Raw genomic sequence first — 46,280 nt, 5'->3', positions numbered from 1 at the left:
CCTCCCCCGCTTCGCAGGAGGGGGACTCGAATCCCCTCCCCTGCGAAGCGGGGGAGGGTTAGGGAGGGGGCAAGCGTCATCCTGTTCGACACTTCCCGACGCCATCGCCCCCGGCCTCGCCTGGCTTGGGATCATGCTGCCCTACACGCCGATCCATCATCTGCTGTTCCACGAGGCCGCCGGGCGCCCCGACGGCACGGCGTGGCTGGAGCGGCCACAGGACCTCGCCCTGGTCATGACCTCCGCCAACCCCGGCGGCGAGCCGCTCGCCATCGGCAACGGCGAGGCGCGACATCGCCTGGAGGGTATCGCCGACCTGATCGTCGACCATGACCGCGACATCCTGGTCCGCGCCGACGACAGCGTGATGCGGGTGGTGGCGGGCGCGCCGGCTTTCCTGCGGCGGGGGCGCGGCCATGCGCCGGCGCCCATCCGCCTGCCCCGCTCCGGACCGCCGGTGCTGGCGGTCGGCGGGCACCAGAAAACCACCGTCTGCCTGACCCGCGACGACGAAGCCTTTCTCAGCCAGCACATCGGCGACCTCGACAACGCCGCGACCCTGGCGTTCCTGGAGGAAAGCGTCGCCCATCTGCGCCGCATCCTGGCGGTGGAGCCGGTGGCCGTCGCCCACGACCTTCACCCCGATTTCCAGAGCACACGATTCGCCGAATCGCTCGGCCTGCCGACACTGCCGGTGCAGCATCATCACGCCCACATCGCCGCGGTGCTGGCCGAACACGGCGAGGGCGGTCCGGCGCTCGGGCTGGCGCTGGACGGCTTCGGGCTGGGGGCGGACGGCGGGTCCTGGGGCGGGGAAATGCTTCTGGTGGAGGGCGCCGGCTTCACCCGCCTCGGCCATCTCGCGCCGCTGGCCCAGCCCGGTGGCGACGTGGCGGCGCGCCAGCCCTGGCGCATGGCGGCGGCGGCGCTGGCCCGCATGGGGCGCGGCGCGGAGATCGCCGGGCGCTTCGCCGCCTGTGGCCCGGCGGACGGCGTGCGGCGGATGATCGAAGCCGGCGTCAACGCGCCGCCCACCAGTTCCTGCGGGCGCTGGTTCGACGCGGCCTGCGGCCTGCTCGGAGTCCGTGCCTTCAGCCTCAAGGGCGCCGGCTTCGAGGGCGAGGCGCCGATGGCCCTGGAATCGCTGGTCCGCCGTCCAACGGTGCTGCAAGGCGGCTGGAGGATCGACGGCAGCGTGCTGGACCTCACGCCCCTGCTGGAAAGTTTGTTGCAGATCAATGCGCAGGAGGGGGCGGAGCGGTTCCATGGAACCCTGGCCGCGGCGCTGGTCGATTGGGCCATGCCGGAGCTGGCGGCGCGCGGCCTCGACCGCGTCATCCTGTCCGGCGGCTGCCTGATGAACGCCGTTCTGGCGGAGGCGCTGAGCGCCGGCTTCGCGGCGCGCGGTATCGCCGCGCTGCCGCCGCGCCGGGCGCCGGCCAACGACGGCGGGCTCGCCCTGGGACAGGCCTGGGTCACCATGCAGAGTTTGCTTCAGGAAGGACCGCCCCCATGTGCCTCGCCGTTCCCGCCCGCGTGATCGAGCTTCTGGAGGACGACCGCGCCACCGTCAGCCTGGGCGGGGTGAAGGTCGCCTGCTCCCTGGCGCTGGTCGAGGGGGTGGCGGTGGGCGACTACGTCATCGTGCATGTCGGCTACGCCCTGTCCAAGCTCGACCCGGAGGAGGCGGAGCGCACGCTCGCCCTGCTCGCCGAAACCGGCACCCTGACTCCCGCCGCCTGATCCGCCGACCGACCCGCTGCCTGACCGTGTGGACCCCGCCATGACCGACCGCCGCCTCTTCACCCGCAAGCTCGACCTCGCCCGCGGCACCGTGGACATGAGCCACGGGTCGGGCGGCAAGGCCATGGCCCAGCTGGTGCGGGACCTGTTCGCCGCCGCCTTCGCCAACCCGCTGCTCGACCAGGGCAACGATCAGGCGGCCTTCGACCCGCCCGCCGGGCGCATGGTGGTGACGACCGACGGCTTCGTCGTCTCGCCGCTGTTCTTTCCCGGCGGCGACATCGGGTCGTTGGCCGTGCACGGCACGGTGAACGACGTCGCCATGGCCGGGGCGGTGCCGCTCTACCTGACCGCCGGATTCATCCTGGAGGAAGGCTTCCCGCTGGCCGACCTGAAGCGGCTGGTGGACAGCATGGCCCAGGCCGCGCGCGACGCCGGCGTGTCCATCGTCACCGGCGACACCAAGGTGGTGGAGCGCGGCAAGGGCGACGGCGTCTTCATCACCACCACCGGCATCGGGGTGGTGCCGCCCGGAGTCGCCCCGTCCGGTGAACGGGCGCGGCCCGGCGACGCGATCCTGGTCAGCGGCACCCTGGGCGACCACGGCGTCGCCATCATGTCGACCCGCGAGAATCTCAGCTTCGAGACCGACATCCGCTCGGACAGCGCCGCGCTGCACGGGCTGGTCGCCGGCATGGTCGCGGCGGTGCCGGACGTGCATGCGCTGCGCGACCCGACCCGCGGCGGTCTGGCGACGACGCTGAACGAGATCGCCCACCAGTCGGGCGTCGGCATGCTGCTGCGCGAGGCCGACATCCCGCTGAAGGCGGAGGTTGCGGCGGCCTGCGAACTGCTCGGACTCGACCCGCTCTACGTCGCCAACGAGGGCAAGTTGATCGCCATCTGCGCGGCGGAGGACGCGGACCGCCTTCTGGCGGCCATGCGCGCCCATCCGCTGGGCGCCGAGGCCGCCATCATCGGGACCGTGGTCGAGGACTCGCACCGTTTCGTGCAGATGGAAACGCGCTTCGGCGGCACGCGCATCGTCGATTGGCTGTCCGGCGAGCAGCTTCCCCGCATCTGCTGAGCCCGCGCTTCCACCGGAAGTGGCACCCCGTTGGCCCCACTATCGCCGACCGGCTTACCGCGATGGAACTGCGGCGGATCATCCCGGCCGGGGGACCCCGGACGCGCCTTGCGCGTTGCCTCCCACGGAAGGCGGTCGTGTTTCCGCCAGCCGAATTGTGAGTACGGGGGATCGATGGGTATTCCGCAGTCCATCCAGTTGGGTGCTGCACCGCTGGAGCCGGCGACGCTCGCCGGCACGGCGTCCGCCGCGGAGCTGGTCGCGCGCTTGCCGGCCATGGAACCGCTGCACCGCAACCGGGTGAAACGGGCCTTCGACCTTGTGGGGGCGGTCGGGCTGATTCTGTTCTTCGGGCCGCTGATGCTGATCGTCGGTCTTCTCATCACCTTGGACGGCGGCCCCGCGGTGTTCGGCCACCGGCGCATCGGGACCGAGGGCCGGGACTTCACCTGCTTGAAATTCCGCTCGATGGTCGTCAACGCGCCGGAGGTCTTCGAGAAGCACATCGAGTCCGATCCGGAGGCCCGCGCCGAGTGGGAGGCCACGCGCAAGCTGCGCAACGATCCCCGCATCACCTGGATCGGCCGCTTCCTGCGCCGGACCAGCCTGGACGAGCTGCCGCAGCTCTTCAACGTCCTGACCGGCGACATGAGTCTGGTCGGCCCGCGCCCCATCGTGCAGGAGGAGGTGGCGCGCTATCACGTCTGCTTCCCCTTCTACATGCGCTGCCGCCCCGGATTGACCGGGTTGTGGCAGGTCAGCGGCCGCAACGACGTCGATTACGGCCAGCGCGTCCAGCTCGACACCGCCTATCTGCTGGGCTGGAGCCTGTGGGGCGACATCCGCATCCTGCTGCGCACGGTCGGCGTGATGCTCAGCGGAAAAGGTGCCTATTAAGGCGTAGAATCCCCGCGCCGGCCCTCTCCCCCGCCCGGAGAGTGGCGGCGCGACGGGTGGAGACATATATCCTATCCAGCGCGAGGCGACGGGTCACGCGGCACCAGGGGGCAGGATTTGAGATTGCCCGGTCAACGTGCTAGGTTGCGAATGGACGACCGGTGGGACCGTCCGCAAGGCCGTGTTCCGCTGCACAGACGCACACATGCACCGGCCTTGGGCGTCCGGCAGGCGAAACCCCTGGTACAATAAGGCTTGCAGTCGCGTTGATGGCTTTGATTCCGCCGGCCGGGCCGGTCAGTCAAGAGGGGCGCAGGATGGCGAAACTGCTGGCGGCGCTGTTGCTGCTGATGGTGGCGATGGGACCCGCCTGCGCGGTGGTTCCCGCGTCCCGCGCCGACACCAGCATCGCGCTGGACCATTACCGGCAGGAGTTCGCGAAGGCCAAGGGCACCTCCTCCCTCCCCTCCCCGGCGGACCGCAACTACCTTCTCTTCTCCGACGTCCTGCGCCGCGTGCTGGCCGAGCATGTGAAGCCGGGCACGCCGCAGGCGCTGGTCGAGAAGGCCGTCGCCGGTCTCCAGAAGAAAAAGAAGGAGGAGCCGGGGGCGACCGACCGGGCCCTGACCGAGGCGGCTCTGGACGCCATGCTGACCTCCCTCGACCCCTACTCGGCCTTCCTCGACTCGGAGCATTTCCGCTACATGCGGGAGCAGACCCAGGGCGAGTTCGGCGGGCTGGGCATCGAGGTGACGATGGACGAGGACAGCGGCCTGATCCGCGTCGTGTCCCCCATCGACGGCTCCCCCGCCGCCCGCGCCGGACTGCGCACCGGCGACCTGATCGCCCGCATCGACGAGGCCCAGGTCAAGGGCATGAATCTGCGCGACGCCGTCGCCCGCATGCGTGGCCCGGTCGGCACCTCCGTCGCCCTGACCATGCGGCGCAATGGCGGCAACAGCGGGAGCGGCGGGAACAGTGGTCCCGACGCGCCGTTCCGCGTGTCGCTGACCCGCGCCATCGTGAAGATCCAGCCCGTGCGCTACCGGCTGGAGGGGGACGTCGCCTACATCCGCATCGCCGCCTTCAACCAGCAGACCTCCCACGCTCTCGATGACGCGGTGGAGGAGATGCGCCGGCAGGCCCATGGCCGGCTGGCCGGCGCGGTGCTGGACCTGCGCAACAATCCCGGCGGCCTGCTCGACCAGGCGGTGAACGTCGCCGACCGCTTCCTGGAGGCGGTGGACATCGTGTCGGTGCGCGGCCGCGACCCGGACGAGAACCGCCGCTACACCGGCACGCCGGGCGACCTGCTGGCCGGGCTGCCCATCGTCCTGCTGATCAACAGCGGGTCGGCCTCGGCCTCGGAGATCGTCGCCGGCGCCCTGCAGGACCACAGCCGGGCGCTGCTGTTCGGCACGCGCAGCTACGGCAAGGGGTCGGTGCAGACCATCTCGTCGCTGTCCGGCGACATCGGCATCCGCCTGACCACCGCGCGCTACTTCCGCCCGTCGGGCGGGCTGGTCGACTGCTTCGGCGTGTCGCCGAACCTGGAGATCAAGCCGGCCAACGACAACGGCGAGGAAACCCATCCCGACCCGGCGACCTGCGACCCGCACGCCACCCCGCCGCCGCCGCCGCGCGCCTGGCGGATTGAGGATCTGTGCCCGGATGTCGCCGCCGCCCCGTCGAAGCCGGACGCCGACCGTCCGCTGGACTGCGCCGTCGCAGCCATCCGCACCCGCCTGATGGGCACGCTGATCGGGCGGCCGTAACGAGCCGCCCCCTGAACAAAGCCGACCAAGGAACAAAACCAAACAAAAAAGCCCGCCGCTCCAATGGAACGGCGGGCTTTTTCTTTGTGCCCCGCGCACCGTCGCGCGTCCTATGAGGATCGCGACGGTGATGGGAATGGTGCTGCTTCCGCGACCGGGCGTGCGGGGATGGGTCCGCCCCGCCCCCTCACACCCGGCTGTTCGACGTCAGACCACTTCGACGCGCTGCGCTTCCGGACCCTTGACGCCCTGGCGGACGGTCACCCGCACCTGCTCGCCGTCGGCGAGCACGTCGAGGCCCGAACGCTCCAGAGCGCGGATGTGGACGAAGATGTCCTTGCCGCCGGTCGACGGGGCGATGAAGCCGAAGCCCTTCGACACGTTGAACCACTTCACGGTGCCGTCGACCGTCTCCTCGGCGCCGCCGCCGTAGCTGCTGCCACCGCCGTAGCCGCCGCCGTAGCTGTCGCCGCGCGGAGCGCGCGCCGCCGGGCGCGGGGACTCGCTGGCGGTCGAGGTGTCGACGTCGTGGATGGTGGCGACCTGCGGGCCCTTCGGGCCGCGGGACAGGTCACAGGTGATGGTGGCACCCTCGGGCAGGCTGTCGTGTCCGCAGAACTGCAGAACCGTGGAATGCAGGAAGGCATCCGGCGAACCGTCTTCGGGCGTGACGAAGCCGAAGCCCTTGGTCGCGTTGAACCACTTGACGGTGGCGCGGATGTTGCGCTGGGTGATCTCGGGAGCGCGGAAGCTGTTGCGCTGCGGACGGTCGAACATACGTGGTCTCATCTGTCGTGATAGGCCATGCCCCAACCGGCGGAACATGGCCCCCCGAAGATGATCCGTTCCGCCGCGCTTTTCAATTGAGATCGCGCGCGCCGGAAAGAAAGATTCGCCCCAAACACGGCCGAAGGCCGCCCGGCGGTCACCGGGCGACCAAAAATATCGCAATTGCTGCGAGAATCGGCGGAATGCCGGCCAAGTTCGGACGGTCAGGCCGCCCCGCAGCACTTCTTGTGCTTCTTGCCGCTGCCGCAGGGGCAGGGATCGTTCCGGCCGACCTTGGGGCCGCTGCGCGGGCGGGCGCCCAGCGTGCCGTCCACATAGTACCAGCGGCCGTCCCGCCGGGTGAAGCGGCTGGTCTCGTGGTGCTTCTGCGGCTTGCCGTTCATGGTGAAGTGGGCGACGAACTCGACCACGCCGTCCTCGTCCTGCGCCCCGCCGGCCTCGGTGCTGCGAACCTCAAGGCCGGTCCACTGGCTGTTGGCGGCCCAGGTCTCGATCTCCTTGCGGTCGAAGTCCTCGCGGGTCTCCGGCAGCAGCGTCTCCTGCAGATAGTCGATCTTCCCGCAGGCGAAGGCCGAATAGCGCGACCGCATCAGCGCTTCGGCGGTCGGCGCCGGCGCGCTGCCGTCCAGATAGGGGCCGCAGCAGGCGTCCAGGGGCTTGCCGGAACGGCAGGGGCATTCGGTGGTGGCGGTGGTGGTCATGACTTCCGGCCTCTCGATTTGAGGGCGCCATGCATAGCGCAGCCGACGCGCTCCGCCAAGCCTCACGGCCGCCACACGCCGGCCACGGCAAATTCGCCTGAAGCGGATCGGCATTCGCGCTAAACTCCATGGAACGCGGCCGGCCCGCCCGGAGCGCCCGGAGCCATGGAACCGGTGATGACCAGAATCGGACCCGACCTTCCCACGCGGCGCATCGCCGCCGACACCGTGCTGATCCGCCAGGGCGAGGCCGGGGACCGCGCGTGGCTGATCCAGTCGGGCGAGTTGGAGGTTCTGCTGGACGGTTCGGACGGCCCGCGCCGCCTGGGCACCGTCGGCGCCAACGCCATCGTTGGAGAGATGGCCCTGCTGGACGACGGGCTGCGCAGCGCCACGGTGCGCGCCCTCACCGCCGTCGAGGCGGTGGAACTGTCGCGCGAGACCTTCCGCACGCTGCGCGGCCGCTGCCCGCCGCTGGCCTCCTACCTGCTGGAAAGCCTCGTCGCCGCGATCCGCCGCAGCTACGGCCTGTCCCAGCCCGAGCGGCAGGGGGGCGGCGCCGGCATCCGCTCCTCCGATTCCTTCGCCACGGTGGCGGACCGCCGCATGTTCCGCAACGGCCACAGCTTCTTCCGCCAAGGGGACGAGGGAACGGCGGCCTACCTGATCCAGTCCGGCTCGGTCGGCGTTCGGCGCGACGGGGCCGACCTCGGCGTGCTGGGGCCGGGGCGCATCTTCGGGGAGTTGGCCCTCCTCGCCAACCGGCCGCGCGCCGCCACCGTCGTTGCGCTGGAGGCCACGGTCTGCGAAATCATCCGCAAGGACCAGTTCGCCAAAGCGATCGAGACGATGCCGCCCATCCTGCGCTCGCTGACGCGCATCTACATCGAACAGCTGTCCGGCGGACGCCTGCTGCCCCACCACGCCGAACCCGCAAGAACCGACTCCCCATGACGTCCAAGACCACCACCAAAGCCGTCCGCGTCAAAGTCCCCCGCCCGCAGCCCGATCTGTCCTTCGAAATCGCCTTGGGCCGGGGGCGGCTGGTCTGCGGCATCGACGAGGTGGGGCGCGGCCCGCTCGCCGGCCCGGTGGTCACCGCCGCCGTGGTGCTGCCGGCGGGCGGGCTGCCCGACGCGCTGGCCCGCGCCATCAACGACAGCAAGGCGCTGAGCCTGTGCGCCCGCGAGGCGCTGGAGCCGGAGATCCGCGCCCACGCCCTGGCCGTCGCGCTGGCCGAGGCGTCGGCGGAGGAGATCGACAAACTCAACATCCACAAGGCCACGCTGCTGGCCATGAAGCGCGCCTACGAGGCGCTGCCCGGCGAGCCGCCCGCCGTCGCGCTGATCGACGGCAAGTTCAAGCCCGACCTGTCCTGCCTGATGGAAGCCATCGTCAAGGGCGACGGGCGCAGCCAGTCGATCGCCGCGGCCTCGATCGTCGCCAAGGTGGCGCGCGACCGCGAGATGATGCGGCTGGCGGAGCTTCACCCGGAATACGGCTGGGACCGCAACGCCGGCTACCCGACGCCGGAGCATCTGGAGGCGCTGCGCCGCCACGGCGTGACGCCCCACCACCGAGTCACTTTTGCACCAGTCCGCGCCCAAATCGAGCGGGCCGGCTGACCCCCGCGATTCCGGGACAAGAAATCAGTTGACGGCGACTCGGCGGCGAATCATTGTCCCAACGACTGATTCGCTGTTTTGGTTTCGTCAATGCTCCCCCTGAACAAAATTCTCGTGGGCGATTGCATCGCCCTCATGAATGAAATGCCGGCTGAATCGGTGGACCTTGTCTTTGCCGATCCGCCTTATAACCTCCAGCTGGGGGGCGAACTCTTGCGCCCGAACCACTCGCGTGTTGACGGAGTGGAAGAGGACTGGGACAAGTTCGAGGATTTCGAGACCTACGACCGCTTCACGCGGGACTGGCTCGCCGCGGCCCGCCGCATCCTGAAGCCCGAGGGATCGTTGTGGGTGATCGGCAGCTACCACAACATCTTCCGTGTCGGCGCCACGCTGCAGAATCTGGGATTCTGGATTCTGAACGACATCGTGTGGCGCAAGACCAACCCGATGCCGAACTTCCGCGGCACGCGCTTCGCCAACGCGCATGAGACCATGATCTGGGCCTCGCGCGAGAAGGACGCCCGCTACCGCTTCAACTACGACGCCATGAAGGCGCTGAACGACGATCTGCAGATGCGCAGCGACTGGCTGCTGCCGATCTGCAACGGCGCGGAGCGCCTGCGCGACGAGGACGGCCGCAAGGCCCACCCGACGCAGAAGCCGGAATCGCTTCTCTACCGCGTCATCCTGTCCTCCTCCCGCCCCGGCGACACGGTTCTCGACCCCTTCTTCGGCACCGGCACCACGGGCGCCGTGGCGAAGCGGCTGGGCCGCAACTGGATCGGGCTGGAGCGCGACCCGACCTACGCCAAGGCGGCCACCGCCCGCATCGAGGCGGTGGAGGAGGCCCCCGACGCCGCCGTCCTGGACACGCCGCCGAAGCGGTCGGCCCCGCGCATTCCCTTCGGCTGGGTGGTGGAGCGCGGCCTGCTGCGCCCCGGCACCTCGCTGTTCGACCTGCGCCGCCGCGTGGTCGCCCGCGTGCGCGCCGACGGCACGCTGATCGGGGCCGGCCCGCGTGGCGAACATCGCGGGTCCATCCATCAGGTGGGCGCCGCCATGGCCGGGCTTCCGGCCTGCAACGGCTGGACCTTCTGGCACTATGAGGATGGCGGCGACCTCCGTCCCATCGACGTGCTGCGGGAGCGCATCCGCTCCGAAGCCTCCGCCTGAACTCCGGCGCCGGACGTGAGTCGGGGTGGCCCTCCGTGCCGCCCCGTTCCCGCAAGTTCGGCATTGGAGCCCTTCACCGATTGCCGCCCGCATGCCTTGGCAGGACGGGGACGGCGTGATAGGCGTGTGCGCCATGAACAAGCTCTTCGCCACTGTCACGGCTCCGGCGCCCCGTTCGGCCCCGGCGGCGCTTTCCACCCGTTGCTTCGTGCGCGATCTGGTCATGGATGCGCTGATCGGCGTCTACGCCCACGAACGCATCAAGCCGCAGCGCATCCGCCTGAGCCTCGACCTGGAGGTCGTCGCCCCCGGCGTCACCGGCGAGGACATGGCGGCGGTGGTGAAGGGGCTGGTCAGCCAGGGCCACGTCACCCTGATCGAAACGCTGGCGGAGCGGATCGCCGAGCGCTGCCTGTCCGACGAGCGGATCGCCAGCGTCAAGGTGCGGGTGGAGAAGCTCGACGTGTTCCCGGACGCCGCCAGCGTCGGCGTCGAGATCGAACGCGCCCGGGCCTGAATCACCAGGCGGGCTCCTTCTGCACCGCCGCGACCCGGCCGGCCGTGGCCGCGGGCGGCGCCGTGGGTGACGCGGTCAGCGGCAGATGGATGGTGAAGCGGCAGCCGCCCCCCGGCGGCGACGCCACGGCGATGCGCCCGCCGAGAATCCCCGTGACGATGTTGTGGACGATGTGCAGGCCGAGCCCGCTGCCGCCTTCGGCGCGGCGCGTGGTGAAGAAGGGCTCGAAGATGCGCTCGATCTGGTCCGGCGGAACGCCGCGGCCGTCGTCGATGATGTCCAGCACGACGCCCGCCGGCACGACGCCCACCGGCACGGCGCCCGCCGCGCCGGCGGAGGGTGAAGGGTCGGCACGCACGGCGATGGCGATGGTGCCCGCCATGTCGGGCTGGAAGGCGTGCAGCAGCGCGTTGATGACGAGATTCGACACGACCTGCGACAAAGCTCCCGGATAGCTGTCCATGACCAGCCCGTCCGGACAATCCAGCGTCACCCGATGCCCGGTGCCCTTCAGACGCGGGGCCAGGCTGTTCAGAACACTGTCCAGATAGCCGCGCAGCTCGAAGGTTCGGCGCGCCTCCGACGTCTGGTCCACGGCCACCTGCTTGACGCTCTGCACCAGCGTGCAGGCGCGCTCCAGATTGCCCAGGATGATGGAAGCCCCCTCATCGACCCGGTTCACGAACTCGTCCAGGTCGCGACGGCGAAGATGGCCGTCCGCCACGCCGGCCTTGAACTGCCGCGCCTGTTCGGACAGATGGCTGGCGGCGGTCACGCCGATGCCCACGGGCGTGCTGATCTCGTGCGCCACCCCGGCCACCAGCGCCCCCAGCGACGCCAGCTTCTCCGCCTGCACGAGGCTGCTTCGGGTCTGCCGAAGGTCGTGCAACGCGCGCTCCGTCGCCTCCGTCGCGAGGACCCTCGCCTTTTCAGCGTATCTGCGCGCGGAAATGTCGCGCAGAGCCACGAACATCGCTTCAACGCCGTCGTGATCCATCGCCATCGCCGACAGCACGCCCCAGAAGGGGCGCCTTTCCGCGGTCCGCAGCCGCGTTTCGACCTCCGGCAACCGCCCGCGCCGGTGCACGCTGTCGGCCAGCCCCTCCCAATCGCCGGTCGTTTCCAAGAAATCCGGCAAGGCGCGCTCCAGCAGGGCGGCGCCGGTGGTCTCCAGAAGGTCGGCGGCGGAGGCGCTGGCGACCAGGATGCGCCCGTCGCCGCGCCGCGCGATGACGATGGGAAAGGGCGAGGATTGCAGGATGGCGTTCAACCGCTCCTCGCTCGCCCGCAACGCGGCGGTCTGGCGGTGCAGCGCCTTCATCGTCCCGGCCACCCGCTCCACCGCGGCGCCGATGCGGTCGAACTCCTCCAGCGAGGCGCGCGGTCCTGCTGTTTGTGGTGGGTTCCCGCTCAAGCCGTCCAGCGTGTCGCCGAGACGCCGGAGCGGAGCCACAACATGGCGGCGCAGCAACACCGTCACGCCGCCCAGCAGGAGGATGACCGCCGCTCCCCCCGCCAGCCCGACCCACAGTCCGCGCCGGCCATCGGCCACCATGCGGTCCATCGTGCCGATCGCGCCGGCGGTGCCGTCGCTCGGCAGGCTGGCGGCCAGCGCTTCCAGCCGCCGATAGGCGAGATCGCCGTCCGCCCGAACCTGGGCCAGCACGGACAGGCGGCCCCGCTGCAGGTCGGTCACCGCGCGCGCCGATGCGAAGCGGTCCAGAACGATGGCGAGGCGGTTGGGCTGCGCCGCCGGCCCCGTCCTCATGCTGGACAGGCTGTCGAGCAGGGTTTGCTGGTTGCGCAGCAGCCCCATGATGTCGCTGTCCACCAGCGTCAGCCGCTCCGCCGTATCGCTGGCCGCCGCCCGTCCGTAAAGCCGGCGCAGGTGGTACAGGTTGCTGAGAAAGGCATAGTCCTGGACCGCCTTGTCCGGCTCCGCCAGCAGCGCCGTCGCGTCGGCCAGCGCGTCATCCACCCCGCCCAGCTGCTCGCCGATGCCGACGGACAGCGCGTCGAGCAGGTCGGCATGGTGGTTGCCCCGCCGCAGGGCGCTCAGCGCCTGATCGAGCTGGTCGCGCGCGCTGGCGCCCGCCCCCTGGGCGAGGGTGCCGGCAAGCGCTTCGGCCTCGTCGAGGGCGGCGGCGCGGCGGGTGCGGTCGCGCCCGTTCAGGATCACTTCGGCCAGCCGCCCCAGCTCGGCGACCGTCAGGGCATCGCGGTGCTGGGCGCCGACGCGCGGCACGCCGACGGTGCGCGCCTCCTCCGCGAGTTCGACGATGCCGAGACCGGCCGATCCGACCGCCGCCGCCAGCGCTCCCAGCAGCAGGGCGATGGCGACGGCCAACGCCGTCGCCACGGTCTGCAGACGGGGCTTCCGCCCGGAGCCGGCGGCCCCTCCGGCTTCGGGTGGCGGAGCCGCGCCATGGGCGACGGCCTTCCCGGAAACCGCCGCGCCGGCCGCCGCCACGATGTCCGCTACCGCGATGTCACCCGGCTGCACCGGCTTGCGATCGTCCATTCCACCGTTCCAGCGCACCAGCCACGGCGCGGCACCCGCCCGGAAACATACCAGGAGATGCGCAATCCAAATGTTCCGCACGCAAGGGTAAGGTAACCCGATCCGACTCGATCCTCCAGACGATTTTCCGAAATTCTAAGAGACTGCGCGCCCGTCGCTCAGAAGTTAGCCGCTGTGATAATCGAGCGCGACGCCGGAAGAGCGGCGATTTCCTGGATGAGCTTTTGCCGGAGCGCTTCGACGAAACTGCTGCGGTCCATCGCCGTCTTTACGAAGCCATTCATGCCGCCGACCACATTCTCCTGGTAATACTCTTCCAGCCAGGGAAACTCGTCGAGGATGGCCAGGGCGTTGATGGTGATCCCCTGCCGCTCGACCCGGTCGCGGACTCCCGCGGGGTCGGGGCCGCTGTTGGAGAAACCGTTCGACACGATGTCGATGACCTTGCGCCCGGCGTCGAATCCGTTGCCGGCGAACAGCTTTGCCGATTCCTCGATGGCGCTGCCCAGCGCCGTGGAGTCGCCCTGGAAACCGCGCGGCGCCTTGTCGATCCGGGCCGCGAAGGCGGCCACCTCCTCCGCGTTGGTCAGCGGAGTCCAGGGCACCAGGACACGCAGGCTGTGCGGGCCGGAAAAGACCACCAGGGTCGCCGCCACGCCCCCCGCGGTCACCGCGTCGCGGACGTCCGGATCGCGGAAGGCCGCGGCATGGCCCTGCAACTGGAACTCCAGATCCCCATCGGTGATCGACGCCGACCCGTCCACCGCCAGAACGAGTTCCAGGGCGACGCGACGCCCGGCGGGCGCCGGCCCCTTCTTTGCCTTGGCCTCCGCCCGCTGAGGCGGCTCCGCCCGCAGGGGCCCGGCAAGCCACGCGCCGGCCAGGAAGGCCGGCAGGGCCAGGATCGTCCGCCGCCTCATCTCGCTCCGTCCATCGTCCGTTTTCGAGTGCCGTTTACGCGTGCGCCCCGTCTATGCGTGAGCCAGGGCGTGACGCACGACTTTCATCATGACGGAGGGAAGAGCCTGCCCGCCCAGCCGGTCCACCGGAACCCACAGCCCCTCGGCCATCCGCCAGTTGTCGCCGGCCTTGGCCGCGACGACCTCAAGGTCGAGGTGAAAATGGCTGAAAGTATGGCGGACCACGCCCGGCAGCCGGCGCCAGGAGCGATCCAGCGGGGCCGCCGCCGCGATCTCGGCATCGGTCGGCGCGTGCCCGGCCCAGGGGGTGGAGGGCACCTCAGTCATGCCGCCCAGCAATCCCTCCTCCGCCCGGCGGCGCAGCAGCACGGCGCCCTCCGGATTCAGCAGCCAGAAGGCGACGCCGCGCCGGGTCGGCTTGTCCGCCTTGGCGGCCTTGCGGGGAAGCTGCTCCTGGATGCCGGCGGCGCGGGCGGCGCACCAGTCCGACCAGGGACAGAGCATGCATTTGGGCTTGCGCGGCGTGCAGACCGTGGCGCCGAGGTCCATCATCGCCTGGGCGTAGTCGCCGGGCCGTTCGTCCGGCGTCAGGATGGCAGCCAGAGCGCGCAGCTTGGGCTTCACGCCGGGAAGCGGCTCCTCGACGGCGAACACGCGGGAGACCACCCGCTCCACGTTGCCGTCCACCACCGTCGCCTTGTGGCCGAAGGCGATGGCGGTGATCGCCGCCGCGGTGTAGGCGCCGATGCCCGGCAACTCCAGCAGAGCCACCTCCTTGTCGGGAAAGCGCCCCGCCCGCTCCGTCGCCACCACCTGAGCGCATTTGTGCAGGTTGCGCGCCCGCGCGTAGTAGCCGAGCCCGGCCCAGGCCACCAGCACGTCGTCCAGCGGCGCCGCCGCGAGGTCGCGCACCGTCGGCCAGCGTTCGGTGAAAGCGCGGAAATAGGGTGCGGCGGCGGGCACCGTGGTCTGCTGCAGCATGATCTCCGACAGCCAGACCCGGTAGGGGTCGGCGACCTCCCCCGGCTTGGCGCGCCAGGGCAGGTCGCGGCGGTTGTGATCGTACCAGGAGAGCAGCCGGGGGGCGGCGTCGCTGGGGGCGTGCTTGGAGGCGGTGTGGAGAGGCGTCGTCATGGCGGCAAGACATAGGGCGAACCCGGACTCCGATAAAGGGCCGCCAAGAAAGGCCTGCCGAGAAAGGGGCACCCGCGGGGGCGCTGGCGAAGTCCCGTCCGCTTGCGCTAGGGTGCGCGGACGATCACCAGGAAGCCCCGACCAGGAAGCCTTGACATGAACGGACCGCGGCGTATCGGCCAGACCGTCCCCGAGGTGGCCGGCAAGGCGCTGGGCAAGCGCGGGCTGGCCTTCGGCTCGCTCATCAACGACTGGCCGTCCATCGTCGGCCACCAGTTGAGCCTGCGCACCGCCCCCGACAAGCTGAGCTTTCCCCGCGGCAAGCGGGAGGACGCCGTCCTGCACATCCGCGCCATGGGCGCCATCGCGCTGGAGCTTCAGCATCTGGAACCGCAGATCGTCGAGCGGATCAACAGCTTCTTCGGCTACCGCGCGGTGGCCAAGATCAAGCTGATCCACGCCGCCCCGCTGACCGTCCAGAAGCCGGTGGCGCGCCCGCGCGACCTGACCATGGACGAGGAGCTGTCGGTGATGACCACCGCCGCGACGGTGGAGGACGAGGAATTGCGGGCCACGCTGGAGCGCTTCGGGCGGTCGCTGCTGGCCCGCCCGCGTCCGGCGCCGCGACGCCGCTGAGCATTGCGCCATACCCCTGGGGCGGGAGCCGGCTCGGGCTGGGCCATACTCTTGCCGCAAAAGGGGAGTTTCGATTATACCATCAACATCTGGTAGGGATGAGGCCAAAGTGAACCGCAACCTTTTGGGCATCGTTGCTCTGATCGCGGTCGGCATGACGCTGATCATCGGGCTCGCCGTCGCCGGCTCCCGGCCGTCGAACGGGCAGACTCTGCCGGTGCAGCCGCCCGTGCAAATGGCGCAGGCTTCGGCGCCCTCGACCGCCGATCTGCTGGCGGACCGGGTGCTCGGCAACCCCAACGCGCCGGTGACGATCCTCGACTATTCGTCGATGACCTGCCCGCACTGCGCCGCCTTCCACACCGAGACGCTGCCGAAGATCAAGGAAGCCTACATCGACACCGGCAAGGCCAAGCTGATCTTCCGCGACTTCCCCTTCGATCAGGCGGCGCTGCGCGCCTCCATGCTGGCCCGCTGCGCCCCGGCGGAGCGCTACTACCCGCTGCTCGACGTGCTGTTCAAGAGCCAGGGCCAGTGGAGCCGCGCCGCCGACCCGGTCAAGGCGCTGGCCCAGTACGGCAAGCTCGCCGGCATGAGCGAGCAGGTCATCAACGCCTGCATGGCCAACCAGGCGCTGGCCGACGGCATCCTGCAGAGCCGGCTGGTCGGCCAGGACAAGTACAAGGTGGAGGCCACCCCGACCTTCGTCCTCAACGAGGGCGCGGCCACCATCAGCGGCGCGCAGTCCTTCGAGACCTTCGCCGCGGCCATCGACAAGCTGGTGAAGTAAGGACCGGGCAGAAGGCTTCGATCCCGTGCACTTCACGCGCCTCCGCCTGTCCGGCTTCAAGTCGTTCGTCGACGCCACCGATCTGGTGATCGAGCCGGGCATGACCGGCATCGTCGGCCCCAACGGCTGCGGCAAGTCGAATCTGGTGGAGGCGCTGCGCTGGGTGATGGGGGAAACCTCCGCCAAGCGCATGCGCGGCGACGACATGGACGACGTCATCTTCGGCGGCACGGCCAATCGTCCGGCGCGCAATCTCGGCGAGGTCGCCCTCCTCATCGACAACCGCACGCGCACCGCCCCCGCCGGCTTCAACGAGCACGACGAGCTGGAGGTGACGCGGCGGATCGAACGGGGCAACGGCTCCGACTACCGCATCAACGGCAAGCTGGTGCGCGCCCGCGACGTCCAGCTCCTCTTCGCCGACAACGCCTCGGGCGCCGCGTCCCCGGCGCTGGTCAGCCAGGGCAAGGTCGGCCAGATCATCAACGCCAAGCCGCAGGACCGCCGCATGCTGCTGGAGGAAGCGGCGGGCATCACCGGCCTGCACTCCCGCCGGCACGAGGCGGAGCTGCGGCTGAAGGCGGCCGAAGCCAACCTCATGCGCCTCGACGACGTGATCGGGGCCATGGACACCCAGCTTCAGAGCCTGAAGAAGCAGGCGCGGCAGGCCGCCCGCTACCGCAACCTCTCCGAACAGATCCGCAAGGCGGAGGCCGTGCTCTGGCACCTGCGCTGGATCGCCCATGAAGGCGAGCTGGCGCGCGCCCGCGGCGCCTTCGCCAAGGCCGAGGGCGCGGTGCGGGAGCTGATGCTGGCGGTCACCCAGTTGACCACCCGCCGCACCGATGACGCCGCCGGGCTGCCGGAAAAGCGTCAGGCCGAAGCGGCGGCCGCCGCCGGCCTGCAACGGCTGGTCATCGCCAAGGAACAGCTCGACGCCGAGGAGAAGCGGGTCGCCGAGCAGCAGCGCGCCCTGCTCTCCCGCCTGCAGCAGATCGCCGGCGACCTCGGCCGCGAGGAGGCACTGGCCGCCGACGCCGGCGACGCCCTGGCCCGGCTGGAGGCCGAACGCGACCGCCTGCTGGAAGCCCAGGCCGACGAGGAGATGCTGGAGGAGGCCGCGCGCGAGGCGCTGGCCGCCGCGCGGGAGGCGGTGGACGCGCTCGACCGCGAGCTGACCCGCCTGACCGAGCAGACCGCCGCCGACGAGGCCCGCCGCGCCGCCACCCAGCGGCAGGTCGCTGATTTCGAAACACGGGCCTCCGGGCTCGTCCGGCGCCTCACCGAACAGCAGACGCAGCGCGACGCGCTGGAGCGCGAGATCGCCGCCCGCGCCGACGTGGCCGAGTCCGAGCTGGCGGTCGAGCTGGCCGAACAGCGGCTGGAGGACGCCCGCGAGGCCGCCGAGCGGGCCGAGCGCGCCAAGACCGACGCCGAACCCGCCCAGGCCCGCGCCCGCGAAGCCCTGCAAACCGCCGAATCCGCCCGCGCCAAGCTGAAGGCGGAGGAAAAGGCGCTGGCCGAGCTGCTCTCCGCCGGGGCGGGCGACCTGTTCCCGCCGCTGGTCGACGCGGTCACCGTCGCCCCCGGCTACGAGGGCGCCCTGGCGGCGGCGCTGGGCGACGCGCTGACCGCCCCGCTGGACGAGGCCGCCCCGGTCCACTGGCGCCCCCTGCCGCCCTACACCGACGCCGCCCCCCTGCCCGCCGGGGCCGAGCCGCTGGCCGACCGCGTCCAGGGACCGCAGGCCGCCGCCCGCGCCCTGTCGCACATTGGCGTGGTGGTCGACGACGCGGCGGGTGCCGCCCTGGCCGCCGGCCTCGCCCCCGGCCAGACCCTGGTCAGCCGCGACGGCGGGGCGTGGCGCTGGGACGGGCTGACCGTGCAGGCCGGCGCGCCGACCGCCGCCGCCGTCCGCCTGAAGCAGCGCAACCGCCTGAACGAGCTGCGCGGCGAGCTGGACCTCGCCGACGAGCGGCTGGAGGTCGCCCGCGACGCCCTGGACGAAGCGAAGCGCGCCGTCGAGGAGGCCGCCCAGGCCGACCGGCGCGCCCGCGACGCGGTGCGCGAGGCCTTCGCCGGGGTGACCGCCGCCCGCGACCGCCACGCCAAGCTGGCCCGCGAGGCCGACGCCGCCGCCTCGAAGCTGGCGGCGCTGGTCGATGGCATCGCGCGGCTGGAGACCGACCGGCAGGAGGCCGAGGCCGCCCTGGAGGAGGCGCGGGAGTTGCTGGACGCCCTGCCCGACCCGCGCGAAGGCCGCGACGCCGTCAACGACCGCCGCGCCACCCTCGCCGAGCACCGCGCCGTCCTCGCCGAGAAGCAGAACGCGCTGGACCGCCTGACCCGCGAGGCGCAGTCCCGCCGCCAGCGCTTGGCCGCCATCCAGCAGGACGTCGCCTCCTGGGGCACCCGCTCCGCCGGAGCGGGCGGGCGCGTGGCCGAGTTGAGGGAGCGCGCCGCCGCCGCCGAAACCGACCTCGCCCAATTGCAAAGCCGCCCGGCGGCGATCGAGGCCGACCGGCAGGCCTTGCTCGGCCGGATCAGCGAGGCCGAGCGCGCCCGCAAGCGCGCCGCCGACGCCCTGGCCGAAGCGGAGAACCGGCTGGCCGAGACCGAGAAGCTGCTGAAGCAGGCCGAATCCGGTCTGGCCGACGCCCGAGAGGCCCGCGCCCACGCCGAGGCCGCCGTCTCCGCCGCGGTGCAGAACGGCCAGACCCTGACCGAGCGCATCGCCGAGCGGCTGAACTGCCGCCCCGAGCAGGCCCGCGCCGCCGCCGACCTGTCCCCCGACGAGGCGATGCCCGACGTGACGGTCGTGGAATCGCGTCTCGACAAGCTGACCCGCGAGCGCGAGAACATGGGGCCGGTCAACCTGCGCGCCGAGATCGAGGCCGCCGAACTCGAAACGCAGATCGGCACGCTGCAAACCGAGCGCGAGGATCTGGTCAGCGCCATCGCCCGCCTGCGCCAGGGCATCGCCAGCCTGAACCGCGAGGCGCGGGAGCGTCTGGTCGCCTCCTTCGACACGGTGAACCGCAATTTCCAGGAGCTGTTCATCCGCCTGTTCGGCGGCGGCAAGGCGCATCTGGAGCTGGTCAACGCCGAGGATCCGCTGCAGGCCGGGCTGGAGATCTACGCCAGCCCGCCGGGCAAGAAGCTTCAGGTGCTGTCGCTGCTGTCCGGCGGCGAGCAGGCCCTGACCGCGCTGTCGCTGCTGTTCGCCGTCTTCCGCTCCAACCCCGCCCCGATCTGCGTGCTGGACGAGGTGGACGCTCCGCTCGACGAGGCCAACGTCGGGCGCTTCTGCGATCTGGTGGAGGACATCGCGCGGGAGGGCAGCACCCGCTTCCTCATCATCACCCATCATCGACTGACCATGGCCCGGGTTGACCGGCTGTTCGGCGTGACCATGGTGGAACGGGGCGTGTCGCAGCTGGTCAGCGTGGACCTCCAGAAGGCCGAGGAACTGCGCGGGGCGGCCTGACGGGCTCCGTTGCCTCAGCCATGCCGCTTTCACGGCTTCATTCGGCTTTTCCCAACGCCTAAGATGCGGGTCGGCCCATCGGGCCGGCACCAAGGCAATCGCATTTGACCTTTATAGCCCTCTCCCCTCCGGGGAGAGGGTGGCCCGCAGGGCCGGTGAGGGGGTTGCGCGTGGCGGTGCGTTCGGCACAAGCGCAACCCTCTCACCCTAACCCTCTCCCCAGAGGGGAGAGGGAATTTTAAATGCGATCACCCTGGGGCCGGTACAGGCACCGGCAAGGGGCACCGGCAAGGGAGAAGTGGACGTGGAACGGGTGGATTTCCTGATCGTCGGCGGCGGCATGGCCGGCGCCTCGGCGGCCTATGAGCTGGCGGCGCACGGCGGCGTCATCGTGCTGGAGCGCGAGAGCCAGCCCGGCTACCACTCCACCGGCCGCTCGGCGGCGCTCTACACCCAGACCTACGGGCATCCGGTGGTCCGCGCGCTGACCGTGGCGAGCTGGGATTTCTACACCAACCCGCCGCAGGGCTTTTCGGAGCACCCGCTTCTCACGCCGCGCGGCGTCCTGCTGATCGGGCGGAGCGACCAGACCGCCGCTCTGGACCGCGACTTCACCGAAGGCCGCCGGCTGACCCCGACCGTCGAGCGCCTCGACCGCGCCCAGACCCTCGCCCGCGCGCCCTTCCTGAACCCCGACTACGTGGACGGCGCGGTGTGGGAGCCGGAGGCGATGGACATGGACGTCCACGCCATCCACGGCGGCTACCTGCGCGGGCTGAAGGCGCGCGGCGGGCGGCTGGTGACCGACGCCGGGGTGACGGCGCTGGAGCGGCGCGACGGGCTGTGGGTCGCCACCACCCCGGCGGGCATCTTCGCCGCCCCGGTGCTGGTCAACGCCGCGGGCGCCTGGGCCGACGGTCTGGCGGGAATGGCCGGGGTACGCTCCGTCGGGCTGGTGCCGAAGCGGCGCACCGCCATCACCTTCGATCCGGTGTTCACGGATTCGGCGGACGCGGCTGGGCTCGCCGGCTGGCCGATGACCATCGATGTGGACGAACAGTTCTACATGAAGCCGGAATCGGGCCGGCTGCTGCTTTCCCCCGCCGACGAGACGCCGGTGGAGCCCTGCGACGTGCAACCGGAGGAGATGGACATCGCCGTCGCCATCGACCGCATGGAACAGGCGGTCCGCTTCTCCGTTCGACGCATCACGCACAAATGGGCGGGCCTGCGCAGTTTCGTCGCCGACAAGGTGATGGTGGTGGGCTACGACGAGTCCGCGGACGGCTTCTTCTGGCTGGCCGGCCAGGGCGGCTATGGCATTCAGACGGCGCCGGCCATGGGCCGCACCGCCGCGGCGCTGGCGACCGGACGGGGCCTGCCGCCGGAGGTCGCGGCGCTCGGTGTGCGTGCGGAGGATCTGGCGCCCGCCCGGCTGCGGCGCCCCTGACGGGAGATACGGCGATGCGCGGAACGATGACGAAAAACGGTTTCGATGCGGTTCTTCTGACCGCCGGTCTTCTGGTCGGCGGCCTGCTGGCGGGCTGCGCCAACCCGGCCGCCGATCAGGCGATGGTGGCGCAGAACGCGCTGGTCGGCATGCCGAAGCAGACGCTGCTGTCCTGCGCCGGTGTTCCGGAACGGCAGGCCGCCGCCGGGGACCGCGAGTTCTTCACCTACCGCAGCAACCGATTGATCTCCTACCCGTCCTGGGGCGGTTACGGCGGCTACTGGGGCTATCCCTACGGCGGCTGGGGCGGCTACGGCTCCGACGTGACCAGCGTCGATTGCGAGGCGACCTTCACCCTGCACAACGGCGTGGTGGAACGCGTCGTCTATGGCGGGTCGTCCAGCGGCGGCAGCCGACTCGGCCAGTGCTACGCGATTGTACAAAACTGCCTGGCGCAAGTCCCCTCACAGTCCCCACAACCCTCCATGGCCCCAGCGCGTTAAGAGTTCCAGTCCATGCGACAACTCGTCGCTGTTGCAAAGCCGCCTCACTATGACGTTTTGGTTGAGGCGGCATAGCAACCCCACAAAAACTCTGGTAATACATCTCCAGGCATCAAGCCAAAAAAACGACATCAGCTAATTCTGCCCTGGAGCGAATCCCATGACTTTCCTGAAGCGCGCCGCCGCCGCCCTGCTGGCGACCACGGCTCTCGCCGCCGTTTCCTCCCCGTCGCTGGCCCAGGATTTCAAGGGCAAGTCCGCCGGTGACATCCTGGTGCGCGCGCGCGCCCTGGCCGTGATCCCGCAGGAGGATGGCAACCTGCTGCTGAACGGCAACACCAAGATCGGCGAGGCCCGGGTCGGCAACGACTACATTCCGGAGCTCGATTTCTCCTACTTCGTGACCGACAACATCGCTCTGGAGCTCATCGCCGGCACCAGCCGCCACAACGTCAAGGGCTCGCTGAACGGCCTGGGCGACAGCATCGACATCGGCAAGGTTTCGCTCCTGCCGCCGACCCTGACCGCGCAGTACCACTTCTTCACGAAGGAGCGTGTCAGCCCCTATGTCGGCGCCGGCATCAACTGGACGCTGTTCTACCGTGAAGATGCCGCCAACAAGGCCAATGGCGCCGGCCTGCGCGTCACGGACGTCAAGTACGACAACGCCTTCGGCTGGGCTCTGCAGGCCGGTGTCGACGTCGCCCTGACCGGCAACTGGTCGCTGAACCTCGACGTCAAGAAGATCTTCCTCAAGACCGACGTCAGCGCCACCGTGAACGGCGCGCTGCCGGTTACGTCCAAGGTCACCCTCGATCCGTGGCTGGTCGGCATCGGCGTCGGCTACCGCTTCTAATCGGTTGCTCTGGGGCCTTCCCGCAAGGGAGGCCCTGCGAGGTCACGGAATTCAGGCCGGCTACTCCGAAAGGGGTATCCGGCCTGTTCCTTTTTGCGACTTCCTAGAGAAGCGTCCGTGGGTGAGCATTCCCTTTCGTGAATCCGCGCGGGAGGAAGCACAACCATGCACATTGCCGCCGTCTTGAAGAGGAAGGGCACGGAGATCATCACCGCCAATCCGGACGACCGGATCGACGCGGTCGCCCGCAAGCTCGCCCATCACAAAATCGGCGCCGTCCTGGTGATGAGGGACGACGGCCGCCCCGCCGGAATCCTGTCGGAACGCGACATCGTCCGCGCCGTGGCCGCGGACGGCGCCGCCGCCCTGGAACGGCCCGTCGGCGAGTTGATGACCCGCGACCTCGTCACCGGAAGCCCGGCCGACACGGTGTCCCAGATCATGGGCGTGATGACGCAGCGCCGCATCCGCCACCTGCCGATCCTGGAAGACGGTGACCTTGTCGGGCTGGTCAGCATCGGCGACATCGTGAAGGCGCGGCTGGACGACGCGGAACTGGAGGTCGAGTCCCTGCGCGGTTACGTCGCCGGGATGGGCTGAGCCCGTCCTGTAAACGAAAACGCCCGCGGACGGTCCCGCGGGCGTTTTCAAAGGCAGGGCAGCCGGACGGCCAGATTTGACGATCAGGCGGAGTGCGACTGCGGGAAGGCCATGGCGGCCTGGGTGCGGTTGCGCACACCCAGCGACTTGAAGATCGCCGTCATGTGAATCTTCACCGTGCCTTCCGACAGGCCCAGCTCATGGGCGATCTGCTTGTTGGACTTGCCTTCGCGCAGGCGGTCCAGAACCTCGCGCTGACGCTGGGTCAGCAGATGGTCGAGCTGCGGGTCGCTGGGCGGGATGGCGCCGACGCGCACCTCGGCCTCCCCGGATTCACGCAGCACGGTCGGCGGCACATAGACGCCGCCGGAGAAGATGAGATCCAGCGCGCTGAGCATGATCTTCACGCTGGAAGATTTCGGAATGTAGCCTGCGGCGCCGTGCTCCAGCGCGTCGCGGACGTCGTGATGCGCTTCGGACGCAGAGACGACCACGACCTTGGAGTCGGGCTGCTTTCCCCGCAGGTCTTGGATGCCGGAGAAGCCGGGCCAACCGGGCATGCGCAGATCGGTCAGGACGAGATCGTAGGTCTCACCCTTGCCAGCCTTTTCCAGAAGCTCATCAAAGTTGCTGGCTTCCTCAAAGCTGGCACCCTCCTTCAGCTGCTCCAGCAGCCTGCGCAATCCCTCCCGGAAAAGCACATGGTCGTCTCCGATCAGGATTTTCATCTGGTGGTGCCCCCGTACTCAGTGCTTTCAATGGTCCGAACGTACAGCCCTGACACAAGGCCAGTGTTCCGACCTTCAGTTTCGGAAAAAATGCAGGTCATTTTCAAGCATCATATGACCCAATTCCAAAAGGTATAGAAAGTCCTTATGCAGGGTAATGTCACATCAGATGTACCACGATTCGGTGGGGCTGGACAACCCGAATTTAACTTTTGTCTCATGGAAGGCTCCGAGCAATGGCATTGCTGCGCTACAGCAATATCCATTTCGCGCATCGTTCACACATGACGAAAGTGAGCACGAATGTATCAAGCCTTAGGCTCGCTCATCACAAAGAACCGTCATTTTCGTACTTTCTATCTTTCGCATCTTTCGACACGAAAGGCCGGAACCGGTGAAGGATACACCGATCCCGGCCCAAAGGCATAGACCCCGTAAGGCTGATCCTCAGAAGGCGGCCTCGTCCATCTCCATCAGGGGTTTGGACCCGGCCATGATGGTGATGAACAGCGCGTTGGTCTGCGGCAGCAGTTTCGCCGTGTAGAAACGGGCCGTCCTGATCTTGGCCTCAAGGAAGGCCGTGTTGCCCTCCCCCGCCGCCAATTTGGACCGGGCCGCCTTGACCATCCTCAGCCACATCCAGCCGAGCGCCACCAGACCGAACAGCCGCAGATAGTCGGTCGCCGCGGCCCCCGCCTCTTCGGGGTCCTTGAGTCCCTTCTGCGCGATGATGGCGGTCGCCTGCTGAAGCTTGGCGAAGGCCTTGGCAAGCGGCAGGACGAACTCGGCCAGCTCCTCCGTCTCCATGTCGGCCTCGATCTCGGCGCCGACGGGGTGGAAGAAGCGGCGCAGCAGCCGGCCCATGTCCTGCGGCAGCTTGCGCCCCACGAGGTCCAGCGCCTGGATGCCGTTGGTGCCCTCATAGATCTGGCAGATGCGGGCGTCGCGGACATACTGCTCGACACCGGTTTCCCAGATGAAGCCGTGCCCGCCATGCACCTGCACCGCGATGTTGGCCGACTCGAAGCCGATGTCGGTGAACAGCGCCTTGACGATCGGCGTCATGAGCTGGACGAACTCGTCCGCCTCCTGGCGCGTCTTGTCGTCCGCGTGCTTCTCCGCCACGTCCAGCTTGTAGCCGACCAAGGCGCCGAGCGCGCGCGCCCCCTCGGTGTAGGCGCGGGCGGTCAGCAGGTTCCGCCGCACGTCGGGATGCACGATGATCGGGTCGGCGGGCTTGTCCGGGTGCGCCGTGCCCTTCAGCGAGCGGCCCTGGAGCCGCTCTTTGGCGTAGGCCACCGCGTTCTGATAGCTGACCTCGGCCACCCCCAGCCCTTGGATGCCGACGGCGAGGCGGGCCGCGTTCATCATCACGAACATCGCCCGCATGCCCTTGTGCGGCTCGCCGACCAGCCAGCCGGTGGCGTCCTCGAAGTTCATGACGCAGGTCGCCGAGGCCTTGATGCCCATCTTGTGCTCGATGGAGCCGCAGGCGACGCCGTTGCGCGGCCCGACGCCGCCATCCTCGTTGGGCAGGAACTTCGGCACCAGGAACAGGCTGATGCCGCGCGTCCCGGCCGGCGCGTCGGGCAGGCGCGCCAGCACCAGATGCAGGATGTTCTCGGTCAGGTCATGCTCGCCGGCGGAGATGAAGATCTTCGTGCCGGTGATTTTATGGCTGCCGTCCTCCTGCGGGACGGCCTTGGTGCGGATCAGCCCCAGGTCGGTGCCGCAATGCGGCTCGGTCAGGCACATGGTGCCCGCCCAGGTGCCGTCGACCAGCCGGCCGAGGAAGCGCTGCTTCAACGCCTCCGACCCATAGGTCGACAGCGCGTTGTAGGCGCCCAGCGACAGGCCGGGATACATGCCGAAGCTGAGGTTGGCGGAGCAGATGAACTCCTCCAGCATGGTGTTGACCAGCTTGGGCAGCCCCTGCCCGCCATAGGCCGGGTCGCAGGACAGACCCTGCCAGCCCGCCTCGATGTACGTGCCGTACGCCTCCTTGAAGCCCTTGGGCGTGCGCACCACGCCGTTCTCGAAGCTGCAGCCCTCGCCATCACCCGATTGGTTCAGCGGGAACAGCACCTCCTCGCACAGCTTGGCGCCCTCCTCCAGGACCTGGGCGATCAGGTCGGGGGTGGCGTCCTCGTAACCCGGCAGTTCGGCCAGCTTCCCCGCCCCGACGATCTCGTCGAGGACGAAGCGGACATCCTCCAGCGGAGCCTTGTAGATCGGCATTGCTCAGTCCTCCCCCATCAGTTCCGCAGCGGCTTGCCGGTGGTCAGCATGTGCTCCACCCGGTCGATGGTGCCCTCGGTGCGCACCAGCTCCATGAAGGCCCGGCGCTCCAGCGCCAGCATCTGCTCCTCGGTCACCGGCTGGGTGACGTCGGCCTTCGGCCCGCCGGTCAGGATGCCGGCCAGCTTGCCGCAGACGACCATGTCGTGCGGCGTCGCCTTGCCCTGCAGCGCGAAGCCTTCGAGGAACAGCTCCAGCGCGGCCCGCCCGTTGGGACCGGGGAGCGTGTAGGTGACTTTCTCGGGCGGGGTGTAGTTCGCGGCCAGCTCCAGCGCCTTGGCCTTGGCGTCGGCGAGCAGGCGGTCGCGGTTCATGGTGATGCCGTCGCTCGCACGCAGATACAGCAGGTCCTTGGCCTCCGCCGCCGACTTGGCGACCTTGGCGAGGCTGATGGTCTCGAAGGCTCCGGCGATCGGCGGCATCGGCCCCTTCGGGGTCCGCGGGTTGGCGGCGTGGCGGGCCAGCATTTCCGTGCAGCCGCCCCAGCCGGGGATCAGCCCGACGCCGACCTCGACCAGCCCCATGTAGGTCTCGGCGTGGGCCTGCACATGGTCGGAGTGCAGCAGGATCTCGCAGCCGCCGCCGAGCGCCATGCCGCTGGGCGCCGACACCACCGGGAAGGGGGCGTGTTTCAGGGCGCGGTAGGCGCGCTGCCCGCCCTCCACCAGCTCCTCGATCTGCGGCCACAGCCCGACGTTCAGGGCGAACAGGGCGAGGCCGAGGTTGGCGCCGACCGAGAAGTTGTCGGCCTCGTTGTGGATGACCAGCGCCTTCCAGTCGCCCCCCTTATTGTTGTTTGGTCCGTCGCCGATCAGCGTCATCGCCTTGCCGTAGGCGGCCATGACGTCGCCGTCCAGCGCGTTCATCTTGCTGGTGAACTCGACGCACAGCACGCCGTCGCCGATGTCCCACAGACTGGCCGAGCCGTTCTTCCACACCGGCTTCGACGCCCGCTTGATGTCGGACAGCAGCAGAACGCCGTCGGGACGCACCACGGTGTCGTAGAGGCCGGCGGTGGTCAGATGCTGGAGCCTGCCGTCCTCCACCCGGTAGAAGGGCCGCCCGGCGGCCTGCTCGACCAGCGGCGGGACGGGGATGCCCTCGCTGCGGCACAGCTCGGCGAACCAGGCGGTGCCCAGCCGGTCGATCAGCTCGAACGGGCCCTGCTTCCAGTTGTAGCCGAGCCGCATGCCCTCATCGACCGCGACGATGCTGTCGGCGATCTCCGGCACCAGCGACGCGGCATAAGCCAGCGTGTGGGCCAGCACCCGGCGGGCGTATTGCCCGGTCCTGTCGGGGAAGTCGGCCAGCGCCCGCAGGTCGCGCCCGGCGGCCGACACGCTCTCCAGCTTCGGCTTGTCCGAGCGGCGGTAGACGCCGGTGGACAGGTCGATGGCCTCCTTGACCTTGACGCCGCCGTCGCGGTTCAGGCGGTAGAAGCCGCCCTTGCCCTTGCGGCCCGTGTAGCCCTCCGCGATCATTTTGGTGATGACCGGGTGCTCGCGGAAGGCGGCGCGGTAGGGGTCGTTCCCCGGCAGGGTCGCCAGCAGGCTCTTCGCGATGTGCGGCATCAGGTCGAGGCCGACGAGGTCGACCAGACCGAACACGCCGGTCTTCGGGATGCCCATCGGGCGGCCGACGATGGCGTCGGCCGCCTCCACCGTCAGGCCGAGATCGACGGCGGCGTTGATCGCCGTCTGGATCCAGTAGACGCCGATGCGGTTGGCGATGAAGCCCGGCGTGTCCTTGCAGCGCACCACGCCCTTGCCCAGCGCGCGGTCGCAGACGTCGGCGACGGCGGCCAGCGCATCGGGCCGGGTGGCCTCGCCGCCGACGATCTCCAGCAGCCGCATGTAGCGCGGCGGGTTGAAGAAGTGGGTGATCAGGAAGTCGCGCTTGAAGGCGTCCGACTGCCCTTCGACCAGCACGCCCAGAGGGATGGTCGAGGTGTTGGACGACACCACGGAGCCGTCCTTGCGCACCGGGTCGATGCGGCGGTAGAGGTCGGCCTTGACCGCCGGATTCTCGACGATGGCCTCGACGATCCAATCCACATCGGCCAGCAGGGCGAGGTCGTCCTCCAGATTGCCCGGAGTCACCAGCTTGGCGTTCTTCGGGTGCATGAAGGGCGCGGGGTCGGTCTTCAGAAGCCTCTGGACGGCCCCCTTGGCGATGGCGCTGCGGTCGTCACCCTCCTTGGCGGGGATGTCGAGCAGGACGACGGGGATGCCGGCGTTGGCGAAATGGGCGGCGATGCCGCTGCCCATCACGCCGGAGCCGATCACGGCGGCGCGTTTGATCTGCATGGTTGGTGCCTCCCTGTGCCGCCGCCGTCAGACCGCTTCCAGAACCGTGGCGATGCCCTGCCCGCCGCCGATGCACTGGGTGGCGAGCGCGAATTGCTTGCCCTCGCGCTTCAGCAGGGCCGCGGCCTTGCCGGTGATGCGGGCGCCGGTGGCGCCGAGCGGGTGGCCGAGCGCGATGGCGCCGCCGTCCAGATTCACCTTGGCCGGGTCGATGTCGAGGTCGCGCATGCAGGCGATGGCCTGGGCGGCGAAGGCCTCGTTCAGCTCGATCACGTCGATGTCGCGGATGGACAGGCCGGCGCGCGCCAGAGCCTTCTGCGCCGCCGGGACCGGGCCGAGGCCCATCACCTCCGGCGCGCAGCCGGCCACCGCGACCGAGCGGATGCGGGCGAGGATCGGCAGGCCGTTGGCCTTGGCGTAGGCCTCCGTCGTCACCAGCACCGCCGAGGCGCCGTCCGTCAGCGGGGAGGAGGTGCCGGCGGTGACCGAGCCGTCGGCCAGGAAGGCGGGCTTCAGGCCGCTCAGCGTCTCGCCGCTGGTGCCGGGGCGGATGCAGCCGTCGCGCTCCACGAGCCCGGCGGCGGTCTGGATGGCGACGATCTCCTCGGCGAGGCGCCCGGCCTGCTGGGCCGCGGCGGCCTTGGCGTGGGACTCGGCGGCCATCGCCTCCTGGTCGGCGCGGGAAATCCCGTAGCGGCGGGCGACGTTCTCCGCCGTGACGCCCATCGAGCAGTAGGCCTCCGGATAGTGGTCCTTCAGGCCCGGGTGGGGCAGCGGGTTGTAGCCCATCATCGGGACGCGGCTCATCGACTCGATGCCGCCGCACAGGAAGACCTCGCCCGCCCCCATCTGGATGGCGCCGGCCGCCTGATGGATCGCCTGCATGGAGGAGCCGCAATAGCGGTTGATCGTGGTGGCCCCGGCGGTCAGCGGCAGCTTCGCCAGGAAGGACACGGTGCGGGCGATGTTCATGCCCTGCTCGCCCTCGGGGAAGGCGCAGCCGACGACCACATCCTCGATGTCCTGGGGGTTGACGCCCGTGCGCTCGACCAGCGCCGCGACGACATGGGCCAGCAGGTCGTCGGGGCGGACCTTCGCCAGTTCGCCCTTGTTGGCGAAGGCGAAGGGGGAACGGGTGTAGCCGGCGATGACGACCGGATTGGCGGGCGTGGTCAAAGGCGCCGAGGTCATGGTTGCGTGTCCTCCGGGGTGTGCGTCTCCGTGATTCCGTTCTTGCGGAAATGGTCGGAGATCTGGGTGTCGATGATGCGCAGCTCGCCCAGCGTCTGCTGGACGTCCTGAAGCTGCCGTTCCAGGTCGGCGATGCGGCGGCGGGCGATGCGCTGCATGAAGCGCATCTGCTCCTTCTGGATCTCGTCCGCGTCGTAGAGGGTGAGGAATTCCTTGATCTCGGCGAGGCTGAAGCCCAGCCGCTTGCCCCGGCAGATCAGCGCGAGGCGCGCGCGGTCGCGGTGGCCGTAAACGCGGGCGGTGCCGTCGCGCTGCGGCGCCAACAGCCCTTCGTCCTCGTAATGGCGGATGGTGCGGTGGGTCAGCCCGAACTCGTCGGCCAGCTCCCCGATGGCGAAGGAGCGTCCGGCGCCGTCCGCGCCGGGGTCGAGTCCGGCGTCCAGCCCGATAGCGGGGCGCGCGCCCAGCCCCATCAACCTTGCGGGTTGCGACATCCTCCCACCCTTCCCTTGATCGTCATTGCCCTGTTTTGTCACGGGTTGACGTTTACGTAAAGGTAAGGTGCTTGCCATTTGCTGTCAAGCGGGCAGCCCGCTCTCTTTCCGATGTCCAAGGCGGGGGTGCGGCGCGGGCGCGCTGTGACAGCATGCCACGGGCGGTGCGCCTACCCAGCTATGGCAGGCTCGGGGCATTCAACAAAAAGCCGCCGGCGAACCCGGGCCATGAAGGCCGGACGCAACGGCCGGTCACAGGGCAGGACAAACCGGAGTCACGGCAAACAGGGTTGGGACAGCCGATGTCGTCGCGCGCCATCGTATCGCTGGGCGTCTGGATACTCGCCATGGTGCTGATCGGCACCTTGACGGTCGGGGTCGCGTTGCTGTTCTACGTGGCGCTGACCGCCTTCTTCGCGGTCGTGGTGGCCGTCCTGATGCTGGTCACCCGCCAGCGCGACGACGAGCACAAAAAGATCGTCTGAGACCAGCGGGGCCAGAAAAACCGGTCCGGTAAAAGCAAAAGCCCCACCGCCCGCGCGCGGCGGGCGACGGGGCTTTTTCCGTTCGGTCCGCTTACTCCGGCAGAACGCGCAGGCGTGACGCGGCGGTGCGGGCCGACTGGTGCGGGCGGTAGAGGTCCTCCACCGTCGCGCCGGGCTGGGCGTAGTCGCCGGGCGTCACCGCGCGCACCAGATAGACCAGCCGGAAGCGCGGCGCCTGCTTGGTCATGTCGAGCGCGGCAACGAAGCGATCGTCGCGGTAATCGACGGCGCGCGGCGCGGTCAGTTCGCCCAGCCAGGACAGGTCGCCCAGCGGCGCCCCGCCCCCGGCGAAACGGGCGGCCTCGATCTCGAAGCCGGCGGGCAGCGGATCGGACACCAGAACCTGCCGGTCCACCGGATCGGAGGCGCTGCCCTCCAGGATCACCACCAGCCGGTCGTTCGGGCGGACGGCGCCCGGATCGGCGGGGCGGCCGGTCATGTCGAACAGGCCGCGGGTCACGGTCATGCCCTGCTCCTCCGCCCCCGGCGCCGCCTCGGCGATTCCGGACACCGAGAGGATCTGGCGCAGCGGCTCGCCCCCGGCGTTGCGGATGGCCGGCGGGGCCGCCGGGTCGATGCGCTGGAACAGCGGCTTGACGCCTTCGGCGACCTGATCGGCCCCTTGCTGGTCCTTCTGGGCGATCTTCATCGCCGGCGCCCGGTCGATCAGGGCCTTGGCGGCCTGGAGAAGCCACGCCTGCTCCTGCGCGCCGGTGGTGCGGACGGCGGCGTAGGTCTTGGACAGGCGCTCGGTCGCCTGGGTCAGGCGGTCGCGCTCGACCACGCCGCTCTCGCCCATCAGCGCCACCACCCCGGCCTCGTCGCGCAGGGACGATCCGTAGTCGCGCAGGCTGGCCGACACGACGCGGGCGCCGGACAGCCGCCCGAAGGCTTCCGCGGCGCGGTCCTTGTCGCCCAGCGCGGCGATGGCCGTGGCGACCTGGGCGCGGGCGAAGTCGGTCTGCAGCTTGTCCCAGAAGGTCTCCTGGAAGTAGCGGACCGCACCGGCGTCGATCATCTTGGCGCGGGCCAGCACATAGAGCGCGTAGGCGCGGGCCGGCTGCTCGTCGGCCTCCACCCAGGCGTTGTCGAGCGCGCCGCGCAGCCCGTCCAGCCCCTTGCGGTAGGGACCCTCCGGCACGCGGTAGCCGGCGGCCTTGGCGCGGCCCAGGAAGTCCAGCGCGTAGGCGGTCAGCCAGGAATCGGCCTCGCCCTTCGGCGACCAGGCGGCGAAGGCGCCGTCCATCCGTTGGAAGGTCAGCACGCGGTCGACCGACCGCTGCACCCGCGCCTTGACCCGCTCGTCCGAGGCGACGCCCAGCGCCACCGCCACGTCGCCCAGCGACAGCAGGGGCAGCGCGCGGCTGGCGGTCATCTCCAGCCCGCCGGGGCCGCCGCGCTCCAGCGCGGTCAGCAGGCCGGGCACGTCGAGGTCCGGCAGGTTGCCGAGCGACAGGGCCGCCGTCGCGGTCTCCGGGCGCAGGCCGTTCAGCAGGTCGGCGGGCAGCTCGACGCTGCGCTCCGGGGCCAGCATGGCGGCGGTGCGGCGGGTGACCAGCGGCGACGCCGGGCGCACCGGGATTTCCCACTGGCGCGTGATGCGCAGGCCGTCCGGCCCGGTCACGTCCAGCGCGAGGTGGCCCGTGCCGACGCCGTTGGCGGTCAGGACCCGCCCGGCGGTGGCCCGCTTGCCCCGGCCCAGCTCCGGCACGGCGATGCTGCCCTCGCTCAGCGACACGGCGCCGCTGGCGATCAGAGAGATGCTGTAGGCGCCCGCCGGGCCGGCGACGTTGTCGAGCGTCACCGGGACCACCGCCCGGTCCCCCGGCGCCAGGAAGCGCGGCAGGCCGAGATCGGCCAGCACCGGATCGGCGACCAGCATGGAGGATTCGGAGCGGCCCAGCTTGTCCCCGCTCCAGGCCACCGCCATCAGGCGCAGCCGCCCTTGGAAATCGGGGATGTCCAGCGGCACCGCCACCTTGCCCTCCGGCCCCACGGTCAGCACGCCGGAGAACAGCGAGACGACGCGCTCCGACTTCTGCGGAACGGTGACGCCGACCTGACGCAGCCGCGGCGCCGCGCCGGGGCGGGTCCGGGTGGCGTCCAGGACCGCCGGATCGATCAGCCGCCCGAAGGAATCGCGCAGCTCCACGCCCAGGCGGCGCTTGCCCAGATAATGGTCGATCGGGTTCGGCGAATGCTGGTCGGTGAGCTGGAGCACGGCGTCGTCCACCGCGGCGACCGTCACATAGGCCGGCTGGCCCTCCGGCGCGCCCTCCACCACCACCTCGGCGGTGACGGCGCGGCGGGGCTCGGTCTGCGCCGGGGCGGCGACGCGCACGTCCAGCGCCCGTTCGTCCCCGTCCACCGCCAGCCAGGACAGGCCGACGGCGCGGCGCGCCATGCCCTTCGACGGGCCGCCCGCGGCGTCCGGCGCGCCGAAGGCGGTCGCCAGCACATAAACGCCGCCGGTCCAGGTCGGATCGACGGGGATTTCCAGGAAGGCCCCCTCCGGCCCGATCCGGCGGGTCGAGGCGTGGCGGATCTTGCGGTCGGCGACGGTGATCAGCACCTCGCTGTCGTAGGGCGGCTTGACGTAGACCCAGGCGGTGTCGCCGCCCTTGTAGGCGGGCAGCATGACGGTCACGTCCACCTGATCGGGACGCTCGCCCGCGGTCGGGGTCATCCACCAGCCGGCGGCGAAGCGCAGGCTGCTCGCCACGCCGGTCTTGGGATCGAACACCTCCAGCCGATAGCGGCCGGCGCCCACCGGGGCCTCCACCGCCCCCGGCTTGGCGGCCTGGACAGCGAGCGTGCCGCCGGTCACCCGCTGGTCGCGCACCGTGACCTTGTAGTCCCAGCGCCCGTTCGCCTCGAACCAAGCGTAGTCGTACTCCTCCTCGAACAGCTCGTAGGACAGGTCCTCCTTGTCCATCGGCTGCCCGTCCGGCCCGACCGCCACCACGTCGAATCCGGCGGTGGCGCCCTCGGGCACCCCGTCGCCTTCGAAACGCGGGCGGATGCCGACGGCGAAGGGCTGGTGGCGCACCGGCAGGACCAGATCGCGGCTGACCGAGCGGCCCCCGATGTCCAGCAGGGTGGCGCGGACCACCGCCTCCAGCGGCTTGGTGCTTTCCGGCGCCTTGGGCAGCGCGAGGTCGGCCTTGGCCTGCCCGTTGCGGTTGGTGGTGAAGCCCGGCAGGTCGCTGCGCAGCGGCTTCACCTCCTCCTGCGTGAGGCCGAAGCGGTAGCCGGGCAGGTTCGGGTAGGGATTCGCCGCGGCGCGCAGCGTCACCGCCAGTTCGCCCGGCAGGCCCGCCGCCGGGGCGCCGTAGAGGAAATGCCCGTCGACGGTCAGGGTCGTCTTGCCGTCCGCCGGAAGCTCCGCCGCCTCGGCGGCCAGCGCGACCTCGAGGCGCGGCGGCACGAAGTCCTCGACCAGGAACTCGGCCCGGCCCAGCACCGGACCCATCGTGTTCGGCTGGCTGCCCGCCTCGGGCTCGCCGTGGGCGGTGACCGCCCAGGTGCCGGTCATGGCATTGGCCGGGATCTCGACGCGGGCGGCGAAGCTGCCGCCGCCGGATTCGGCGAGCGGACGGCGGTCCACCTCGAAACCGTCCGGGCGCTGGATCTTCAGCGTGACGGGACGGCCGGTGACCGGCTTGGCGTCGGCGTCGCGCAGCAGCGCCGCCAGATGCACCGTCTCGCCGGGGCGGTAGATGCCGCGTTCGGTGTAGAGGAAGGCGTCGGGCTGGCCGGGCACCGGGCGCGCCGGAACCGCCGCCGCAACGCCGCCCGGCGCCGCGTTCGGCGCCCCGCCCGGCGGCGGCGCGTTGGCCAGCGTCGGCGTGACGAGGTCGAGGAAGCCGAAATCCCCCGCCCCGCGGTAGGCGAACAGCGCCTGCACCGGCTCGCGGCCGGCGGCGCGCAGGGCGGTGAGGTCGAAGCGCGCCAGCCCGTCCGCACCGGTCAGCGCCTTGCCCAGCTCCTCGTTGTTGCGGGCGAGCAGGCGCAGCTCCACGCCGGCCTCCGGCGTCGCCCCCTTGACGGAGCGGGCGAAGACGACCAGCGCGTCCTCGCCGGTGATGGCGTTCAGGCCGAGGTCGGAGACGACGAACCACTGGGTCGCCTTGTGGTCCCAGCCGCCGGGCTTGATGTCCTCGGTGCTGGCCACGGCGATGTAGACGCCGGGCTCCAGCCGGCCCAGCACGGCGTCGATGGGAAAGGGCGTCACCACCGCCTGGTTGCGGCTGTTGCTGATCGCCATCTCGCCGCGCCACACCTCCTGGCCGGAACGGTCGAGAATCTCGCCGACCTCGTGGTCGGACATCTGCTGGCCGATGCGGCCGAAATAGATCTTCTCCACCAGGCTGCGGTCGTTGATCCGCAGCACCTGGAGCTTCGCCCGGTCGAGGTTGATGGAGCGCAGCGGCAACCCGTCGGCGCCGATGCGCGGCAGGATGTAGCCCGCCCCGCGGAAGGCCAGCGCCGGCTTGCGGTTCGGCACCTCGATGTCGCGCGCGTCGGGGTTGGGCAGGCGCTTCCCGTCGCTGCCCGGCAGCCCGTCGCGCAGGGTGATGCGGTAGCTTTGCCCGTGCTTCAGACCCTCGACGCAGAGCGTGCGGTCGCGGGCGACGGCGGTCCCGTCGAAGGCCGCCCCGCCGCCGGCCGCCCCATTGCCGGCGGGCGTCACCTCCACATAGTCGCGGTAGTTCACCGCGCGCGACTTCTCCAGCCGGTCGGTGAAGGTGAAGCAAGCCTGCGGCACGTCGCGCTCCGCCACCACCTCGGCGGAGGAGACGCCGAAAGGCACCGGCTCGGGCGGCGCGTCGGCGGCGATGACGGGGGTTGAGGACGCGACGAGGACGGCACAGACACGCGCCACTGCACGCAACATTCGATCTTCCCTGGACCAGCCGCCCGGCGCGGCGCGCGCGGGCCTATGCGAAAACTCCGAGCCTGCGAAAACACCGTTTTCGGCAAACCGGCGCGGAGTATGCCGAAGCGCCCCTGGTTTCGCCACGGCTTTGCGGCCCAGCCCGGAAAATCCCGCAAGGTGGATCCGGCTGCGGACGGCGTGTGGATCAGCCGGCGAATTCCAGCGTGAACTGGCTGCCCTCGCCGGGCCGGCTGTCGATGCGCAGGCGCCCGCCATGGGCCTCCATCAGGGACTTGACGATGGACAGGCCCAGCCCGCTGCCCTGCCCCGGCAGTGTCACATGCACCTCGGCCTGACCGAAGGGCTCCGCGGCCTGATGGAGCTGTTCCGGCGTCATGCCGATCCCGTTGTCCGTCACCCGGACGCGGCACCCGCCGCCCGGTCCGCCGCTGCCCGATCCGCCGCCGACCGTGACCAGGATTCGCCCGCCGTCCGGCGTGAAGGTGATGGCGTTGGCCAGCAGGTTCAGGAGCATCTGCTTCAGGGCGCGCTCGTCCGCCGAGACGCTGTGGTGTCCCGGCTCGACGTTCATGTCGAGCCGGATGCGCTTGGCGTCGGCCTGCGGCGCCACCATGCGGAACACCCATTCCACGATCGGGGCGACGTCGAGGTCTTCGGGGTGCAGCGGCAATGTCCCGGCCTGGAGCCGCGACAGATCCATGATGTCGTTGATCAGCCCCAGCAGGTGCCGCCCCGATTCGTGGATGTCGCCGGCATAGTCGGCGTAGCGTCCGCCGGCCTGCGGCCCGAGCATCTGGTCGCGGATGACCTCCGAGAAGCCGAGGATGGCGTTCAGCGGCGTGCGCAGCTCGTGGCTGACGCGGGCCAGGAATTTGCGGTTCAGGGCCAGCGCGGCGCGCAGCCGCTCCGCCGTGCGGTGCTGCACCAGAAGGAACAGCGTCACCAACAGGATGGACGCGGTCAGGATCGCCGCCAGCAGGAACAGCGTGTTGCGCAGGTCGGCCACCGCCGCCTCGATGTCCACCTGAGCGACGCCGACGGTGGCAACCAGCGGATAGTTCTCCACCACGCGGTAGGCGAAGGCGCGCAGGACGCCGTCGGTCTGCGACTCCTGCCAATAGACGCCGGCGAGCGAGCGGCCCAGCTCTTCCCACAGGCGGGACTGGGGGATGGCGAGCCCGACCGCCTCGACGCCCCGCGACGAGCCTCGGGCGCGGATCACCTGATCCATCCCGATCAGGGTCACCGCGCCCTGCGGCCCCAGATTGGCCTGCTGGTAGAACTCCCCCAGGATGTCGGGGTCGATGTTGGCGATCACGAGCCCGGCGAAGCCGCCGTCCCCGTCGGTCAACCGCCGGCTGAGGCGCAGGAGCGGCCCGCCTCCGGTCGTCCCGGGAAAGGGCGTGCCGATGTGCATCAGGTCGCGGCCGGTGCCCTGGTGAAAGGCGAAGGCGGTCTCGTCCCGCTCGTTCGCCCGCCCGCCCGGCCCTTCGCTGCGCAACAGCACGGTCCCGTCGGCGTCGAGCACGGTGAAGTGATGGATCAGCGTCGGATCGTAGAGCGTCTGGTCGAGGAAGTTGCGGACGCCGGGCAGTCCGTTCTCCCCGAACTCCAGCGCCAGGGAGCGCAGCGTGATGTCCACCTCGTGCACCGCGCGGTGGGTGCTCTTGGCGAAGGCCCGGACCATGATCTCGGCCTTCGCCACCGCCTCCCGCGTCTGGCCGTCGAGCAGTTCGCGCACCACCTGCGCGTGGGCTCCCCAGACCACCGTGATCGCGACGGCGGCGATGGCGAACACACACCAGCGGAACGAGATCGGCAGGCGCATCCCGGTCTTTCCACAGGCGGTCCACCGGGGCGGTCACGGACGACGATCCGTTCCGGCCCGGTATCGACCCTACGTCACAAGGGGTATCACGTCACAGAATGTCCCAGCAAGCCTCTCCATTGGGCGTTGACGGCAGCGCCCCTCACATCATTTCTGCGAGAAATAGGACCTCAGCCGCTCAACCGCTCCGTCGAGGATCTCGTCCCTCTTGGAAAAGCAGAAGCGGATGAAGCTGCGCGGCGCGTCCTGGACGAAGAAGGCCCCCACGGGAATGGCCGTCACCCCGGCCGCAGCGGTCAGGTGGCGGCAGAAATCCTCGTCGTTGCCGTCGAAGCCGAAGGGCGACACGTCGGCGACCACGAAATAGGTGCCGGCGGACGGCAGCACCTCGAACCCCACGGCGCGCAGCCCGTCGGCCAGCCGGTCGCGCTTGGCCTGCAGCCCCGTGGCCAGCCCGGTGAAGTAGGCGTCGTCCTTGCCCAGCCCATAGGCGACCGCCGCCTGGAGGTTGGGCGGCGTGGTGAAGGTGATGTACTGGTGCGCCTTGACGACGGGCTGGAGCAGGTGCGGCGCGCCGGTGACGTAGCCGACCTTCCAGCCGGTCAGCGAGAAGGTCTTGCCGGCGGAGCCGATCTTCAGGCAGCGGTCGCGCATGCCCGGCAGGGTCATCAGCGGGATGTGCGCAAGCCCGTCGAAGACGATGTGTTCGTACACCTCGTCGCAGACGGCGAAGGCGTCGAAGCGCTGGACGAACTCCGCCAGCAGTTCCAGCTCCGCGCGGGTGAAGACCTTGGCGGCGGGATTCAGCGGGTCGTTGATGAGGACGAGCTTGGTCTTGGGCGAGAACACCGCCTCCAGGTCGGCGCGCGTGAAGCTCCAGTCCGGGGCCTTCAGACTGACGAAGCGCGGCACGCCGCCGGCCAGCCGGACGATCGGCAGGTAGCTGTCGTACATGGGCTGGAACAGCACGACCTCGTCGCCCGGGTTGATCAGGCCGAGCAGGCTGGCGGTCAGCGCCTCGGTGGCGCCGGAGGTCACCATCACCTCGGTCTTCCAGTCGATGTCCAGCCCGTAGAAGCGCTTGCCGTGCGCGGCCACCGCCTGCCGCAACTCCGGCGTGCCCATCATCGGCGGGTACTGGTTCCATCCCTCCAGGATGGCCTTGGCCGCCACGTCCAGCACGTCGGCGGGGCCGCGCTCGTCGGGAAAGCCCTGGCCGAGATTGATCGCCTTGTGCTCGTCCGACAGGCGGGACATCACCTCGAAGATCGTCGTGCCGTAGCTCGACAGGATTGCGTTGCCGGACTTCACCTTGAGCCTCCTGAACACCGAGGCGGACAGGAATGCCGCAGCCGGGCTGCGCTGTCCAGCGCCCCGTCCGCAGACCGGCCCGGCAGCGATGGCGGAGGTTTCGCGGTCAGGCGGCGGCGGTGGCCTTGGCCCTGGCGGCATGGCGGCGGTGGCGCAGCTTGACGCGGATGCGCTCGACGGGGCTGAGCAGGCGGGGATGGCGGCGCTTCAGCCGCACGAACAGGCGGCGGGCACCCGCGGAGTTGCGCAGCAGGATCACCCCGCCGGCAAGCGCCACCGGGAAGCCGAACGGCCCCGGCAAGGGCGACATCAGGGCGCCCAGGCCGATCAGGCTCCACCCGGTGCCGATCAGCGCGAGTTGCCGGACGCGGGCAAGCGTGGGCCGGGTGAGCAACGAACGGGGGATGGCGGCACGACGATGCATCGGGACTCCTCCTCCTGTGCCAGCAGCCATATGGGGGCGTCCTGACACGGGGGAAGAGGCCGGAGGATGTGACTTTTCGGGGGAGACCGCGAAAAAAGGGGGGTGCGTCAATGCAACGCCATGCCGCGGCCGGGCGGTCCCAGCACGAACAGCGCGGCGGTCACCTCGGCCGGGGCCGGCGCCCATTCGAAGTCCCGGATCAACTCGCTGCGGGCGGCATCGGCGCGCTCCGCCAGGGCGTTGCAGTCCGCGCCCCCCGCCCGCCGGGCCGGCCTGCGGCAACGCCGGTCGGCGCAGCTTTCCAGCATCAGGCGGATCATCCGCTCCCGCTTGGCGGCGTCGACGAAGCCCGACTGGTCGAAATACAGCTTGGTGAAGGCGACCTCGGTCACCGTGGGCGCGGCGCCCTGCTTGCCGACCAGCACCGCCGACACCAGTTCAACGCAGCGGCCGGCGTAGTCGGGGATCGGCGCCGTGCCGTCGTCGGCGCGGTCGTACTGGCGGCTCGGCAGCTCGACCAGCCGCCCGGTCGGCTCCTTCACGAGGTAACGGCGCCACACCGGCATATCCGCCTCCCGTCTGGTTTCCCCATGGGCTGAAAAAAGGGTACACCAGACCGGACCGCGACGGAACAGCCCCTTTCCGGCTTCGGCCGGGACCGGACAGCACTCACCGGAGGAGAGGCGCGGCTCAACCTTCGGGAACGGGAAGGGTTTAGCCTGATGAAACTTCTGCGATTCGGCCCGCCGGGCCATGAGCGTCCGGGCCTTCTGGACCGCAACGGCGTGATCCGCGACCTGTCGGGCGTAGTGTCGGACATCGGTCCGTCCACCCTGACGGAGGATGGGCTGGCCCATCTGCGCACGCTCGACACCGACCGGCTGGCCCAGGTGCCGGACGGGACCCGGCTCGGCCCGTGCGTCACCGGCGTGTCCAAGGTGGTCTGCGTCGGGCTGAACTACCGCGCCCACGCCGCCGAATCCGGCCTGCCCGAACCGGCGGAGCCGGTGCTGTTCATGAAGGCGACCACCTCCATCTGCGGTCCGAACGACCCCGTCCAGATGCCGCGGGGCGCCACCAAGCTCGACTGGGAGGTCGAACTCGGCATCGTCATCGGCCGCACCGCCCGCTACGTCGAACAGGCCGACGCCTTCGACCACATCGCCGGCTATTGCGTCCTCAACGACGTGTCGGAGCGCGCCTTCCAGACCGAAAGCACCGGCCAGTGGGTCAAGGGCAAGAGCGCCGACAGCTTCTGCCCGATCGGCCCCTGGATGGTCACCCGCGACGAGGTGCCCGACCCGCAGGCGCTGCGCCTGTGGCTGGAGGTCGACGGCCAGCCGATGCAGGACAGCACGACCGCCGACATGATCTTCGGCGTCGCCGAGATCGTGTCCTACATCAGCCGCTTCATGACCCTGCTGCCGGGCGACGTCATCGCCACCGGCACGCCGCAGGGCGTGGCGCTGGGCCGCGGGCCGAACCATCCCTGGCTCCAGCCCGGCCAGACCATGCGCCTGGGCGTCGAGGGGCTGGGCGAGCAGCGCCAGTCCGTCCGCGCCTTCGAAGGCTGAGCGGCGCCGGGACCGGAATGGGAGAATCTTCGATGAAGCGAAAGAGCCGTCTGGCCGCGTGGCTGCTCGCCGCCGGTGTCGGCACCCTGGCGGCCTCCGGGGTCGCGTCCACCTCCGCCCGGGCCGAGGATGGCGCGGCGGCGCTGGCCGGGAAGACCTGCGGCACGCTGGAGTCGCGGGTGGCGGAGATCCCCGGCTCCGGCCCGGTGTTCCTGCGCAGCTACGACAGCAGCTTCGGCGTCGGCCAGACGTCGGAGCTGCCGCTGCGCGAGGCCGCCTTCACCTACGACAACGCGCTGGCCGTCATCGCCCTGGTCGCCTGCGGCAAGACGGAGCCGGCGCTGCGCATCGGCGAATCGCTGCTCTCCGCCGCTACGCTGGACCGCGCGCGGCGCCAGGGGCGGCTGCGCAACACCTACCGCGCCGGCGCCCAGACCCAGAAGCCGATCCCGCCCAACGGCTGGTGGGACGTCACCGCCAACCGCTGGTTCGAGGACGCCTATCAGGTGGGCTCCGCCACCGGCAACGTCGCCTGGGCGGGGCTGGCCCTGATGACGCTGGGCCAGGCGACGGGCGAGGAGCGCTTCCGCAACGGTGCGGCGGAGCTGGCCCGCTGGGTGGTGGCGAACACCGCCGATCCGCGCGGGCCGGGCGGCTTCAACGGCGGCGTCCAGGGCTTCGACGACAAGCCGCAGCCCCTGACCTGGAAGGCGACGGAGCACAACACCGACCTCGTCGCCCTGTTCGGCTGGCTGGAGCGCAGCGGCACGGCTGGCGACTGGGCCGGGCCGGAGAAGGCGGCGCGCGGTTTCCTCGACCGCATGTGGGCGGACGGCGGCGGGCATTTCCCAACCGGCACGGCGCCGGACGGGGTGACGGTCAACCGGGCCACCTCCGGCCTGGACGCCCAGCTCTGGCCGCTGCTGCTGCGCGGCGCGCCGGAGGCGTGGCGGGCGGCGCTGGATTATGCGGAGAAGGCCCACGGGGTCGACGGCGGTTTCGACTTCAACGACGACCGCGACGGCATGTGGGTGGAAGGCACGGCCCAGGCCGCGCTGGTCTACCGCCTGCTGGGGCGCTCCGACGACGCGCAGCGGCTTCTGGCCGAGGTCGGCAAGGAGGTCAGCCGCGGCGGCCATGTCTGGGCGACGCGCGAGGACAGCATCACCACCGGCCTCGCCATCGGGCCGGACAGCACCACGGACGATTTCCGCTACTACCGCCGCCCCCATCTGGCGGTGACGGCCTGGACGGTCCTGGCCGCCGTGGGCTGGAACCCGTTCACCGGTGAGCGGGTGAAGTAGACGGTGAAAAAGACCCTCTCCCGCCCCAAGGCGGGAGAGGGAATTTGGTGGCTTACTTGCGGACCTTGTTGATCTCGCCCTGCAGCTCGTTCAGCAGGTCGGCGCCGCCGTCGGCGGCGAACTTGTCCATGGCCGGCTTGACCATCTCACGCATGCGGCCCAGCTCGGCGTCGCTCAGCTCGTTGATCTGCATGCCCTTGTCCTTCAGGTAGGCGATGCTCTGCTTCGACGCCTCGCGGCTGTCCTTGCGCTCGAAGTCGCGCGAGGCGACGGCGGCCTCGTTGATGATCTTGCGCTCGTCGTTGGACAGGCCGTCGTACCAGCGCTTGGAGGCCAGGACGATCCACGGGCTGTAGACGTGCTTGGAAATGGTCAGGTACTTCTGGACCTCGTAGAACTTCGAGGACTGGATGGTGGTGACCGGGTTCTCCTGGCCGTCCACGGTGCCCGTCTCCATGGCGGTGAACAGTTCGGAGAAGGACAGCGGCACGGCGTTGGCGCCGAAGCCGTTGAACATGTCGATGTAGACCGGGTTCTGCATGACGCGCAGCTTGATGCCCTTCAGGTCCTCGACCTTCTCGACCGGGCGCTTGCTGTTGGTCAGGTTGCGGAAGCCGTTCTCCCAGTAGACGAGGCCGACGAGGCCCTTGTCGTTCAGCTTGGCCGCCAGCTTCTGGCCGAACGGGCCGTCGAACACGGCGTCGGCCTCCTGCTCGTTGTTGAACAGGAACGGCAGGTCGAAGACGGCGAAGTCCTTGACGATGCCGACCAGCGTGGCGGTCGAGCCGACCATCATCTCCTGCGCGCCGCCGATCAGTGCGTTCTGCATCTGGATGTCGCTGCCCAGGCTGGCGTCGGCGAAGCCCTTGACCTTCAGCTTGCCGCCGGAGCGTTTGGACATCTCCTCGACGAAGAACTTCACGGCGCGGCCCTGGTTGCTGCTCTCCGACAGGCCGTAGCCGAAGCGGATCAGCCGCGGCTTGATGTCCTGGGCGGAGGCGGCGACGGGAGCGAGGATGGCGGCGGCGAGGCCGGTCGCCAGAAGGACGGAACGGAGCAGCTTCATGGATCGGTTCTTCCCTGTAGCGTGTTGTGATTAATGGCGGAAAAAGGTCAGCGGGGCCGTGACGATCTCCGGGACGGCGATCAGCAGGCTCAGCAGAAGCAGGTAGGTCAGCAGGAACGGCCAGATGCCGCGCGTGGCGCTTTCCAGCGAGATGCGGGCGACGCCGCACACCACGTTCAACACCGTGCAGACCGGCGGATGGATCAGGCCCAGCGTGCCGGTCAGGACGAACATCACGCCGAAATAGGTCGGGTCGATGCCCGCCGCCGCGGCCAGCGGGGTCAGCACGGGGCCGAGCACCAGGATCGTCGGCGTCAGGTCCATCACCGTGCCGACGGCGAGCAGCAGCAGCGTGATGGCGACCATCAGCAGCTTCGGCTCGTGCAGCAGCGGGGCCAGCATCTCGTTCATCTGCTGCGGCAGGTCGGCCAGGGTCACCATGTAGGACGACACCAGCGCCGCCGCGCACAGGAACATCACCGTGCTGGTGGTGCGCGCGGCCTGGACCAGCAGCGGCACCAGATCCTTCAGCGTCACCTGCCTGTAGACGAACAGCGCCACGACCAGCGAGTAGACGGCGGCGACCACCGCGGCCTCGGTCGGGGTGAAGATGCCGCCGCGCAGGCCGCCGATGATGATGACCGGCAGGGCCAGCGCCCAGACGCCCTCGACCAGCGCGGTGCGGCGCTCGCCCCAGCTCGCCTTGGGCTGCAGCTTCACAGTCATGCCGCGCACCACGAACATCCAGGTGATGACCAGACCGGCGCCCATCAGCAGGCCGGGCACGATGCCGGCCATGAACAGGCCGCTGATCGAGGTGTTGGTGGTCACGCCGAAGATGATGAAGGGCATGCTGGGCGGGATGATCGGGGCGATGATGCCGCCCGACGCGATCAGGCCGGCGGAGCGCGGCACCGGGTAGCCGTTGTCGCGCATCATCGGGATCAGCAGCGTGGCGAGCGCCGCCGTGTCGGCGATGGCCGAGCCGGACAGGCTGGCCAGCATCACCGACGCGCCGATGGTCACGTAGCCCAGCCCGCCGCGGATGTGCCCGACGAGGCTGACCGCGAGGTTGATGATCCGCTGCGAGATGCCGCCGGCGTTCATCAGCTCGCCGGCCAGGATGAAGAAGGGCACCGCCATCAGCGGGTAGTTGTCGGCGCCGCTCAGCATGTTCTGGGCGACGAGCTGGGCGTCGAAGAAGTCGAGATGCACCATCAGCGCCACGCCCGTCAGCATCAGGGCGAAGGCGATGGGCATGCCGAGCAGCATCAGGCCGAACAGCGAGGAGAGGAAGACCGCAAGGGCCATGGAACGGGCTCCGCTTTCAGAAGGCCGGACGGAATCAATGCTCGGCGATGGCGCCGCCCTGCGGGGCGGTGACGCCGTGGGGGTCGCCGTTGCCGGGGATGTGCGCCGTCGCGTCGCCCGACAGGATTTTCCAGAGGTTGGCAAGAATCGTCAGCGCCATGGCGATCGCCGGGAAGAAGCCCGCGGCGGCGTAGAAGGCCATTGGGAAGCTGAGCACGGTGGAGCGCGTCTCCATCCCGATCAGAAGCTGGAACCAGCTCCCCTGGATGAACAGCCACAGCGCGTAGACCATCAGCAGATGGCTGATGACGGCGCAGGCCCGGCGGACACGGGCCGGCAGGCGGGCCTGGAGGATGTCCAGCCCCAGATGCTGATGGCGGCGCAGCGCCAGCGTCGCGCCCAAAAAGACCAGCCAGACGAACATCAGGCGGGCAAGCTCCTCGGCGGCGACGATGCCGCTGTTGAAGCCGTACCGCAAGACCACGTTGCCGAAGACCAGCGCCACCATCACGGCGAGCATCAGCGCCATGATCCATTCGGTGACCATCTCCAGCGCTTCCACCACGCGCTTCATGCACACTCCTCGGCCCGCCTCGCGGCGGGGCTCACCTGATCGGAAGGGGCGGCGGCAGGGGACGGCGCGGGACAGCACGCGCGGCGCGACGCACCGGCAGCGGGGCCGGGCGGCGGGTCGGGGTTCCTCCCACTTGGTCTCTTGCCGGGGTCTCTTGCCGGGACCTTGAATTTTCTGTTTCGGAAAATAGAGGAGTCCCGCAACCGAGTGAAGAAGATTTTCTTCATATCGGCGCCGGAATCGCCCAACGATCGACATAGTGACGAAAATTATCTTCACAAGCCACGCCACGCCGCATAGCTTGGGACCCATGGAAGGCGACGCGACGACCCGGCCACGCGGGCAGGGCACGCTATGCCGCTCGCGGCGGCGGTGGTACGGTCCCGCCGCCCAACGACGCCCGGAGCCGAGAAGGCCGGGACCCAAGAACGCTTTCAGGGATGGACGGTCCGTTTCGATGCTCCAGCCGGTGAACATCCTCGATCACATCCGCGGCCGTCTGCCGGAGCTGAAGCGTTCCGAGGCCCAGGTCGCCGAGATGGTGCTGGTCGAGCCGCAGAAGGTGCTCGGGCAGAGCATCACCGTGCTGGCCCAGGCCGCCGGGGTCAGCGAGGCGACCGTCGTCCGCTTCTGCCGCAGCATCGGCTGCGCCGGTTTCCCCGATTTCAAGCTGCGGCTGGCCGAGGGGCAGGCCCGCGGCACCCCCTTCGTCAGCCAGGACGTGGCGCCCGACGACGAGACTCCGACCGTCGCGCGAAAAATCTTTTCATCCGCCGCCGCCGCCCTGAACGACGCGGCCGGCGCGCTGGACATGGCCGCGGTTTCCCGCGCCGTGGAACTGCTGGCCGATGCCTCCAGCATCCTGTGCATCGGCACCGGCGCCTCGGCGGTGGTGGCGGAGGACGCGGCGCACAAGTTCATGCGCTTCGGCATGGCGGCGCAGGCCAGCGCCGACCCGATGATGGTCCGCATGCTGGCGGTCAACCTGGGGGCGCGCGGCGTCCTGCTGGCGATCTCCAACACCGGGCGCACGATCATGGTGACGGATCTGGCGCAGATGGCCCGCGACCTGGGCATCCCGGTCATCGCGATCACCGCGCCGGGCTCGCCGCTGGCCGCGGTGTCGTCGGTCGCCATCGGCCACACCCCGGTCGAGGACGCGGAGATCTACACGCCGATGGCCTCCCGCCTCGTCCATCTGGCGATCATCGACGTGCTG

General features: G+C 70.0%; 38 protein-coding genes (1 of these 38 running past the window's edge). 20 read left to right on the top strand and 18 right to left on the bottom strand.

Going from position 1 to position 46,280, the window contains the following annotated elements; translation table 11 throughout:
• Nucleotides 1-40: 40 nt before the first annotated feature.
• The 5 genes from DXK32_RS08515 (at nucleotide 41) to DXK32_RS08495 (ending at nucleotide 5,502) form a co-directional block, all read left to right on the top strand.
• Nucleotides 41-1,540, top strand: a complete 1,500-nt coding sequence (locus DXK32_RS08515; RefSeq protein WP_282184575.1) for a Sua5/YciO/YrdC/YwlC family protein — start codon at nucleotides 41-43, stop codon at nucleotides 1,538-1,540.
• Entirely contained in the window at nucleotides 1,513-1,743 is a 231-nt protein-coding gene (locus tag DXK32_RS08510; protein WP_114858105.1) for a HypC/HybG/HupF family hydrogenase formation chaperone, read from the top strand. Before DXK32_RS08515 ends, DXK32_RS08510 begins: the two co-directional genes overlap by 28 nt.
• Before the next feature lie 40 nt (nucleotides 1,744-1,783).
• Nucleotides 1,784-2,830: a hydrogenase expression/formation protein HypE gene (hypE, locus tag DXK32_RS08505; RefSeq protein ID WP_114858104.1), complete on the top strand. Its 1,047-nt coding sequence runs from the start codon at nucleotides 1,784-1,786 to the stop codon at nucleotides 2,828-2,830.
• Between the two features lie 174 nt (nucleotides 2,831-3,004).
• On the top strand, nucleotides 3,005-3,727 hold the full coding sequence (locus tag DXK32_RS08500) for a sugar transferase (protein ID WP_114858103.1): 723 nt from the start codon (nucleotides 3,005-3,007) through the stop codon (nucleotides 3,725-3,727).
• Nucleotides 3,728-4,044: 317 nt separating this feature from the next.
• Nucleotides 4,045-5,502 (top strand): S41 family peptidase, encoded by a 1,458-nt coding sequence (locus tag DXK32_RS08495; protein WP_114858102.1) that lies wholly within the window; start codon nucleotides 4,045-4,047, stop codon nucleotides 5,500-5,502.
• 207 nt (nucleotides 5,503-5,709) lie between these two features.
• On the opposite strand, the gene DXK32_RS08490 is transcribed toward DXK32_RS08495, so the two are convergent.
• Together DXK32_RS08490 and DXK32_RS08485 are read right to left on the bottom strand one after the other, a co-directional pair.
• Nucleotides 5,710-6,279 (bottom strand): cold-shock protein, encoded by a 570-nt coding sequence (locus DXK32_RS08490; protein ID WP_094304834.1) that lies wholly within the window; start codon nucleotides 6,277-6,279, stop codon nucleotides 5,710-5,712.
• A 215-nt stretch (nucleotides 6,280-6,494) separates the two neighbouring features.
• On the bottom strand, nucleotides 6,495-6,992 hold the full coding sequence (locus DXK32_RS08485; RefSeq protein WP_114858101.1) for a YchJ family protein: 498 nt from the start codon (nucleotides 6,990-6,992) through the stop codon (nucleotides 6,495-6,497).
• A gap of 177 nt (nucleotides 6,993-7,169) precedes the next feature.
• Between DXK32_RS08485 and DXK32_RS08480 the strand changes: the two genes are divergently transcribed.
• The 4 genes from DXK32_RS08480 (at nucleotide 7,170) to DXK32_RS08465 (ending at nucleotide 10,310) form a co-directional block, all read left to right on the top strand.
• Entirely contained in the window at nucleotides 7,170-7,946 is a 777-nt protein-coding gene (locus DXK32_RS08480) for a cyclic nucleotide-binding domain-containing protein (RefSeq protein ID WP_247877045.1), read from the top strand.
• Nucleotides 7,943-8,617 (top strand): ribonuclease HII, encoded by a 675-nt coding sequence (locus tag DXK32_RS08475; RefSeq protein ID WP_114858099.1) that lies wholly within the window; start codon nucleotides 7,943-7,945, stop codon nucleotides 8,615-8,617. The genes DXK32_RS08480 and DXK32_RS08475 overlap by 4 nt, the downstream gene beginning before the upstream one ends.
• Before the next feature lie 90 nt (nucleotides 8,618-8,707).
• Nucleotides 8,708-9,793 (top strand): site-specific DNA-methyltransferase, encoded by a 1,086-nt coding sequence (locus DXK32_RS08470; RefSeq protein WP_041812428.1) that lies wholly within the window; start codon nucleotides 8,708-8,710, stop codon nucleotides 9,791-9,793.
• A gap of 133 nt (nucleotides 9,794-9,926) precedes the next feature.
• Nucleotides 9,927-10,310 (top strand): dihydroneopterin aldolase, encoded by a 384-nt coding sequence (locus tag DXK32_RS08465; protein ID WP_247877044.1) that lies wholly within the window; start codon nucleotides 9,927-9,929, stop codon nucleotides 10,308-10,310.
• 1 nt (nucleotide 10,311) lies between these two features.
• On the opposite strand, the gene DXK32_RS08460 is transcribed toward DXK32_RS08465, so the two are convergent.
• The 3 genes from DXK32_RS08460 to mutY form a co-directional block, all read right to left on the bottom strand.
• Nucleotides 10,312-12,831, bottom strand: a complete 2,520-nt coding sequence (locus DXK32_RS08460; protein WP_114858097.1) for a PAS domain-containing sensor histidine kinase — start codon at nucleotides 12,829-12,831, stop codon at nucleotides 10,312-10,314.
• 158 nt (nucleotides 12,832-12,989) lie between these two features.
• Nucleotides 12,990-13,751, bottom strand: coding sequence for a DUF1194 domain-containing protein (locus DXK32_RS08455; protein WP_114858096.1), 762 nt, complete (start codon nucleotides 13,749-13,751; stop codon nucleotides 12,990-12,992).
• 51 nt (nucleotides 13,752-13,802) lie between these two features.
• On the bottom strand, nucleotides 13,803-14,885 hold the full coding sequence (gene mutY / locus DXK32_RS08450; protein ID WP_114858095.1) for an A/G-specific adenine glycosylase: 1,083 nt from the start codon (nucleotides 14,883-14,885) through the stop codon (nucleotides 13,803-13,805).
• 156 nt (nucleotides 14,886-15,041) lie between these two features.
• On the opposite strand from mutY, the gene DXK32_RS08445 reads away from it, so the two are divergent.
• From DXK32_RS08445 to DXK32_RS08415, 7 genes are all read left to right on the top strand, one after another.
• Nucleotides 15,042-15,521, top strand: coding sequence for a DUF721 domain-containing protein (locus DXK32_RS08445; RefSeq protein WP_114858094.1), 480 nt, complete (start codon nucleotides 15,042-15,044; stop codon nucleotides 15,519-15,521).
• Nucleotides 15,522-15,630: 109 nt separating this feature from the next.
• Nucleotides 15,631-16,311: a DsbA family protein gene (locus DXK32_RS08440; protein ID WP_247877043.1), complete on the top strand. Its 681-nt coding sequence runs from the start codon at nucleotides 15,631-15,633 to the stop codon at nucleotides 16,309-16,311.
• A 25-nt stretch (nucleotides 16,312-16,336) separates the two neighbouring features.
• Nucleotides 16,337-19,798, top strand: a complete 3,462-nt coding sequence (locus tag DXK32_RS08435) for a chromosome segregation SMC family protein (protein ID WP_114858093.1) — start codon at nucleotides 16,337-16,339, stop codon at nucleotides 19,796-19,798.
• 304 nt (nucleotides 19,799-20,102) lie between these two features.
• Nucleotides 20,103-21,248 (top strand): NAD(P)/FAD-dependent oxidoreductase, encoded by a 1,146-nt coding sequence (locus tag DXK32_RS08430; RefSeq protein ID WP_114858109.1) that lies wholly within the window; start codon nucleotides 20,103-20,105, stop codon nucleotides 21,246-21,248.
• Nucleotides 21,249-21,274: 26 nt separating this feature from the next.
• Nucleotides 21,275-21,751, top strand: coding sequence for a hypothetical protein (locus DXK32_RS08425; RefSeq protein WP_247877042.1), 477 nt, complete (start codon nucleotides 21,275-21,277; stop codon nucleotides 21,749-21,751).
• A gap of 160 nt (nucleotides 21,752-21,911) precedes the next feature.
• Nucleotides 21,912-22,607 carry an OmpW/AlkL family protein gene (locus DXK32_RS08420; RefSeq protein WP_114858091.1) on the top strand — a complete coding sequence of 232 codons (696 nt, stop codon included), beginning with the start codon at nucleotides 21,912-21,914 and terminating at the stop codon, nucleotides 22,605-22,607.
• Nucleotides 22,608-22,772: 165 nt separating this feature from the next.
• Nucleotides 22,773-23,207, top strand: a complete 435-nt coding sequence (locus tag DXK32_RS08415) for a CBS domain-containing protein (RefSeq protein ID WP_114858090.1) — start codon at nucleotides 22,773-22,775, stop codon at nucleotides 23,205-23,207.
• An 83-nt stretch (nucleotides 23,208-23,290) separates the two neighbouring features.
• On the opposite strand, the gene DXK32_RS08410 is transcribed toward DXK32_RS08415, so the two are convergent.
• From DXK32_RS08410 to DXK32_RS08390, 5 genes are all read right to left on the bottom strand, one after another.
• Entirely contained in the window at nucleotides 23,291-23,935 is a 645-nt protein-coding gene (locus DXK32_RS08410) for a response regulator (protein WP_014198344.1), read from the bottom strand.
• Nucleotides 23,936-24,382: 447 nt separating this feature from the next.
• On the bottom strand, nucleotides 24,383-26,173 hold the full coding sequence (locus DXK32_RS08405) for an acyl-CoA dehydrogenase C-terminal domain-containing protein (RefSeq protein ID WP_114858089.1): 1,791 nt from the start codon (nucleotides 26,171-26,173) through the stop codon (nucleotides 24,383-24,385).
• A 17-nt stretch (nucleotides 26,174-26,190) separates the two neighbouring features.
• Nucleotides 26,191-28,539 carry a 3-hydroxyacyl-CoA dehydrogenase/enoyl-CoA hydratase family protein gene (locus tag DXK32_RS08400; RefSeq protein ID WP_114858088.1) on the bottom strand — a complete coding sequence of 783 codons (2,349 nt, stop codon included), beginning with the start codon at nucleotides 28,537-28,539 and terminating at the stop codon, nucleotides 26,191-26,193.
• 27 nt (nucleotides 28,540-28,566) lie between these two features.
• Nucleotides 28,567-29,730, bottom strand: a complete 1,164-nt coding sequence (locus DXK32_RS08395; protein ID WP_114858087.1) for a thiolase family protein — start codon at nucleotides 29,728-29,730, stop codon at nucleotides 28,567-28,569.
• The gene (locus tag DXK32_RS08390) at nucleotides 29,727-30,224 is read right to left on the bottom strand and encodes a MerR family transcriptional regulator (protein WP_114858086.1); all 498 of its coding nucleotides are present in this window, start codon (nucleotides 30,222-30,224) and stop codon (nucleotides 29,727-29,729) included. The genes DXK32_RS08395 and DXK32_RS08390 overlap by 4 nt, the downstream gene beginning before the upstream one ends.
• A gap of 302 nt (nucleotides 30,225-30,526) precedes the next feature.
• On the opposite strand from DXK32_RS08390, the gene DXK32_RS08385 reads away from it, so the two are divergent.
• Nucleotides 30,527-30,709, top strand: coding sequence for a hypothetical protein (locus DXK32_RS08385; protein ID WP_114858085.1), 183 nt, complete (start codon nucleotides 30,527-30,529; stop codon nucleotides 30,707-30,709).
• Between the two features lie 91 nt (nucleotides 30,710-30,800).
• On the opposite strand, the gene DXK32_RS08380 is transcribed toward DXK32_RS08385, so the two are convergent.
• From DXK32_RS08380 to DXK32_RS08360, 5 genes are all read right to left on the bottom strand, one after another.
• Entirely contained in the window at nucleotides 30,801-35,666 is a 4,866-nt protein-coding gene (locus DXK32_RS08380; protein ID WP_114858084.1) for an alpha-2-macroglobulin family protein, read from the bottom strand.
• A 187-nt stretch (nucleotides 35,667-35,853) separates the two neighbouring features.
• On the bottom strand, nucleotides 35,854-37,497 hold the full coding sequence (locus tag DXK32_RS08375) for a sensor histidine kinase (RefSeq protein ID WP_114858083.1): 1,644 nt from the start codon (nucleotides 37,495-37,497) through the stop codon (nucleotides 35,854-35,856).
• 147 nt (nucleotides 37,498-37,644) lie between these two features.
• A complete protein-coding gene (locus tag DXK32_RS08370) occupies nucleotides 37,645-38,808 on the bottom strand; it encodes an aminotransferase (RefSeq protein WP_114858082.1) in 1,164 nt (387 codons plus the stop codon).
• A 106-nt stretch (nucleotides 38,809-38,914) separates the two neighbouring features.
• Nucleotides 38,915-39,232: a hypothetical protein gene (locus DXK32_RS08365; RefSeq protein WP_114858081.1), complete on the bottom strand. Its 318-nt coding sequence runs from the start codon at nucleotides 39,230-39,232 to the stop codon at nucleotides 38,915-38,917.
• Between the two features lie 107 nt (nucleotides 39,233-39,339).
• On the bottom strand, nucleotides 39,340-39,798 hold the full coding sequence (locus DXK32_RS08360; protein WP_114858080.1) for a hypothetical protein: 459 nt from the start codon (nucleotides 39,796-39,798) through the stop codon (nucleotides 39,340-39,342).
• A 156-nt stretch (nucleotides 39,799-39,954) separates the two neighbouring features.
• Here DXK32_RS08360 and DXK32_RS08355 point away from each other — a divergent pair, with 156 nt between their 5' ends.
• Nucleotides 39,955-40,806 carry a fumarylacetoacetate hydrolase family protein gene (locus DXK32_RS08355; RefSeq protein ID WP_014197386.1) on the top strand — a complete coding sequence of 284 codons (852 nt, stop codon included), beginning with the start codon at nucleotides 39,955-39,957 and terminating at the stop codon, nucleotides 40,804-40,806.
• A 32-nt stretch (nucleotides 40,807-40,838) separates the two neighbouring features.
• The gene (locus DXK32_RS08350) at nucleotides 40,839-42,110 is read left to right on the top strand and encodes a hypothetical protein (RefSeq protein ID WP_114858079.1); all 1,272 of its coding nucleotides are present in this window, start codon (nucleotides 40,839-40,841) and stop codon (nucleotides 42,108-42,110) included.
• Between the two features lie 52 nt (nucleotides 42,111-42,162).
• Here the strand turns inward: DXK32_RS08350 and DXK32_RS08345 are convergent, their stop codons facing one another.
• The 3 genes from DXK32_RS08345 to DXK32_RS08335 are packed head-to-tail and all read right to left on the bottom strand — an operon-like array spanning nucleotide 42,163 to nucleotide 45,061.
• The gene (locus DXK32_RS08345; protein ID WP_035676433.1) at nucleotides 42,163-43,176 is read right to left on the bottom strand and encodes a TRAP transporter substrate-binding protein; all 1,014 of its coding nucleotides are present in this window, start codon (nucleotides 43,174-43,176) and stop codon (nucleotides 42,163-42,165) included.
• A 30-nt stretch (nucleotides 43,177-43,206) separates the two neighbouring features.
• The gene (locus DXK32_RS08340; protein ID WP_114858078.1) at nucleotides 43,207-44,487 is read right to left on the bottom strand and encodes a TRAP transporter large permease; all 1,281 of its coding nucleotides are present in this window, start codon (nucleotides 44,485-44,487) and stop codon (nucleotides 43,207-43,209) included.
• Nucleotides 44,488-44,521: 34 nt separating this feature from the next.
• Nucleotides 44,522-45,061: a TRAP transporter small permease gene (locus tag DXK32_RS08335; protein ID WP_114858077.1), complete on the bottom strand. Its 540-nt coding sequence runs from the start codon at nucleotides 45,059-45,061 to the stop codon at nucleotides 44,522-44,524.
• A gap of 457 nt (nucleotides 45,062-45,518) precedes the next feature.
• Here DXK32_RS08335 and hexR point away from each other — a divergent pair, with 457 nt between their 5' ends.
• Nucleotides 45,519-46,280, top strand: partial view of a transcriptional regulator HexR gene (gene hexR / locus DXK32_RS08330; protein WP_114858076.1) — the 5' portion only. It continues 123 nt past the right edge of the window; only the first 762 of its 885 coding nucleotides appear in the window; it begins with the start codon at nucleotides 45,519-45,521; its stop codon lies beyond the right edge, outside the window.

It is taken from the genome of Azospirillum brasilense (assembly GCF_003349955.1).
GTDB lineage: Bacteria > Pseudomonadota > Alphaproteobacteria > Azospirillales > Azospirillaceae > Azospirillum > Azospirillum brasilense_B.
This window is presented reverse-complemented; position numbering and strand designations above follow the sequence as displayed.

What these genes read in the sequence shown, in the direction of transcription:
- DXK32_RS08400 (WP_114858088.1), bottom strand. Translation starts at nt 28,539, where the DNA reads ATGCAGATCAAACGCGCCGCCGTGATCGGCTCCGGCGTGATGGGCAGC.
- DXK32_RS08345 (WP_035676433.1), bottom strand. Translation starts at nt 43,176, where the DNA reads ATGAAGCTGCTCCGTTCCGTCCTTCTGGCGACCGGCCTCGCCGCCGCC.
- DXK32_RS08495 (WP_114858102.1), top strand. Translation starts at nt 4,045, where the DNA reads ATGGCGAAACTGCTGGCGGCGCTGTTGCTGCTGATGGTGGCGATGGGA.
- DXK32_RS08410 (WP_014198344.1), bottom strand. Translation starts at nt 23,935, where the DNA reads ATGAAAATCCTGATCGGAGACGACCATGTGCTTTTCCGGGAGGGATTG.
- DXK32_RS08415 (WP_114858090.1), top strand. Translation starts at nt 22,773, where the DNA reads ATGCACATTGCCGCCGTCTTGAAGAGGAAGGGCACGGAGATCATCACC.
- DXK32_RS08405 (WP_114858089.1), bottom strand. Translation starts at nt 26,173, where the DNA reads ATGCCGATCTACAAGGCTCCGCTGGAGGATGTCCGCTTCGTCCTCGAC.
- mutY (WP_114858095.1), bottom strand. Translation starts at nt 14,885, where the DNA reads ATGACGACGCCTCTCCACACCGCCTCCAAGCACGCCCCCAGCGACGCC.
- DXK32_RS08360 (WP_114858080.1), bottom strand. Translation starts at nt 39,798, where the DNA reads ATGCCGGTGTGGCGCCGTTACCTCGTGAAGGAGCCGACCGGGCGGCTG.
- DXK32_RS08420 (WP_114858091.1), top strand. Translation starts at nt 21,912, where the DNA reads ATGACTTTCCTGAAGCGCGCCGCCGCCGCCCTGCTGGCGACCACGGCT.
- DXK32_RS08475 (WP_114858099.1), top strand. Translation starts at nt 7,943, where the DNA reads ATGACGTCCAAGACCACCACCAAAGCCGTCCGCGTCAAAGTCCCCCGC.
- DXK32_RS08500 (WP_114858103.1), top strand. Translation starts at nt 3,005, where the DNA reads ATGGGTATTCCGCAGTCCATCCAGTTGGGTGCTGCACCGCTGGAGCCG.
- DXK32_RS08480 (WP_247877045.1), top strand. Translation starts at nt 7,170, where the DNA reads ATGACCAGAATCGGACCCGACCTTCCCACGCGGCGCATCGCCGCCGAC.
- DXK32_RS08445 (WP_114858094.1), top strand. Translation starts at nt 15,042, where the DNA reads ATGAACGGACCGCGGCGTATCGGCCAGACCGTCCCCGAGGTGGCCGGC.
- DXK32_RS08460 (WP_114858097.1), bottom strand. Translation starts at nt 12,831, where the DNA reads ATGGACGATCGCAAGCCGGTGCAGCCGGGTGACATCGCGGTAGCGGAC.
- DXK32_RS08485 (WP_114858101.1), bottom strand. Translation starts at nt 6,992, where the DNA reads ATGACCACCACCGCCACCACCGAATGCCCCTGCCGTTCCGGCAAGCCC.
- DXK32_RS08375 (WP_114858083.1), bottom strand. Translation starts at nt 37,497, where the DNA reads ATGCGCCTGCCGATCTCGTTCCGCTGGTGTGTGTTCGCCATCGCCGCC.
- DXK32_RS08395 (WP_114858087.1), bottom strand. Translation starts at nt 29,730, where the DNA reads ATGACCTCGGCGCCTTTGACCACGCCCGCCAATCCGGTCGTCATCGCC.
- DXK32_RS08340 (WP_114858078.1), bottom strand. Translation starts at nt 44,487, where the DNA reads ATGGCCCTTGCGGTCTTCCTCTCCTCGCTGTTCGGCCTGATGCTGCTC.
- DXK32_RS08510 (WP_114858105.1), top strand. Translation starts at nt 1,513, where the DNA reads ATGTGCCTCGCCGTTCCCGCCCGCGTGATCGAGCTTCTGGAGGACGAC.
- DXK32_RS08465 (WP_247877044.1), top strand. Translation starts at nt 9,927, where the DNA reads ATGAACAAGCTCTTCGCCACTGTCACGGCTCCGGCGCCCCGTTCGGCC.
- hypE (WP_114858104.1), top strand. Translation starts at nt 1,784, where the DNA reads ATGACCGACCGCCGCCTCTTCACCCGCAAGCTCGACCTCGCCCGCGGC.
- DXK32_RS08350 (WP_114858079.1), top strand. Translation starts at nt 40,839, where the DNA reads ATGAAGCGAAAGAGCCGTCTGGCCGCGTGGCTGCTCGCCGCCGGTGTC.
- DXK32_RS08365 (WP_114858081.1), bottom strand. Translation starts at nt 39,232, where the DNA reads ATGCATCGTCGTGCCGCCATCCCCCGTTCGTTGCTCACCCGGCCCACG.
- DXK32_RS08470 (WP_041812428.1), top strand. Translation starts at nt 8,708, where the DNA reads ATGCTCCCCCTGAACAAAATTCTCGTGGGCGATTGCATCGCCCTCATG.
- DXK32_RS08335 (WP_114858077.1), bottom strand. Translation starts at nt 45,061, where the DNA reads ATGAAGCGCGTGGTGGAAGCGCTGGAGATGGTCACCGAATGGATCATG.
- DXK32_RS08425 (WP_247877042.1), top strand. Translation starts at nt 21,275, where the DNA reads ATGACGAAAAACGGTTTCGATGCGGTTCTTCTGACCGCCGGTCTTCTG.
- DXK32_RS08490 (WP_094304834.1), bottom strand. Translation starts at nt 6,279, where the DNA reads ATGTTCGACCGTCCGCAGCGCAACAGCTTCCGCGCTCCCGAGATCACC.
- DXK32_RS08380 (WP_114858084.1), bottom strand. Translation starts at nt 35,666, where the DNA reads ATGTTGCGTGCAGTGGCGCGTGTCTGTGCCGTCCTCGTCGCGTCCTCA.
- DXK32_RS08385 (WP_114858085.1), top strand. Translation starts at nt 30,527, where the DNA reads ATGTCGTCGCGCGCCATCGTATCGCTGGGCGTCTGGATACTCGCCATG.
- DXK32_RS08355 (WP_014197386.1), top strand. Translation starts at nt 39,955, where the DNA reads ATGAAACTTCTGCGATTCGGCCCGCCGGGCCATGAGCGTCCGGGCCTT.
- DXK32_RS08455 (WP_114858096.1), bottom strand. Translation starts at nt 13,751, where the DNA reads ATGAGGCGGCGGACGATCCTGGCCCTGCCGGCCTTCCTGGCCGGCGCG.
- DXK32_RS08390 (WP_114858086.1), bottom strand. Translation starts at nt 30,224, where the DNA reads ATGTCGCAACCCGCAAGGTTGATGGGGCTGGGCGCGCGCCCCGCTATC.